A 49,951-nucleotide genomic window follows, 5' to 3' on the forward strand; every position below is an offset into this window, starting at 1 on the left:
CTCGCAGCTTTACGCCACGAACAAGGCCGTCACCCAGATCGCGGGCGACATCACCAACATCAACGGCACGCTCGCAGATGCCGTGCTGTACGACACGCCCGCGCATGACACCCTCACGCTCGGCGGCCCGGGCGCATCGTCGCCGGTCAAGCTCACCAACGTTGCTGAGGGCGCGCTCGAAAGCGCGAGCACCGACGCCGTCAACGGCTCGCAGCTTTACGCCACGAACAAGGCCGTCACCCAGATCGCGGGCGACATCACCAACATCAACGGCACGCTCGCAGATGCCGTGCTGTACGACACGCCCGCGCATGACACCCTCACGCTCGGCGGCGTGGGTGCGGCTTCGCCCGTCAAACTCACCAATCTGCAGGACGGCGACCTCAGCGCATCGAGCACGGACGCAGTCACCGGCGCGCAGTTATATGCGCTCGACAAGAAGGTCGTCGGTTCGTCGCTGCACTATTTCAGCGTGAACAGCGACAACCCCGACAACTTCGACAACGACGGCGCGACGGGCAGCCAAGCGATCGCGATCGGCCCGGGCGCGGCCGCGCCCGGGTATGTCAGCGTGGCAATCGGCGCGAACACGAACGCCGAGGAGTACGGCGTGGCGATCGGCTTGAACGCCGCGGCCAATGTCGGCGTGGCAATCGGCGCGAACGCGGCAGCCACCGAGTGGCACGACGTGGCAGTCGGCTTCGGCAGCCAGGCGACCGGCGGCTCGGCGGTCGCGGTGGGCGGCAACAGTCTCGCCTCGGCGTATCACGCCACGGCAGTCGGCCCGGGCGCGACCGCCACCGGGGTCAGCGCGGTCGCGCTGGGCGACAACGCGAGCGCGCCTGCCAACTTCAGCGTCGCGATCGGCCAGAACGCCGTCGCGGCCGACGTCCTGTCGATCGCACTGGGCACCAACGCGAAGACCGCTCCGGTCGTCGCCACCACGGAAGCCACGATCGGCGACAACGACTACACCTTCGCGGGCGTGGCGCCGGTCGGCACGCTCAGCATCGGCGACGTGGGCGCGGAGCGCACGATCTCCAACGTCGCGGCGGGCAGCCTCAGCGAGCATTCCACGGATGCGGTGAACGGCTCGCAGCTCTACGCCACGATCCAGGAGACCGGCGTCAATACGACGACGATCAACAACCTGACGTACAACATCACGCACGGCAAGGTCGGGCTGGTCCAACAGGACGATGCAACGAGCGACATCACCGTCGCGAAGGACACCGACGGCGCGAACGTTGACTTCACGGGCACGGCTGGTGCGCGTCAGCTCATGGGTCTCGCGAACGGCATTGCCGACAGCGCGGCCGTGAACGTGGCGCAAATGGCCTCGGCCGGCTTCCAGTTCGACACCACGGGCAAGGTCACCAATGCAGCCGTGACTTATGTGCCAGGTTCGATCGACGCCGGCAGCCCGCAAATCGTGTTGAACCCCGGTGTCGGCGACAGCGTGTATTTCGTCGACGGGGACCGCGATAAAGGCCACCTGCCGATCGGCACCCGCATTAGCAACCTGGCCGACGGCGTGCAAGACACGGACGCCGCTAACGTCGGGCAAGTCTACGACATCGTCGCCTCCCATATGCCTGGCGCCGGCGGCGGTCAACAGCTGTTCGCCGCTCGCCCCGGTTCGGACGTCAACGGCGGTTCCGGCGTCGACGCTTCGGGGCGCAACGAGTCTTATAAGAGCGCGGCGTACTACTCGCAGGTCGCGGGCTACGGCAACGACTCGGGCAACTCGGTGCCCACCGACGTCGCACGCGCCTTCGGCGCGGGCTCGATCGCCATCGGTTCGAGCGCCTACACGCCCGCGATGAACGCCGTGGCGCTCGGCGTGCAGGCCTACGCCAACGCGAAGGACGCCGTGGCGCTCGGCGCGGGCTCCGTGGCCAACCAGTCGAACACGGTCTCCGTGGGCAGCGACGGAACGGGCGTGTTCACCGCCTATGACGCCGACGGCAATGCCTACACCGCGCAAAGCCAGGCCAACACGCGCCGCATCGTCAACATGGCGGCGGGTCAGGCCGATAACGACGCCGTCAACGTCGGCCAGATGCGCAGCGTCGTGAGCGCGCTGGGCGGCGGCGCGTCGATCAATTCGGCGGGTGTGTTCGTCGCGCCGTCGTATTCGGTGGGCGGCACGGTCGTCAACACGGTCGGCGACGCCATCGCGAATCTCGACAGCCGCGTGACGCAAAACACGGCCGATCTCGCCGATGTCGTGGGCGGCGGAAACGCGATCCATGCGAGCGGCTCGTCGAACTCCGCGGTGCAGATGTCCGCAGTCAACCGCACCCTGCTCGCCGCGAGCGACACGAACGTTGCAGCGAGCGCTGCCACGGACACCGGCGCCGTGCATTACGACTCGGATGCGCACGACCAGATCACGCTGGCGAGCGCAACGGGCGGCAACGTGAAGCTCGGCGGTCTGGAAAACGCGGATCTGTCGTCGACGAGCCGCGACGCCGTAACCGGTCAGCAACTCTTCGCGACCAACCTGCAGGTCGACGCGCTGAACCAGGCCGTGCAGAACATCGCCACGACGGGTTCCACGGCGCTTTCGGTCAACAGCGCGAACGGTCCGGCGTCGGCGACGAACGCCCAGACCATCGCGCTCGGCGGCGGCGCGGCGGCGTCGGGCAATAACGCCACGGCGATCGGCGATTCGTCGGTGGCGTCGGGCGAGAGCACGGTTGCGCTCGGCCGCAACGCGTCGGCCACGGCGGCAAGCTCGGTCGCCATCGGCGCGAATTCGGTTGCGGACCGCGCAGGCGCGGTGTCGGTGGGCTCGGAAGGTTCGGAGCGGCAGATCACCAACGTCGCGGTGGGCACGTCGGGCACGGACGCGGTCAACCTCAACCAGATGAACAGCGCGCTCTCGCAGCAGTCGAACACGTTCAACCAGCAGGTGCAAAGCCTGCAGCGCTCGATCAACACGGTCGAGAAGAACGCGTATGCGGGCGTGGCAGCCGCCATGGCCATGCCTAACCTGACGCCTTCGGGTCCGGGCAAGACCGTGGTCGCTGCGGGCGGCGGCTACTACAAGGGCAGCAGCGCGGCAGCGGTCGCCGTCACGTATCGTTCGGCCAATATGCACTGGCTGGCGAACGTCGGCGTAGCGGTCACGAACAACGGCGACGCGGGCGCACGCGCCCAGGTCGGCTACGAGTTCTGATCGACCTGCGGTGGCGCGCTCGCGGCTTCGCGGGCGCGCCACCTCGCAGCAAACAAAAAAGCCACGAACGCGAGTTCGTGGCTTTTTGCATGGCGAAGCGACCACATACGACGAAAACACCGCGTCAGCGCCCCGCCGCCTCCATCGCTTCCTGCGTGAGCCACAGCGATTCCGGCAGATCCTGCTCGTTGAGATTGAGCCCGTCGCCGCCACGATCGACGACGATGAAATCGCTCACCTCACCCAGCGCGATCAGCGGATGATGCCAGACGCCCTTCGCGTAATTCACACCCTGCCAGCCGCTCGTGACGAACGCGCGAATCTTCGACACGTCGAGATCGCCGGCCGGCGCCACCACGACGAGATACGGCTTGTCGTTGAGCGGCACGAATGCCTGACTGCCAAGCGGATGGCGCTCGAGCATCTTCACTTCGAACGGCAGCACGCGCGCTTGTCCGCGAAACAGGTTGATCAGCGTGCGCCCGTTCTCGTCGGTGACATCGACTTTCGCGAGATCGTGATAGCGGATCGTCGTGCCCAGATTGATCGGAATCTGCTTCGCGCCTTCGAGCTCGATCACGTCGCCGAACGGCGCGAACGCCTCGCGCGTGAGCGGCTCGATGGTCAGCGTGGTACGGGTATCGCTCATGATGCGGCTCAGGCCAGCGTGCCCCACAGACGCACGCGCGACACGCCGCCGTCCGGGATGATGTTGAAGCGCACGTGCGTGACCGGGCCGAGCGCCGCGAGTTCGCTTTCGAAGTAGTGCTGGTTATCCATTTGCAGCTTCTGCTCGCCGAGCAGCACGGGCCAGAACATCGCCTGCGTCACGAGCGAGCTGTCCGTGCCGCCCACCACGCGCGCGGCCTGGAACGAGCAGCGATCCGGATAATTGCCCTTGAAGTGCGCCGTATCGACTTCGATCTTCTTGATGATGCCCGGCTGTGCGAGCGCGATGATCGCCCAGTCGTTGCCCGGTTCGCGGCGGCGGCGCGTTTCCCAGCCGTCGCCCATGTTCACGCCGCGGCCCGGCATCAGAATCGTCGAGGCGAGACCGAAATGCTGGTTGTTCGCGCCGACGAGATACGCGCCGTTTTCCATCGCGGCGAGGTCGAACAGTTCCGTGCGGCTCGCGCCCTGCCAGTCGAGTTGCGGCTGGCCGTAGACACGCAGACGCGCAATGCCGCCGTCCGGATAGATGTTCACGCGCAGGTGCGTGAACGGCTTGTCGCTGCCGACTTCCACGTAGTGATGGCTGTTGCCGTTCAGCGACATCGACGGCACGATTTCCGTCCATTGCGTCGAGCCGTTGGGCGCGCCGTCCGGCACATGCGCGGCTTCGACGGACGCCGCCGGCGGATAGTTGCCCGTGAAGTGGCTCGTGTCGAGATCGAGGCCTTTGATGACGCCCGGACGCGCGAGCTTCACGACGCACCAGTCGTAGCCCGTCGTGCGCTTGCGGCGCGTTTCCCAGCCGTCCATCCACTTGCCGTGATCGTCGTACTTGCCAGGGATGAAGACGGCCGGCTCCGGATTGAGCATGCGCTCCTTCGGCGCGAAGAAGTCGTCGCTCGCCTCGAGCGCCTGCGCGCCCAGACGCGGGTCCGCGAGATTCACGTAGCGGCGCGTGAAGTCAGGTGCGTTGGGGTCGAGAGTCGGGAGTGCCATCTTTGTCTTCCTTCGTATCTTTTCTGTGGTTCAAAAAGGCGCTGCGCTCCGCGTCGGCTGCCGGAGCGCATCGCCACGTCACGCGTCGATCAGCTCATCCAGCCTGAAGCGCGCAATGCGATAAATCTGGTCGAGGCTCGCGCGCATTTCGTCGGCGCGGCTGTTGTTCACGCGCGCCTCGAAGTTCGCGATGATGCCGTGACGGTCGTAGCCACGCACCGCGAGAATGAACGGAAAGCCGAACTTCTCGCGATACGCGCGATTGAGCGACTGCAGCTTGTCGAACTCTTCCTGCGTGCACTGGTTGAGGCCCGCGCCGCTCTGCTCGCGCGTCGATTCGGCGGTCAGTTCGCCACGCACCGCCGCCTTGCCCGCGAGTTCCGGGTGAGCGTTGATGAGCGCGAGCTGGCGCGTTTCGCCCGAGGTTTCGACGACGTTCGACATCGTCGTGTGCAGCGTGTCGATGCTCGCGTAGGGGCGCTGCTGCGCGGCCGCCTCGGCCACCCAGGGCGAATGCTCGAAGATGCCCGAGAGCGCCGCCACGAAGGCGTCGGTCGAGGCCTGATTCAGCTGGTCGAGGGTGTAGTGCATTGCCTTCATGCGGCGGCCCCGCGGTTCTCGTTCTGTTGCAGTTGATAGGGATGGTGCTCGCGCCAGTGGCGTGCGATATCCACGCGGCGCGTGACCCACACGCGCTCGTGCTTTTCGATGTGATCGAGAAAGCGCTGCAGCGCGCGGAAGCGCCCCGGACGTCCGAGCAGACGGCAGTGCATGCCGATCGACAACATCTTCGGCGCTTCGTCGCCTTCTTCGTAGAGCACGTCGAACGCATCGCGCAGATAGGTGAAGAAGTGATCCGCCGTGTTGAAGCCTTGCGGCGTGGCGAAGCGCATGTCGTTGGTGTCGAGCGTGTACGGCACGATCAGTTGCGGCGAGGTCTTGCCGCCTGTCATCGCCACGTCCATCCAGAACGGCAGGTCGTCGCCGTAATTGTCGGAGTCGTAGAGAAAGCCGCCGTATTCGGCGACCAGACGATGCGTGTTCGGACTGTCACGCCCCGTGTACCAGCCGAGCGGGCGCTGGCCCGTCACGCGCTCGATCGCCTGCATGCCGAGCTTCATGTGCTCGGCTTCGAGTTCCGGCGTCGCGTCCTGATAGTGAATCCAGCGATAACCGTGGCACGCGATCTCGTGACCCAGCTCGACGAATGCGCGCGCGACTTCAGGATGACGCTCGATCGCCATGCCCACGCCGAACACGGTCAGCGGCAGACCGCGCTTCTCGAACTCGCGCAGGATGCGCCACACGCCTGCGCGCGAGCCGTATTCGTAGATCGACTCCATGCTCATATGACGCGACGGATACGCGGCCGCGCCGACGATCTCGGAGAGAAACTGCTCGGACGCGGGATCGCCGTGCAGCACGCAGTTCTCGCCGCCCTCTTCGTAGTTGAGCACGAATTGCACCGCGACGCGCGCGCGCCCGGGCCAGTTGGCCTGCACCGGATGGCGGCCATAACCGATCAGATCGCGGGGATAGTGGGGATCGAGTGGCATGCTGGTCGAATCAATCGAATGGTGAGGATGAAACACACGCTGAAAACGGCTTCCGGGTCCGCGCGATACCGGTACCACCCGCCTGCAAGCCTTGCGCCACAAGGATTTGCGGGATTCGACGGCGATCTGCTTCACGGACCGGCCCAGTGTAGCGAAATCGTCAGGCCGCGCCCATACGCACGCTCAGATAGTGCGGGTCAAGCGAGGTGTATGAGCCGGGCGGGCCGCGCCCGGCTGGCACGCTCGCCGGACACGCGTTTACCCGTAGCGCAGCGGGCGCACCGGCGGCGGCGTGTCCGTCGCGCTCGCGGGGCTGGTCGGGCTGAAGCGGGCGAATTCGCCGTCGTAACGCTTGGCGAGCGGCCGCGCGAAGTCGCCGCGCTTGGCGGTCGTCAGGCGCAGCGCGACCAGCGCTTCGACCCACTTCACGGCCGCTGTCACGCCGTCGACGACGGGCACGCCCAGCGCGTCCTCCACCTGGGCGCACAGGCTCGTCATGCCCGCGCAGCCGAGCACGATCGCATCGCTGCCGTCTTCCTCGAGCGCGCGCCGGCATTCGTCGACGATCGCGCGGCGCGCCGCCGAGCCCGGCTCGTCGAGTTCGAGCACGGCCACGTCGATCGCGCGCACGTTGCGGCAGAACCGCGTCATGCCATAGCGCTCGGCCAGATGCCACGCCATCGCGCGGGTGCGCGAGAGCGTCGTCACCACCGAGAAGCCGGGCGCGAGCACGCTCGCCGCATGCATGGCCGCCTCCGCGATGCCCACCACCGGCCCGCGCGCCAGTTCGCGCGCGGCGTACAGACCGGGATCGCCGAAACAGGCGATCACGTAGCCGTCGTAGCCTTCGCGCTCGCCCGCCTCCACTTCCGCGAGCAGACCGGGCGTCGCGAGCGCCTCGTCGTAATAGCCCTCGATCGAGGGCGGTCCCATGGTCGGGCTCACGGCCACCACGTCGGTGCCCGGCGCGACGACGGTGCGCGCGCACTGCTCCATGGCGGCCGTCATGCGCTGCGTGGTGTTCGGATTGATGAGTTTGATACGCATGGCAGTTCCTTCGTCTCCTTCGTCTCTTGCGTCTTTCCCGCGCTCAGGCCTGCGCGCGGGCGCGTTCGCCCATCGTGAAGGCTCGATAGAACAGCGCGCCGAGCGCCGCGCCGATGAACCACGAGAAGTTCGCCGCATTGCCGAACGACGGCACCATCACGCAGAGCACCGCGATCACGGCAGCGGGCAGCAGCGCCGCGACCGCGCGCCAGTTCACGCCGTTGCTGTACCAGTACGCGCCCTTCGGCGACACCGAGTAAAGGTCGTCGACCGCGAGACGGCCGCGCTTCACGAGATAGAAGTCGACGATCAGGACACCATACAAAGGTCCGATGAACGCGCCGAGCACGTCGAGCGTGTAGTGAATCACGGCCGGATTGTTGAACAGATTCCACGGCGTGATGAAGATCGACGCGACCGCCGCGAGCATGCCGCCCGCACGCCAGCTGATGAGGCGCGGCGCGACGTTCGAGAAGTCGAACGCGGGCGACACGAAGTTCGCGACGATGTTGATGCCGATGGTCGCGATCGTGAACGTCAGCGCGCCCATGATCACGGCGGTCGGATGATCGATACGTCCCACCGTTTCGACCGGATCGGTAATCAGTTGTCCGAACACCGGCAGCGTCGCCGAAGTCGTGATCACCGTGACCAGCGAGAACGCGAGGAAGTTGACGGGCAAGCCCCAGAAGTTGCCGCGATGCACGCTGCGCAGCGACTTGCCATAGCGCGAGAAGTCGCCGAAATTGAGCATCGGCCCCGAGAAATACGACACCACCAGCGAGACCGCCGTGATCATCACCGGAATCACTTCGGCGCCGTGATACTTCACGCCGCCGAGATTCAGGCCGATGTTCTGCCAGCCCGCGCGATAAACCATGTAGCCCGCAAGCGCGAACATCACCACATAGACCGCCGGGCCCGCGAAGTCGATGAACTTCTTGATGGTGTCCATGCCGTTCCAGAACACGAACGCCTGCAGCACCCAGAGCGTCATGAAACCGGCCCAGCCGACCGTCGAAAGGCCGAACATGCCGTGCTTGTGCACGTCGGCATACGGCATCAGTTGCGGGAAGAATTTGAGCACGACGATCACGAGCGCGCTCGACGCGAGAAAGGTCTGGATGCCGTACCACGCCACCGCGATGAGGCCGCGAATCACGGCGGGAATATTCGCGCCGAGCACGCCGAACGTGCCGCGGCACGCGACCGGATACGGCACGCCGTGACGCTGGCTCGGACGCGCGATGAGATTGCAGAGCACGTTGACGATCGAGATACCGACGATCAGCGCGACCAGCACCTGCCAGCTCGTGAGACCGAGCGCGAACAGCGAGCCCGCGAACACGTAGCCGCCAACGCTGTGCACGTCGGACATCCAGAACGCGAAGATGTTGTACGCGCCCCAGGTCTGTTCCTTGAGCGGCGCGAGATCGTGGTTGTAGAGCCGCTCGCTGTAGCCGGCCGGGATCCTCAGATTGTCGGCGCCATCGCCGCTGTTACCGCTTTCGCCTGAATCGAAACCGGGCACTGCCGGACTGCCTGGGGATGCGCTGAACTGAGCCATGACCCGCTCCTTGGGATGGATACGCCGACGGAAAAAGACGCCTGAACGCCTCGACACGCGCGCCGCGCCGCACGATGCGGCCGCCGCGATGATTCCCTGCGAATGCACGGGCCTGGCGCCGCGTGCTGCGCACCGCGCCGGTCGCCGCTTGCGCGCGCCCTGATCGCCGTGCCCACCGTCATGCCGATACGCGTGCGGAGAACGCCTGGCGGCGTGCGCATCACGATCGTTTGAATCCCTTGGGTTGCTCTGTTTCGATCTTTTATGCGGCGGCGGTTGCGCGTTGCAACGCTCGCCGCCCTGCCCGATTGGGCGTCTGGTTCAACGTCCGGACGCCGCGGTCTCGCGCGTGCCGAACACATCCTGCAAATCGACCGATGCGCCCGCCGGCCGGTCGAGCATCTTCAGCTCGACGCCCTGCAGGTGCCGCACCATCAGCGCCGCCGCTTCCTGCGACTGGCCGCTTTCGAGCGCCGTCAAAATGGCCTCGTGATCGTCGTACGAACAAGGGCTGCGTCCCGGCGATTCGTAGAGCGCCGAAATCAGCGTCGAGCGCGCCACCAGTCCGTTCAGGCAGTCGCACAGCACCGTGTTGCCCGTGAGCGTCGCGAGCGCCGTATGGAACTCGCCCGAGAGGCGAATCCACGCCGGAAAGTCCCGGCTCTCGAACGCCTTGCGTTCGCGCCGGATCGTCTCGCCGATGCTCTTCAGCCGCCGGTTGCCGTGCTGCGCGCTGCAAATGCGCTCCACCACCGCGAGTTCGATGATGCGGCGCATCTCGAACACCTCGTGGACCTCCTGAAGCGACGGGCTGGCGACGAACGCGCCCCGGTTCGGTTCCAGATCGACGAGATGATCGGTGGCCAGCAGCGCCAGCGCCTGGCGGATCGGCCCGCGCTTCACGCCGAACACTTCGCACAACTGCGCTTCCGTGAGCTTCGCGCCAGGCGGCAGACGATGCTCGAGGATGGCGGCGCGGATACGCGCGGCGATTGCCTCGGGCTTCGTGCCGGTCGCGTCGGCTTCGGTGTCGGTTTCGGTGTTTCGCATGTCTGTCACCTTGATGTTGGGTATGCTAGTTTGGACATAAAGATTGTCAACAATTTTATCGGCCAACCTGGGGAAGATACCCACGTCGACGCAAATCACCCATGCATCGCAACGGTGAAAGCCGCGTCAATACGGGGCGAATCGCACATTCATGGTGATCCACTGCCCCACAATAGCCCAATTTTTTGTCAACAATTTAGCGTCGAGTCGGTTCCTTGGACATCGCTCTGGTGCGTTATTTATTGGCCGTTAGTTGCGAATATGACGTCAAAAAAAGCGCCCGAAGGCGCTTTGCAGTCACGTCGATCAGCCAAGATGCGGATACCCGCTCATCTGCAACTCAAAGCCATGCGCGTGGGCGCTCAACTGCGCCTGCGCGCCGAACGGCAGCGTGACCATATCGGCGATATGGCCGAACGGCAGGCCCGTGATCACCGGAATGCCCGCTATCGAGCGAATCTGTTCGACCGCTGCGTGCAGGTCGTAACCGTTGTCGTAGTCGAACGGCTTGCCGCCCGAGAAATCGCCGAGCACGAGCGCCTTCTGCCGCGCGAGGATGCCCGAAAGATGCAGCTGATACAGCATGCGTTCGATGCGGAACGGCTGCTCGTTCACATCCTCGACGAAGAGGATGCCGCCCTCCACCGGCGGCATATACGGCGTGCCGATCAGCGAGGTGAGCACGGCCAGATTGCCGCCCCAGAGCATGCCCGACACGTCGGCCTGCTGCGCCTGCGGCGCGTTCACCTTGAGCGTGTACTCGGGTTTCGTCAGCACGTCCCAGAAGTGGCGCATCGTGAAACCGCTGAGCGTTTCCGCGCCGAAGTCGCTGAGCAGCATCGGGCCGCCGAATGTCTTGATGCCCGCGCGCGCGAACAACGCCAGTTGGATCGCCGTGAAATCGCTATGGCCGACGAGCGCGATCGGCTGATCGGTCAGGCGTCGCTGCAGTCCTTCGTAGTCGAGTCCGTGCAGGACGCGCACCGCACCGTAGCCGCCGCGCACCGCCAGCGCGATGTCGGGCAACGCGCGCGCGGGATCCGCGAGACGGTTCAGTTCGGCGGCGCGCTGTCCGTCGGTGCCCGCGAAGCGCTGAAAGCGGCGCTCGGTGGCTTCGACGTTCTCGACGCGGTGACCTTCGGCGCGCAGACGCGCGATCCCGCGATGCACCGCCGCCGGATCATGCGGATAGCCCGACGGCGCGATCAGTTCGATGGTGCGATGCTTGATCATGTTCGAGGCGGTGGAGGCTCGCCGGACCGCGGCGAGCGGAGTCAGGACGGGTTGTCGTCGGGCTGCGTGCCAACGGCGTCGCCGCTGGCCTGCTCCGCCGCTGCGCGCCGCGCTTCGCGGCTGGCGCGACGGCGTTCGGCGAAGAACGCACGCAGCGCGTCGCCGCATTCCGTTTCGAGCACGCCGCCCATCACGCTCGTGTGGTGATTGAGCTGGTCGTTCGAAAAGGCGTCGACGACGCTGCCGCACGCACCCGTCTTCGGGTCGCGCGCGCCGTACACGACGCGCGAGATGCGGGCGTGCATGATGGCGCCCGCGCACATCAGACACGGTTCTAGGGTCACATAGAGTTCGCAGCCGGGCAAGCGGTAGTTACCCAGCGCGGCGCCGGCCGCGCGCAGCGCCGCCATTTCCGCGTGCGCCGACGGGTCGTGCGTACCAATCGGATGATTGAAACCCGTGGCGATCACCTCGTCGCCGCGCACCAGCACCGCGCCGACCGGCACTTCGCCGGCCGCGCGCGCTTCGTCGGCGGCGGCTTGCGCGAGGCGCATGAAATGGCGGTCGCGGTCGCTGACGGGATCGGGTTGAGGCGCGGCGCAGGGGGCAGCCGAATGATCGGCTGAAGGGGCAACTGAAGGAGCGACTGAAGGGTCGACAGCGGCAGCCGGTTCAGCGCTGACGCCCGGCTGCGCCGTCTCGTCGGGCGGCGTGGCGCCCGGAGCGACGCTCACGCGCTGCCCGCCGCGAAGCCGCCCTCGCCTGCCGCGCGTTCGGACAGGCGTTCGGCGATCCGGCGGCGATATTCGTGCGGCACGACCATCGGGCCGCCGCGCAGCGACTCCAGCGCCATGTCGAGCGCGAGCATGCGCGCGCGCAGGCGGCAGCGCGCGGCTTTGTTGTCGCCGACCTTGGCGAGTTCTTCCTGGAGATCGCGCAGCGCGCGCAGTTGTTCGACCGCGGGCGGCACGAAACCGGCGTTCTTCAGGATGCGGTTCGCGACCCGGACGTCATCGGGCACGAACGGGTCGTCGTCGAGTTCCTGGGGCGCGCGTGCGCCATCCAGATCGTCGAAGTCACCGCGCGCTGCTGCGGCGGCAATCCGTTGTTCGACGAGGGCATCAAGCAATTTCATCGGCAATCCACTACGTTGCGGCCCACGCATTCTATCAGGGTAAGACCTGGAAGACCGTCGGCGTCTGTCGTGTGACACGTCAAGCTCTTACAGGTTGACAGGCGCTCCGTTTGATGCGAGGCGCATCAAATCAGACAAATGCCGAAAAACCGGATACGTCTGATGCCGTCGGGCCGCAGACGGCGTTAGTGTGGCAGATCAGGGCGCAGGATCGACGCGTCCGCCGCTCAATTTTCTTCGGTGCGCACGCCATGACGAGAAACACGAGTTTTCATGACAATCCGGTTAGATTGCGCGCGGCGCTCGCGCGCAACGCGCGTCTGGTCGCAATCGGCCTGCTGATCGCCGCCAGCCTCAGCGGCTGCGGCGTGTTCTGCGGCGCGGCGGGCGGCAGCGGAGGCGGCGTCGCCGGCGGGTGCGGCACCGGCATGCGCTTCTAAAAAGCAAAGGCTCCGCTTTCACGGGGCCCTGCTTGTGTTCCGTCGATCGATTCGGCGCTTAGTCCTTCAGCACCTTGCCAACCGCATCGACCACGACGCTCACGTTCTTCTCATTGAGCCCGGCGACGCACATGCGGCCCGAACGCAGGATGTACACGCCGAACTCTTCCTTGAGCCGATCGACCTGCTCCGCGCTCAGCCCCGTGTACGTGAACATGCCGCGCTGCTTGACGTAGCGCTCCAGCGCCTCGCCGCTCACGTGCGCCTTGAGGCCATCGTGAATCTTCACGCGCATACGCGCGATGCGCTCGCACATGGCCGCCAGCTCGGTTTCCCACGATTGCTTGAGTGCCGGCGTCGAGAGCACGCGCGTGACGATCTTCGCGCCGTGCGTCGGCGGATTGCTGTAGTTCGAGCGCACCGCGCCGGTCAGTTGACCCAGCACGCGATCCGCAGCCGCAGCGTCTTCGCAGATCACATGCAGACCGCCGCAACGCTCGCCGTACAGCGAGAAGTTCTTCGAAAACGAGTTCGCGACCAGCGCCGGCACACCGCGGCGGCCGAGTTCGCGCACGGCGAACGCATCGGCGTCGAGACCCGCGCCGAAGCCCTGGTACGCCATATCGACGAACGGCAGCAGATCGCGCTTTTGCAGCACGTCGATCAGTTGCACCCACTGCGCGTCGTTCAGATCGACGCCGGTCGGGTTATGGCAGCACGCGTGCAGCAGCACCACGCTCTTCGCGGGCAGCGCGTCGATGGCCGAAAGCATCGCGTCGAACTTCAGGCCGCCCGTCGCCTCGTCGTAGTACGGGTACGTGTTCACTTCGAAGCCCGCGCGCTCGAAGATGAAGCGATGGTTTTCCCACGTCGGATCGCTCACCCACACCTGGCTCTGCGGGAAATAGCGCTTGATGAAATCGGCGCCGACCTTGAGCGCGCCCGAACCGCCGAGCGTCTGCACGGTCGCGATGCGAGCCGCCGCGCGCGACGGGCACTCGGCGCCGAACACGAGCGACTGCACGGCATCGCGATACTGCGCGAAACCGGCCATCGGCAGATAGGGCTTCGGACCCGGCTCGTTGAGAATCGCCGCTTCCGCTGCGTGGACGGCCTGCATCACGGGCAAGCGGCCGTCATCGTCGAAATAGATGCCAATGCTCAGATTGACCTTGTTCTGGCGCGGATCTTTCTGGAAGTTCTCGTTGAGCGAGAGAATCGGGTCGCCGGGATAGGCATCGATATGTTCGAACATGACGGTTGCTTGTTTCGTTGATGAGCAGGTTACGAAGTGGCCGGCGCAGCTTGTCGACTCGCTTATCGCGTCGGCACGCTGCCTTGCAGCGCGGGCGCCGCGCCACGACGCCAGAAACGATACGCGGCGGCGAGCACGGCCAGCCACACGGGAATCAGATACACGGAAATGCGCAGATCCGGAATCAAATACATTACAACGAGAATGCCCGCGAGGAACACCAGGCACACGTAATTCGTGAGCGGATAGCCGAGGCTCTTGAACGCCGTCGTCTCGCCCACACGCGCTTTTTCGCGGCGGAATTTCAGGTGGATCAGGCTGATCATCGCCCAGTTGATGATCAGCGCCGACACCACGAGACCCATCAGCAGTTCGAAAGCCTTGCCCGGCATGAAGTAGTTGATCAGCACGCAGGCCGCCGTCGCGACCGCGGTCACGGCGAGCGCCGCCAGCGGAATGCCGCGGTTGTTCACCTTGAGCAGCGCGCGCGGCGCGTTGCCCTGCAGCGCGAGACCGTAGAGCATGCGGCTGTTGCAGTACACGCCGCTGTTATAGACCGAGAGCGCCGCCGTCAGCACGACCACGTTGAGCACGTGCGCGACGAGATTGCTGTTCATCGCGTGGAAGATCAGCACGAAGGGGCTGCCGCCCGACACGACTTTTTCCCACGGATACAGCGAGAGCAGCACGCCGAGCGCGCCGACGTAGAAAATCAGGATGCGGTAGATGACCTGGTTGGTCGCGCGCGGGATGGTATGCGAGGGATCGTCCGCTTCGGCGGCGGTGATGCCGACCAGTTCGAGACCGCCGAACGAGAACATCACAACGGCCATCGACATCACGAGACCCGACACGCCGTGCGGGAAGAACCCACCGTGACGCCACAGATTCGACACGCCCGCCTCCGGCCCAGCCGAGCCCGAGAGCAGCAGCCAGCCGCCGAACGCGATCATGCCGACGATAGCCAGCACCTTGATGATCGCGAACCAGAATTCGAGCTCGCCGTACGACTTGACGCTCGCCAGATTGATGCCGTTGATGACGACGAAGAAGCCGAGCGCCGACACCCACGTCGGCAAAGTCGGCCACCAGTAATGCATGTAGATGCCGACCGCCGACAGCTCCGCCATGCTCACGAGCACGTAGAGCACCCAGTAATTCCAGCCGGAGAGAAAGCCTGCGAACGGGCCGAAGTATTTATCGGCGAAATAGCTGAACGAACCGGCGACGGGCTCGTCGACGACCATCTCGCCCAGTTGCCGCATGATGAAGAACGCGACGACGCCGGCAATCGCATAGCCGAGCAGCACCGAGGGACCGGCCGTCTGGATCGTCTGCGCGATGCCGAGGAACAGTCCTGTGCCGATTGCGCCGCCTAGCGCGATCAGTTGAATGTGACGGTTCTTGAGGCCGCGCTTGAGGTGGCCGTTCGCGTCCTGCTGACCGCGTGCGCCGCTTGTATCGTGGGAAACCATGTCTCTTCCTGTCTCTTCTTTATCGATGCGCCCGTGAGGTGTCCGGGTGGGCACGCTGCACGGCCGCGCGAAATAAAATTGCGCGCGCAACCTTCTGCGCTGGCGCGCTTACGAGACCGTCGGTCGCGTCCGACAAGCCCGTCAGGTGCGCCCAGTGTATAGGCGACGGGGAAAAATATGATTTCATCTGATACGCAGGCAAACCCTGATTGGTACAATTTCGTTTCGCATTGAACTTATCCCGAGCAAGAAAAGTGCAAAACATCGCCCTCGACCCCATCGATCTGCGGCTACTCGCCGCGCTTCAGCAGCACGGACGCGCCTCGAACCTCGAGCTGGCCGCCGCCGTGAAGCTCTCGCCGGCCCAGACGCTCAGACGCCATCGCCGACTCGAAGAGCTGGGCGTGATCAAGCGCTACGAGACGCGCCTCGACCCGCAAGCGCTTGGCTTTGGCGTGGTCGCGTTCATTCAGGTGACGATGGAGCGCGGGCACATGCGCGAGCTCATGAAGTTCAAGGAACTCGTCGCGCAGTTGCCGCAGGTGCAGGAGTGTTATTCCGTGACCGGCGATATCGACTACGTACTGAAAGTGGTGGCGCGCGATCTCAAGGCGCTGTCCGAATTCCTGCTAGACACGCTCATGCGCGCGCCTGGCGTGAGCAGCGTGCATTCGATTGTCTGCCTCGATGAACTCAAGGGTACGAGCGCGATGCCGTTGGAGGCGTGAGCGGAGCGTGAAGCCGGCTCGCTGGGGATAAGTCCCGTGCGGATACACAATTTTATCTCATTTGCATGCCGCAGATGAGGGAAGATTGCGTTTTGGCCCCTTGGGCAAGGGCAAAATCGAATAAGTACGAGGCAATCGGATTCTGTAGGAGATACGAATGCCGCCAACAAAAAACCCGCGCCGGATCGAGATCCGTGCGCGGGTTTTTTGTTGACGCCGACGCGCGAACGCGTCGGTTAGAACGGGATTATTCCCACTCGATCGTCGCAGGCGGCTTGCCCGAAATGTCGTACACGACACGGTTGATGCCGCGCACTTCATTGATGATGCGATTCGACACATGGCCGAGCAGCTCGTGCGGCAGATGCGCCCAATGCGCCGTCATGAAGTCGAGCGTCTGCACAGCGCGCAGCGCGACGACATATTCATACGTGCGGCCATCGCCCATCACACCCACGCTCTTCACCGGCAGGAACACCGCGAACGCCTGGCTCGTCAGCTCGTACCACGACTTGCCGGTTTCCTTGTCGATGGTGTTGCGCAGCGTCTCGATGAAGATCGCGTCCGCGCGACGCAGCAGGTCCGCGAAATCGCGCTTCACTTCGCCGAGAATCCGCACGCCCAGACCCGGGCCCGGGAACGGGTGGCGATACACCATGTCGTGCGGCAGGCCGAGCTTCACGCCCAGTTCGCGCACTTCGTCCTTGAACAGTTCGCGCAGCGGCTCGAGCAGCTTCAGGTTCAACGTTTCCGGCAAACCACCGACGTTGTGGTGGCTCTTGATCGTGTGCGCGCCCTTCTTGCCCTTGCCCGCCGACTCGATCACGTCCGGATAGATCGTGCCTTGCGCGAGCCACTTCGCGTCCGTCAGCTTGCCCGCTTCGGTCTGGAAGACTTCCACGAACTCCGCGCCGATGATCTTGCGCTTCGCTTCCGGATCGGTCACGCCCGCCAGCTTCGACATGAACGCCTGGCTCGCGTCGACGTGAATCACCTTTACGCCGAGGTTGTCCGCGAACATCGACATGACCTGTTCGGCTTCGTTCAGACGCAGGAGGCCGTGATCGACGAACACGCAGGTCAGCTGGTCGCCGATCGCGCGATGCAGCAGCGCCGCCGCCACCGACGAATCCACGCCGCCCGACAGACCGAGAATGACGTGCTCCTTGCCGACCTGCTTGCGGATCGCTTCGACGGCTTCGTCGATGTAGTGACCCATTTCCCAGTCGGCCTTCGCGTTACAGATGCCCAGCACGAAGCGCTCGAGCATCGCGCGGCCCTGCACCGTGTGCGTGACTTCCGGGTGCCATTGCAGACCGTAGAAGTGACGCGCCTCGTCGGCCATCGCCGCGATCGGGCACGATTCCGTCGACGCCATCAGCTGGAAGCCCGCCGGCATTTCGATGACCTTGTCGCCGTGGCTCATCCACACCTTGAGCATGCCGTGGCCTTCCGACGTGCGGAAGTCTTCGATCCCGTTCAGGAAGCTCGTGTGGTTGCGCGCGCGCACTTCGGCGTAACCGAATTCGCGCAGATGGCCGCCGTCGACCTTGCCGCCGAGCTGCTCGGCCATCGTCTGCATGCCGTAGCAGATGCCGAGCACGGGCACGCCCAGTTCGAACACGGCTTGCGGCGCGCGCGGCGTGTCGGTTTCGGTAACCGAATTCGGGCCGCCCGAGAGAATGATGCCCTTCGGCGCGAATTCGCGGATGAACGCGTCGTCGACGTCGTACGGATGGATTTCCGAGTAGACGTTGGCTTCGCGCACGCGGCGCGCGATCAGCTGGGTGACTTGCGAACCGAAGTCGAGGATCAGGATTTTGTCATGCATGGCAGCGGACGAGACCTCAAAAAGAACGGATACAGAAAGCCGCGCGCTGGCTGAGCATGGCGCGCGGCATGAATTTTTCGGACCGGGGCGCGGAACCTTGCCGCCGTGGAGCGGCGCGGTTCGGGCAGACTGTCGGGCGTACTACACGATACGCGACAAGGCGTACTGCACGGCGCACTACAAGGCGGACTGCGTCTGTCGAAACGGTGACCGGTTGCGCGGGCCTTAGCCACGCAGCGGCGGCCTCGGTGCGTCGGCGGCTTCGTCGCGCGCGGTGAGGCGCGCGTCCTCGGCTTCTGCCGATGCCGCGGCTTCGGCCACCGGATGCGGCGCCGTTGTCGATGCGGCAACGGGCGTAACGTGCGTGTCGGGCGCAAAGGGCGCAACCGGCTCGACCACCACCGGCTCGACTGCAGGCGCCGTCTTCTCGCGCACGAAAACCGGCTTCGCATAGACGACCGGCTCGTCGCGCCGGGCTTTCGCCGCCGCACGCGCTTCGCGTTCCTGCGCAGCGGCTTCGGAAGCCAGCACGCGATCGCGCTGTTTCACCGCGCCCGCGAGACGCGCACCGCCGAGTCCGACGATGATCAGCCAGACGCCGACCGCGCCCGCCACGAGTTGACCGAAGCCCGTGAGCCGCGGCTCGTGCAGACCGATCAGCCAGACCAGCATCAGCACGCCCGCGATCCAGTTGACGTGGCCCGCGGTACGCCCGACCGTGGCGGTCAGCGCACCGTCGATGGCCCCGCGCAGCGCAAGCCACGCGAAACCGACCAGCACCACTCCGAACGCCTGTCCGATGAGCGCCGGCTGCGCCTGCACGAGTTGCAACGCGTTGTAGAGCGAGGTCCACGGCGTGAGCAGAAACAGCACGCCGAAACCCAGCAACGTCAACGCATCGACAATCAGCACTATGCGCAGCAGCGGCTTCATCAGGGCTTAGTCCACGTGGTAGTTGGGCGCTTCCTTCGTGATCTGCACGTCATGCACGTGCGATTCGTTCAAGCCGGCGCCGGTGATCTGCACGAACTCCGCCTTCGTATGCAGTTCGTCGATCGTGCGGCAACCGCAGTAGCCCATCGAGGCGCGCACGCCGCCGATCATCTGGAACAGGATCGCGTTGATCGGGCCCTTGTAGGCCACACGGCCTTCGATGCCTTCCGGCACGAGCTTGTCGATGTTCGCCGAGTTGTCCTGGAAGTAGCGGTCCGCCGCGCCGTCCTTCATCGCGCCGACCGAACCCATGCCGCGGTACGACTTGTACTGGCGGCCCTGGAACAGGAACACGTCGCCCGGCGATTCTTCGGTGCCGGCGAACATGCTGCCCATCATCACGGCGTTCGCGCCGGCGGCCAGCGCCTTCGACACGTCGCCCGAGTAGCGCACGCCACCGTCGGCGATGCACGGCACGCCGGTGCCCTTGAGCGCTTCGGCGACGTTCGAGATGGCCGTGATCTGCGGCACGCCCACACCCGCGACGATACGCGTCGTGCAGATCGAACCCGGGCCGATACCGACCTTCACGCCGTCCGCGCCGTACTCGACGAGCGCACGTGCAGCGTCAGCCGTGGCGATGTTGCCGCCGATGACTTCGACGTGCGGGAAGTTCTGCTTGACCCAGCGAACGCGCTCGAGCACGCCCTTGCTGTGGCCGTGCGCCGTATCGACGACGATGACGTCGACGCCGGCCTGCACCAGCAGTTCGACGCGCTCTTCGTTGTCCGGGCCGACGCCGACTGCCGCGCCCGCGCGCAGCTTGCCGTGCTCGTCCTTGCAGGCGGCCGGGTGTTCGGTCTGCTTGGTGATGTCCTTCACGGTCATGAGGCCGCGCAGTTCGAACGCTTCGTTCACGACCAGCACGCGCTCGAGGCGGTGGCTGTGCATGAGCGACTTGGCTTCGGCCAGCGGCGTGCCTTCCTTGACGGTGACGAGGCGCTCGCGCGGCGTCATGATCGAACGCACGGGTTCGTCGAGACGGGTTTCGAAGCGCAGGTCGCGGTTCGTCACGATACCGACGAGTTGCGCGCCTTCCACGACCGGGAAGCCCGAGATGCCATGCTGCTGCGAGAGCGCGATGACGTCGGCGACCTTCATCTGCGGCGGCACGGTGATCGGATCGCGCACGACGCCCGACTCGAAACGCTTCACCTTCGCCACCTCGCGCGCCTGCTCGGCCGGCGTGAGGTTCTTGTGGACGATACCGACGCCGCCCTGTTGCGCCATGGCGATCGCCAGACGACCTTCCGTGACGGTATCCATGGCGGCCGACACGAGCGGAATGTTCAGGGAGATATTGCGGGTCAGCCGGGTTTTCAGGCTGGTGTCGCGCGGGAGAACGTCGGAGAAGGCGGGAACGAGGAGCACGTCATCGAACGTGAGTGCTTTCTGGATCAGACGCATGGCAAATCCTATAGGCGCAAAAGCAGATTATACGGGATACCGCCCTGGAAATCATCAGTGCCTACAGTAGCTTAGCGCTGAATTTGGGATTTCCGCGAAGTTTTGAAGGGCGCACGCACCGGGAATTCGACCCGAATTTCACTCCGACTCGATCGCGCCGCGGCCCGGTGCAGGATTGAACAAGACGCGCGCGCGCCGCCCCGCTATGCTGGCACCCATTCTGTGCGGCCATGCGGGCCGCCGGTGCGCGATCAGCGCGTTCAAGCAAAGCCGAAGCGGAGGCAAGTGAAATGCAGCGTGGTGTGTTGTACGGCGTGTTGGCCGGTGCGTTATGGGGAACCGTCTTTCTGGTGCCCCGGCAATTGCCGGAGTTTTCGCCGCTGCTGCTGAGCGCCGGGCGCTATGTCATGTACGGGCTCGTTTCGCTCGCGGCGCTCATGCCGATGCTGCGCCGCGTCTGGCCGCGCATCACGCGCGCGGACCTGATCGCGCTCGTCAAACTCGCGCTGATGGGCAACCTGCTCTATTACCTCTTTCTCGCCAGTGCGATCCATCTCGTGGGCATCGCACCCGCTTCGCTGATCGTTGGCGTGCTGCCGGTGACCGTCACCTATCTGGGCCGCGGCGACCACGGCGCCGTGCCGCTTTCCAAGCTCGTCTGGCCGCTCGCGATGATCGCGGCGGGCATCGTCTGCATCAACGTGGATGTGTTCACGGCCAATACGTCCGACCACGCGAGCGTGCTGACCAAGATCGCCGGGCTCGGCTGCGCGCTGGGCGCGCTGGTCTGCTGGACGTGGTTCGCGGTCGAAAACGCACGCTACCTGCAGCGCAACGACCACTTCGGCGGCAATGAGTGGTCGGTGCTCTGGGGCGTGGTGACGGGCGCGCTCGGCGCGCTGCTCTGGCTCGTAATTCTGGTCCTGCCGTCCGGCGCGGTGCAGGCAACCGTCGCCGACGGCCGCTGGACCACGTTCTGGCAACTCAATCTGGTGCTGGCGATCGGCGCGTCGTGGCTCGGCAACGGACTCTGGAACGCCGCCGCCAAGCGCCTGCCGCTCACGCTGTCCGGGCAGATGATCGTGTTCGAGACGCTGTTCGCGCTGCTCTACGGCTTCATCTACGACCACCGCCTGCCGCGCGGGCTCGAAATCGCGGCCATCGTCCTGCTGATGGCGGGCGTGAGCTGGTCGGTCCGCCAGCACGCGGGCGGCCCGGAAGACACCGCGCACGGCGACGGCATCGTGCCGGACGGCGATCTGCCGGGCCTCGGCGGCGATTCGGGTTCGCGCCCGCCCGGCAACGGCAGCGAGCGCCGCAGCACGACGGCTTGATTCCGCTTGATCCCGCTTGATCCCGCTTGATACCTTGTGGAGCGGGCGCGAAAACCGCGCGCCCAAAACACATTCGGCGCGGTCCATCGAGCGATGGCCGCGCCGAAATGCTGATCGATCAGACTAAAACGCCGAAGAAACCCCGAACCGGCTCAGCGCGAATCCTTGTTCTGCCACTTGCGCCCTTCGATCGAGCCTTCCTTGCGCGTCTTGTCGACGCGGCGCTGGCGCGCGAGCTTGGGATCGACCAGCAGCGGACGGTAGATTTCCACGCGATCGTGGTCGGCGAGCACCGTGTCGAGCGGCTTGAGCTTGCCGTAGACGCCCACCTTCAGTGTCGTCAGATCGATCTCGGGATGGCGCGCGAGCACGCCGCTCGCCTCGATCGCCTGCTGCACGGTGGCGCCCGGCGCCAGTTGCACGCCGATGAGCGTCTGCGCGTCGGGCAGCGCGTAGCACACGTCGATGGACAGTTTCGCGCTCATACCTTGTTCTTGCCGTAACGCTGGTCGGCACGCTTGACGAAAGAATCGACAAAGGTGTTCGCGATGTGATGGAACACCGGCCCGATGATCTTTTCGAGAATGATGTTCGAAAACTCGTAATGGAGCGCGAATTCGATCTTGCAGGCGTCGGCGCGCAGCGGCGTGAAGCGCCAGGCGCCCGTGAACTTCTTGAAAGGGCCGTCGGTGAACTCCATATCGATACGACCCGGGCGCGTCTGCGTGTTGCGCGTGGCGAAGTGCTGCTTGATGCCCTTGAAGTTGATGTCGATTTTCGCCTCCATACCGGTTTCGTCCTTGCGACGAACCTCGACGCCGCCGCACCACGGCAGGAAGTTGGGGTAGTCGTCGACGTCGGTGACGAGGTCGAACATCTGTTCCGCCGAATGGCGTATCAACACGGTTTTCTGGACATCCGCCATAAATTGCGCAATGCGAGGCAAGGGTGAAAGCGCGACGGGCTTTCGCTGGCCCGCTTTGCTAAAATCGTAATTTTACAAGAGTTGGGCCTTTTCCATTTTCCTATGAGCATCATCGACAACAGAAAAGCGTTCTTCGACTACTTCATCGAAGAGCGCTACGAGGCAGGACTCGTGCTCGAAGGATGGGAGGTCAAGGCTATGCGCGCCGGGCGGGCCCAGATCAAGGAAGGCTACGTCATCATCAAGGACGGCGAGCTTTACCTGATCGGCACGCACATCAGCCCGCTGCCGGAGGCCTCGACGCACATCAATCCCGATCCCACGCGCACGCGCAAGCTGCTGCTGCACCGCGACCAGATCGACAAGCTGATCGGGAAGATCGAGCAGCGCGGCTTCACGCTCGTGCCCCTGAATTTCCACTACAAGGGCGGGCGCGTGAAGTGCGAAATCGGCCTTGCAAAGGGCAAGAAGCAGCACGACAAGCGCGAAACCGAGAAGCAACGCGACTGGCAGCGCGAAAAGGCGCGCCTGATGCGCACGCCGACGTAATCGCGCGCTTCCCACGCGTCACGCGCGTCAGGATGCAAAAAGGGCGGCCTCGAGCCGCCCTTTTTTCGTCTGGAAACCGCGCGAAATCGGTCCCCAAATGTGCCGATTTGCCGCAGCCGGGCGGCCCGCTCAGGCGCCCTTCGCCGCGTCGCGGCTCAACTGCCCTTCCTTCATGCCCGTGCGGTTCACGATGGTCAGCGCCGACGCGATCATCGAACTCAGATCGCTCATGTTGCCCGGCACGATCAGCGTGTTGCCCTGCTTGGCCAGATTGCCGAACGCGGTCACATATTGCTCGGCCACCTTCAGGTTGACGGCGTCCATGCCGCCTTGCGCCTGGATCGAATTGCCGATCTTCTGGATCGCCTGCGCATTCGCCTCGGCCACGGCCAGAATCGCCGCCGCCTGCCCCTGCGCCTGGTTGATGGCCGCCTGCCGCTCACCTTCCGACTTCTGGATCGCCGCCTCGCGCGCGCCTGCCGCGAGGTTGATCTGCTCCTGCTTGCGCCCTTCCGACGCCGCGATCAACGCACGCTTCTCGCGTTCGGCGGTGATCTGCGCCTGCATCGCGTGGAGGATTTCCTTCGGCGGCGTGAGATCCTTGATCTCGTAGCGCAGCACCTTCACGCCCCAGTTCGACGCCGCCTCGTCGAGCGACGACACCACGCTGTGGTTGATGAAATCGCGCTCCTCGAACGTCTTGTCGAGTTCCAGCTTGCCGATCACCGAGCGCAGCGTGGTCTGCGAAAGCTGCGTGATCGCGAACACGAAATTGCTCGATCCATACGACGCCTTCATCGGATCGGTGACCTGAAAATACAGCACGCCGTCGACCTGAAGCTGGGTGTTGTCGCGCGTGATACAGATCTGGCTCGGCACGTCGAGCGGGATCTCCTTGAGCACGTGCTTGTACGCCACGCGGTCGATAAACGGCAGCACGATCGTGAGGCCCGGCGTGAGCGTCGCGTGATAGCGGCCCAGCCGCTCCAGCACCCACGCGTGCTGCTGCGGCACGATCTTGACCGTCTTCGACACCATCACGATGACGATCACGAGCAAAATCAATCCGACGATAGGCACTTGCATACACATTCCCCCTGAGCTTCGACTGGTTTGTTCCGATTGATCACGCGTGACGCGGCGCGCCCGCAGCGCGATGCGCGCCCACGATCAGACAGTTGCCGCGCACGGCCTGGATTTCATAGAGCGGCGCGTTATCGGGCTCGCCGGGCGCGAGCTCCACGTCCCATTCGGCGCCGCGATACATCGAGCGCGCGCGGCCTTCATGCCACGCGGCGACAGTCAGCGTCGAGCCGATATCGAGATTCACGCTGGGATCGGTCGAGGCATCGACCATGCGGCGGCGACGTCCAAAGCGCGAGCGGCGCAGCACGATCACCGCGATCAGCGCGACGAGCGCCGCGCACATGAGCTGCAGATCGAGCGGCGCGCCCAGCTCATACGCCGCCACGCCGGCGAGAAAGCCGAGCGCGATCATCAGCAGATAGAAGGTGCCGGTCATCAGCTCGGCCACGATCAGCACGCCCGCGCCGATCCACCAGAACACACCATGCGGACCCACTTCGACCTCCCAAAGCAAAACACCCCGGATAGACCGGGGTGTTATAGCACGAAGCTGACACTTTTTTCCGCAGCGTGCGAAAGTGAAGCGTAAGGCAATACGACCGCCTCAACCTTCGCACGTTGCGCGCCACGCGCGAGACGCATGTGGCGCGTTCAGCCTTACTTGCCTTGCGCCTTGGCCAGCGCCTGCCACGTCTCGACGACCGTGTCCGGGTTCAGCGAAATCGAAGCGATGCCTTCTTCAGCAAGCCACTCGGCGAAGTCCGGATGATCGGACGGGCCCTGACCGCAGATGCCGACGTACTTGTTCAGGCGGCGGCAGGTTTCGATCGCGCGCTTGAGCAGGAACTTGACGGCCGGATCGCGTTCGTCGAAGTCGGCGGCCAGCAGTTCCATGCCCGAGTCTCGGTCGAGACCGAGCGTAAGCTGCGTGAGGTCGTTCGAACCGATCGAGAAGCCGTCGAAGTACTGCAGGAACTCTTCGGCGAGAATCGCGTTCGTCGGCACTTCGCACATCATGATGAGGCGCAGGCCGTTCTCGCCGCGCTTCAGGCCGAACTTCGCGAGCAGGCCAACCACGCGCTCCGCCTGCTTCAGCGTACGCACGAACGGCACCATGATCTCGACGTTCGCGAGGCCCATTTCTTCACGCACGCGCTTGAGCGCCAGGCACTCCATTTCGAACGCCTGCGCGAAGTCGTCGGCGATGTAGCGCGACGCGCCGCGGAAACCCAGCATCGGGTTTTCTTCGTCCGGCTCGTAGCGCGAACCGCCGATCAGCTTCTTGTACTCGTTCGACTTGAAGTCGGACATACGCACGATGACGGGCTTCGGATAGAACGCCGCCGCGATCGTGGCGATGCCTTCCGTCAGCTTGTCGACGTAGAACGCGCGCGGCGACGCATGGCCGCGTGCCACGCTTTCCACGGCCTTCTTCAGGTCCGCGTCGACGTTCGGGTACTCGAGAATCGCCTTCGGGTGAACGCCGATGTTGTTGTTGATGATGAACTCGAGACGCGCGAGGCCGACACCTGCGTTCGGCAGTTGCGAGAAGTCGAACGCGAGTTGCGGGTTGCCGACGTTCATCATGATCTTGACCGGAATGGCCGGCAGCTCGCCACGCTGGACTTCGCTGACTTCCGTTTCCAGCAGACCGTCGTAAATGCGGCCTTCGTCGCCATCCGCGCACGACACCGTCACCAGCGCGCCGTCCTTGAGCAGGTCGGTTGCGTCGCCGCAACCCACGACTGCCGGCACGCCCAGCTCACGCGCGATGATCGCCGCGTGGCAGGTACGGCCGCCACGGTTCGTGACGATGGCCGCTGCGCGCTTCATCACCGGCTCCCAGTTCGGGTCGGTCATGTCGGCGACCAGCACGTCGCCCGGCTGCACGCGTTCCATTTCGGACGGATCGTGAATCACCTTCACGCGGCCCGCGCCGATCTTCTGACCGATTGCGCGGCCCGTTGCCAGCACCTGCGACTGACCCTTGAGCTTGAAGCGCTGCTCGGCCTTGCCGGCGGCCTGGCTCTTCACCGTCTCCGGACGTGCCTGGAGAATGAAGATCTTGCCGTCGAGACCGTCCTTGCCCCACTCGATGTCCATCGGACGCTGGTAGTGCTTCTCGATGATGACGGCGTACTTGGCCAGCTCGATCACGTCTTCGTCGGTGATCGAGAAACGGTTGCGCTGTTCGTGCGAGACGTCGACCGTCTTCACGCGGCCCGGCTCGCCCGGCTGCGTGAATTCCATCTTGATGAGCTTCGAGCCGATCGAGCGGCGAATGATCGGCGCCTTGCCTTGTGCGAGCGTGGTCTTGAAGACGTAGAACTCGTCCGGATTCACGGCGCCCTGCACCACGGTTTCACCGAGGCCGTAGCTCGACGTGATGAACACCGCTTCCTTGAAGCCCGATTCCGTGTCCAGCGTGAACATCACGCCTGCGGCGCCACGGTCCGAACGGACCATGCGCTGCACGCCCGCCGACAGTGCGACTTCGGCGTGGGTGAAGCCCTTGTGGACGCGATACGAGATGGCGCGGTCGTTGTAGAGCGACGCGAACACGTGCTTGAGGCGATCGAGCACGTCGTCGATGCCGACCACGTTCAGGTAGCTTTCCTGTTGACCGGCGAACGAAGCGTCGGGCAGGTCTTCCGCCGTTGCCGACGAGCGCACGGCGAACGAGAGTTCCGACGGCGAGCTCGCCTTCAGCGTTTCGAAGCCGGCGCGGATGTCCGCTTCCAGTTTCGGCTGCAGCGGCGCGTCGATGATCCATTGGCGGATTTCCTTACCCGCTTCGGCCAGCGCCTTGACGTCGTCGACGTCGAGCGTTTCCAGACGGGCGGCGATCCGCTCGGTCAGGTTGTTGTGCTTCAGGAAGTCGCGGAATGCGAGCGCGGTCGTCGCGAAACCCGTGGGTACGCGCACGCCAGCCTCAGCCAACTGGCTGATCATTTCGCCGAGCGAGGCGTTCTTGCCGCCCACGATCTCGACGTCGGTCATCCGCAACTGCTCGAAAGGCACTACATAAGCCTGATCCTTGGCAACGGTGTTAGTCATACAAGCCCCTAAGTGTGAAAAAAATTCACGATTGCGCAAGTGGGCTCGAACGCGGACCGCCCATTGGAAGCGGATTCGCGTCTTGCGCAACCTGTTGGAGAAGCAATCGCCCGTGGCGCGAAAGCTCACACACAGCGGAAGGAAAAGCAGGAAGATGCGCGCGATTGCAGGGAGTTATGCAAAATCGCTGCAAGTTGACGCCAGATTGAGCCACGATGGGCTGCCGTTTGGCGTGGTTGCACTGCAATTGCTTATCCAACAGGTTGCCGCTATTCTACCGTGCCGACTACAGAAAATGTGTCAGTCGGCGAGAATCGCGCCGCGGCCCCGCCCGCAGGCGCAGTCCGGGCGCCCAAGCCCGTCCTGTGAGCCGCACAGCAGTTCACGTACCCAGCCTCATCCGATGCCGCCAACCGTATTCATCGTCTCCGACGGTACCGGGATCACCGCCGAGACCTTCGCGCATTCGATCCTGTCGCAGTTCGACCAGAAATTCCGCCTCGTGCGCGTTCCGTTCATCGATTCGACGGAAAAAGCCTACTCGACCGCCGAAAAAATCAACGAAGCCGCCGTTCAGGAAGGCCGCCGCCCGATCGTCTTCACGACGCTCGTGGACAGCCATTCGAACGAGATCGTCAAACGCGCGAACGCGCTCGTGCTCGACATGTTCCAGACCTTCGTGGAACCGCTCGAACAGGAGCTGGAGCTCAAGTCGAGCCACGCGATGGGCCGCGGCCACCAGAACGCCGACACCGACGAATACAAGAACCGCATCGAGGCGATCAACTTCTCGCTCGCGCACGACGACGGCCAGTCCGACCGCAATCTCGCCGACGCCGACGTGATCCTCGTGGGCGTGTCGCGCAGCGGCAAGACGCCGACGAGCCTCTATCTGGCGATGCAATACGGCGTGAAGGCCGCAAACTATCCGCTGATCCCCGACGACTTCGAGCGCGGCAAGATGCCGAATTCGCTGTTGCCGCATCGCGGCAAGATCTTCGGCCTGTCGATCGATCCGCAGCGCCTCACGGAAATCCGCAACGAACGCCGTCCGGGCAGCAAGTACGCCGCGCTGGAAAATTGCCGCTACGAAGTGAACGAAGCCGAGGCGATGATGCGCCGCGAAGGCATCAAGTGGCTCTCCTCCACGCACAAGTCGATCGAGGAAATCGCCACCACGATCCTGCAGGAAATCCGCATCGACAAGCCCGCGTATTGAACGATCGAGCGCGGCCGATCGCTGAAACGGATCGCTGCAAACGCAAAAAGGCCCGCACGCAGCGGGCCTTTTTCAATTCGCGGCAACGAGCCGCAAGACTCAGCGCGCGCGGCGCTGCTGCCGGCATTGCTCGAACACGCACACGGCGGCGGCCGCCGCCACGTTGAGCGACTCCATGCCGCCCGGCTGCGGAATGGTCACGCGCAGCGCGGCCGCGTCGCGCCAGACCTGCGAGACGCCCGCGCCTTCGTTGCCGAACACCCAGGCGACCTGCCCCGTGAGATCGGCCTCGTCGATGGCCTGCGCGCCGTGCGAATCGGTGATCACGACGGGCACGCCAAGCAGATCGACGAGTGTCTCGGGCTCGACGTTCTCGAACACCTGCAGCAGAAAATGCGCGCCCATCGCCGAGCGCAGCACCTTCGACGACCACGCGTAGGCCGTTCCCGGCGTGCAGAACACCTTGTCGATACCCGCGGCCGCCGCGCTGCGCAGAATCGAGCCGACGTTGCCGGCATCCTGCAAACCGTCGAGCACGAGGCAAGTCGATTCGACGCGCTGCGGCAGCGTCGCTTCGGGCATATCGACGAGCAGCAGCATGCCCGCGCCGTGCACGACGTTCGAAAGCTGGCCGAACAGCGCGTCGGGCAGCGTGATGATGCGGCGCTCGTCCACGCGCGCGACGATGTCCTGCGCCTCCGCGTGCGCGAGCGCGCCTTCGGTCACGACGCAATATTCGGGCTGCGAGCCGCCGTCGAGCCAGGCGCTCGCCAGATGGAAGCCTTCGAGCAGCGCCTGATGCGCGCGGCGCTGCTGATGGGTCGAGCCGGCCAGCGCCTTGAGGCGCTTGTAGAGCGGGTTGTCGCGCGAGGTAATGGCTTTCACGGGCGGGCCTGACGATCAGTAATGCGGTGAATGAAAAGGAAAACGGCGCCGCACGAGGCGACGCCGATGGGGCTGCGCGGCGACACCGGTGCGTCTAGAGCGGCGCGAATGCGTCGCCGTCGGCTGCGGACGCCGCCGTAGCGACGCTTGCGGTCAACACCGCGCCGTGCAGCGCAAACGCTTCGCGCACCGGCGCAAACGAGCGGCGATGATGCTCGCACGGACCATGCTCGCGCAGTGCGGCCAGATGCTGCGCCGTGCCGTAGCCCGCGTGCGCATCGAAGCCGTAGAACGGGAAGGTTTCGTGCAGTTGCGTCAGCATGCGGTCACGCGTGACCTTGGCGATGATCGACGCCGCCGAAATCGCCGGCACCAGTGCATCGCCGCCGATCACCGCTTCGCTGCGCACCGGCAGCACCGGGCAGCGATTGCCGTCGATTTTCGCCAGCGTCGGCGTGACGCTCAGGCCTTCGACCGCGCGGCGCATGGCCAGCATCGTCGCGTGCAGGATGTTGAGCGTGTCGATTTCCTCGACGCTCGCTTCGGCCACGCACCAGGCCAGCGAGTGCTCGACGATCAGATCGTAGAGCGCGTCGCGCGCCTTGGCCGTGAGCACCTTCGAGTCGTCGAGTCCGGCAATCGGGCGCGCCGGATCGAGAATCACGGCAGCCGCGACCACGGGACCGGCGAGCGGGCCGCGCCCGGCTTCGTCGACGCCGCAAATCACGTCGTCGGGCGACTCGAACAGCAAGCCGGCCTGCTCCGCGAGTTGCATTCGCGCGGCGCGCTTTTGCGCCGCCTGCGACGGTGCCTTCGTCCGCGTCGCGCCGCTCGCCGCACCCTTCGGCGCAGCCTTGGCGCGGGTCGTGCTTCCGGTCATGCCTTGCTCCTGCGGCCTTCGGTGATGCGCGCGACCACTTCCGCCGCGCGCTCCGCGGTGTTCTGGCGCAGCGCGATGTGCATCTGCGTGAACACTTCGGTCAGGGTGCGCCGGTTCGCCTCGTCGTGCAACTGCGTGAGCGTGGCTTCAGCCAGCGCCTCGGGCGTGGCGAAATGCTGAAGAATCTCGGGCACGACAAAACGTCCCGCGAGAATGTTCGGCAGACCGACGTACGGCAGATAGCCCTGGCGGCGCATGATCTGCCCCGTGAGCCAGGGCACCTTGTACGAGATGACCATCGGCTTCTTGAGCAGCGCGGCCTCCAGCGTGACCGTGCCGCTCTTCACGAGGATCGCGTCGGCGGCTGTCATCGCGACTTGCGACTGACCGTCGATGATCGTGAGCGCGAGACCCTGATGCGAATTCGCGAGTTCCTGCAACTGCGCGTGGATCGCGGGCGTCGCCGCCGGCATCACGAAACGCAGACCCGGTTCGCGCTGCTGCATGATCTGCATCGCGTCGAAGAAGGTCGGGCCGATCAGGTTGATCTCGGAGCGACGGCTGCCCGGCAGCACGGCGATCACCGGACCGCTTTCGGGCAGACCGAGTGTGCGGCGCGCGCCCGGCACGTCCGGTTCGAGAGGAATCTCGTCGGCGAGCGGATGGCCCACGTAGGACGCGGCCACGCCGGCCTTTTCGAGAATCGCCGTTTCGAACGGGAACACGCAGAGCATGTGATCCACCGACTTCTGGATCTTCTTGATGCGCCCGCCCCGCCACGCCCAAATCGACGGACAGACGAAGTGAATCGTCGGAATGCCGGCGTCGCGCAGCGGGTGTTCGAGACCGAAGTTGAAATCCGGCGCGTCGACGCCGATAAAGGCGTCGGGCGGTTCCGCGAGCAGTTGATGCTTGAGCTCGTTGCGGATGCGCAGAATTTCGGGAATGTGCTTGAGCGCCTCGACGTAGCCACGCACGGTGAGCTTGTCCATCGGCCAGTGCGCGTCGAAACCGACGGCCTGCATGCGCGGGCCGCCGATTCCGTAGTACTGCGTGCTATCCGGCAGCTTGCTGACGAGCCCCTTGAGCAGCGACGACGCGAGCAGGTCGCCGGACGGTTCGCCGGCGACCATCGCAAGACGCAGCGGACGGTTTTGCAGCGCCATCGTTTAGCGGATGATGCCGCGCTGCGACAGCTCGACGAAATCGAGCAGCGCCTTCACGTGCGTGTCGCCGTCGCCGCCCGCCTGGGCGAGTTCGGCGAGTTGCACCTTCGCCTCTTCGAGCGACAGACCGTTCTTGTAGAGCGTGCGGTACGCCGAACGCAGCGCCGAAATCGCGTCGGGCGAGAAACCGCGGCGACGCAGACCTTCGACGTTGATGCCGTGCGGCACCGCCTTGTTACCGGCGGCGATCACGAACGGCGGCACGTCCTGCACGAGCGCCGAGGCGCCGCCGACCATCGAGTGCGCGCCGATGCGCACGAACTGGTGCACGCCGGTCATGCCGCCGACGATCGCGTGGTCATCGACGATCACGTGACCCGCGAGTTGCGCATTGCTCGACATGATGATGTTGTTGCCCAGACGGCAGTCGTGACCGACGTGCACGTAGGCCATGATCCAGCAGTCGTCGCCGATCGAGGTGATGCCGGTGTCCTGCACCGTCCCCGTATGCAGCGTCGTGAACTCGCGGATGGTGTTGCGGTTGCCGATCACGAGCTTCGTGGGTTCGCCCTTGTACTTCATGTCCTGCGGGCGGCCGCCGACCGACGCGTAATGGCCGATGCTGTTGTCTTCGCCGATCGTGGTGTGGCCTTCGATCACGCTGTGCGAGCCGATCTTGGTGCGCGCACCGATGGTGACGTTCGCGCCCACGATCGCATACGGGCCGATCTCGACCGTTTCATCGACCTGTGCGCCCGGCTCGACGATCGCAGTGGGATGGATCCTGCTCATTCGTCCTGGCTCTCCGAATTCTGTTAGCGTGCCCGCGCGCCACCCGGCGCGCGACGGCAATGCGCGGCGCGTCTTATTGCGCTGCGTCCATTTTCTTGACGGTACACATCAGTTCCGCTTCGCAGGCAACCGAGCCTTCGACTTCGGCGACTGCCTTGAACTTCCAGATGCCGCGCATGTAGCGCTCGAACGTCACGTTCAGGACGAGCTGGTCGCCCGGTTCCACCACGCGCTTGAAGCGCGCGCCGTCGATGCCGACGAAGTAATACAGCGTGTTCTCGAAGTCCTGCTCTTCTTCCGAGAACGTGAGCAGCGCGGCGGTCTGGGCCAGCGCTTCGAGAATCATCACGCCGGGCATGACCGGACGCTGCGGGAAATGGCCCGTGAAAAAGGGCTCGTTGATCGTCACATTCTTCAACGCCTTGATGCTCTTGTGCGGCTCGAGCTCGATGACCCGGTCCACCATCAGGAACGGATAGCGGTGCGGCAGCAGCGTGAGGATCTTGTGGATGTCGAAGTTGAGTTTTTCGATGTTCATGGTGTTTCTGCTCACGCAGGAATTGCGCGTGTGACTATCGGATGCGATGCCTGAAGTGCCTGACGTACCTCGACGGCCCGCGCTGAGGCGCAGTATGCGCCACGCACGGCGCTTCGTGCATGCGGATTGCCCCGGGGCCGATGGCCCGAGGCCCGGAACGCAAAGCGGCACGCAAAAAACGGCGCCCGCGCGTGGCGCCGGCTTTTGCGTGCCGGCCAGGCTGCGCTCTGCCAATTTCCGCCAACCCAGTGAGCGATTGACGAATGGCGGCGCGCGGCCCGGTGCCCCGAAATGCTTATGATTCTTGCCCGAGCCTGCTCAGGCGTCGCCTTGCGGCTTCTGGGCGGCTTCGAGCGCCCGGATGCGGTCGCGCAGCTTGTCGATGTTGCGAAGCAGCGCGGCGCTCTTGTTCCAGTCGGCGTGATCGACCGCCGGGAACGCGCTCGTGTAGATGCCGGCCTTGGGCAGCGACTTCGAGACGCCCGACTTCGCCGTGACGATCACGTAGTCGCCCAGCGTGACGTGCCCCGCGATGCCGACCGCGCCGCCGATCATGCAGTGCTTGCCGATGCTCGTGCTGCCGGCGATGCCCGCGCAGCCCGCGATCACGGTGTAAGCCCCGACGCGGCAGTTGTGACCGATCTGCACGAGGTTGTCGATCTTCACGCACTCTTCGATGATCGTGTCGGCCATGGCCCCACGGTCGATCGTCGTGTTCGCGCCGATTTCGACGTCAGGGCCGATCGTGACGCCGCCAACTTGCGGAATCTTGACCCAGCTACCCGTGCGCGCCTCGCCCTCGCCCGTGAAATCGGGCGCGAAGCCGAAGCCGTCCGAGCCGATCACGGCGCCCGCATGCACGATCGCGCGCGCACCGAACTTGCAGCCGTGATAGACCGTGACGCCCGGATAGAAGTGCGAGCCCTCGCCCACCTGCGTGCCGCGGCCGATGAACACATTCGCGTCCAGGCGCACGTTCTCGCCGATCACGGCGCCCGCTTCCACCGTGACGTTCGGGCCGATCACCGCGCTCGCGGCAACCTTGGCCGACGCGTCGACGTGCGCGCTCGGGTGCACGCCCGGCTGCGCTTTCGGCGTAGCGAGGTCGATGAACGCCTGCGCGACACGCGCGAAATAAGCATACGGATTGGGTGTGACGATGAAGTTGCGGCCCTCGCGCGAAGCGAGCTTTTCCAGATCGTTCGGGCTGATCAGGACCGCGCCGGCGCGGGTGGCGTCCACCTGCGACAGATACTTCGGATTGGCAAGGAACGCCAGCTGCTGCGGACCGGCCTGGTCGAGCGGCGCGAGCGAACCGACGCGTTGCGCCGGATCCCCGACCACTTCGCCGCCGAACCGCCCGGCGATTTCCTCAAGCGTAAATGCCATACGCGTGCTGCTCCTGCCTTAGTTGCTGTTGCTGCCGGTGCTGTTGGCTGCGAGCGCCTTCAGCACCTGGTCGGTGATGTCGATGCGCGGGCTGACGTACACCGCTTCCTGCACGATCAGGTCGTAATGCTGCTGTTCGGCGATCTGCTTGATGACCTTGTTCGCGCGGTCGAGCACCGCGGCGAGTTCTTCGTTGCGACGCTGGTTCAGGTCTTCGCGGAACTCGCGCTGCTTGCGCTGGAAGTCGCTGTCGAGCTGCGACAGATCGCGCTGCTTCTGCGCGCGGTCGGTCGCGGACATCGACGGACCGTTCTTGTCGATCGAGTCCGACATGGTCTTCAGACGCTGCGCCATGTCCTGCAGGTCCTTGTCGCGCTTCGCGAACTCGGCTTCGAGCTTGGTCTGCGCGGCCTTCGCGGGGGCGGATTCGCGCAGGATGCGGTCGGAGTTGACCGCCGCGATCTTCGCTTCCTGCGCATGGGCCGCGCCCGTGCCGAGAGCGAGCATCGCCAGCGACAGCGTCATGGCCCCGATCGTCCGTCTGGAAAACAATCCCGTTAGCAAAGTTATCCTCTCGTTTCTGAAATTGCCTGTGGCGCGCGTCGTCAGAATGCCGTCCCGATCTGGAACTGGAACTTCTGATACTGGTCGCCTTCGTGTTTCGTGAGCGGGAAGCCCAGGCTCAGCTTGAGCGGCCCGATCGGCGAGATCCACGCGAGACCCACACCGTAGGCGTAGCGCAGACCGTTCGAACCGATGCTCGAACCCTCGTCGCCCCAGACGTTACCACCATCGACGAAGGTGAAGACGCGCAGCGTACGGTCGTAACCCGTGCCCGGCAGCGGGAACGTGAGTTCGATGTTGCCGACCACCATCTTCGAACCGCCGATCGGATCGTTCGTGGTCTTGTCGCGCGGACCGAGCGAGCTCGGTTCATAGCCACGCACCGAACCGATACCGCCGGCGTAGTAGTTCTTGAAGATCGGGTACGGCTTGCCGCCGAGACCGTTACCGTAGCCGGCCTGGAAGTTCATGCCCAGCACGAAGCCGCGCGCGAACGAGTAATAGTACTGCGCCTGCACGTCGGCCTTGTAGTACTGCGTGGCGCCCGCGGGCGTGCCGTATTCGGCGTTCGCCTGCGTGAAGTAACCGCGGCTCGGCACGAGCGCGCTGTCACGCGCGTCGCGCGACCAGCCGATCGTGAGCGGCACGTTGTTCGACACGCGGCCGAACTGGTTCACGTAGTCGATGTAGCTCTGCGGCGTGTACGAGTCGACGTCGAGGCGGTCCTGCTCGAAGCCCACGCCGAAGAAGACCGTGTCGACTTCCGAGAACGGAATGCCGAACTTCAGGTCGCCGCCGGCCGTGATGATGCGGAAGCTCGAATCGGTCGAGTAGTACAGCGGCTGATACGTACGGTAGTAGACGTCCGTAATGCGCTTGATGCCGTCGACCGTGAAGTACGGATCGACCTGCGTGACCGCGAGCGTACGGTACGTCTTCGCCGTGTTCACGTTCACCGACAGCGAGGTGCCCGAACCGAACACGTTGTCCTGCGACACGCCCGCCGAGAGCACCACCTTGTCCGTGGACGAGAAGCCCGCGCCCAGCGTGATCGCGCCGGTCGGCTTTTCGGCCACCTTGACGTCGACGTCCACCTGGTCGGCCGTGCCTTCCACCGGCACCGTCGTCACGTCGACGTCGGTGAAGTAGCCCAGACGGTTGATACGGTCCTTCGACAGCGCGAGGCGGCTCGAATCGAACCACGAGCTTTCGAGCTGGCGCATTTCGCGGCGCACGACTTCGTCGCGCGTGCGGGTGTTGCCCACCACGTTGATGCGGCGCACGTAGACGCGGCGGCTCGGGTCGACCTGCAGCGTGAGTTCGACCGTGTGATGCGCCTGGTCGATCTGCGGCAGCGCGTTGACGGTCGCGAACGCGTAACCGTATTCGCCGAGCTTGTCGACGATCGCCTTGGTCGTCGCCTGCAGCTTTTCAGCCGAGAACGTATCGCCCGGTTTGATCTTGATCAGCTTGCTGAGCTCGGTTTCGCGGTTCAGCAGATTGCCCGCGAGATGAATGCCCGAAATCTTGTACGGCTCGCCCTCATGCAGCCCGATCGTGAGGTACATGTCCTTCTTGTCGGGCGAGATCGACACCTGGGTCGAGTCGATGTTGAACTCGAGGTAACCGTGGTTCAGGTAGTACGAGCGCACGTTCTCGAGGTCGCCCGTGAGCTTTTCCTTCGAGTACAGGTCGTTCTTCGTGTACCACGAGAACCAGTTCGGCGTGGACAGCTGCATTTCGCTCAGGAGCGTGCCGCTGCTGTATGCCTTGTTGCCGATAAAGTTGATCTGGCGGATCTTCGCGCTCGGACCTTCGACCACGGAGAACAGCAGACCGACGCGGTTGCGGTCGATCGGCGTGACGGTGGTGGTCACTTCGGCGGCGTAGAAGCCGCGCGTGAGGTACTGGCGCTTGAGCTCCTGCTCCGCCTTGTCGACGAGCGCCTTGTCGTAGTAGCGGCCTTGCGAGAGGCCGACTGCGCGCAGCGCCTTCGTGAGGTTGTCCTTGTCGAATTCCTTGATGCCGGCGAAGTCGATCGTGCCGATCGCGGGACGCTCCTGCACCTGGACGACCACGACGCCGCCTTCGGCTGCGATGCGCACGTCGTTGAAAAAGCCCGTCGCATACAATGCGCGGATGGCTTCGGAAGCCTTGTCGTCGTTGAAGGTATCGCCCTGCTTGATGGGCAGGTACGCGAACACCGTGCCCGGCTCGACGCGTTGCAGTCCTTCGATGCGGATGTCCTGTACCACGAAAGGCGTCGTCGCTGCGTGGACAACGAGACCATGTGCGGCGATCGCCGCAGCCGCAACCGTTTTTGGAACCAAGCGATGAGGTCTAAACAACGTGCTTCCCCAGTATGTATAGCTGCATCAGGTCAGGCGGCCCGCCCTAGGACGCCGCCAGACACCTTTAGAAATGGATTAACCGAGCCAGATCGTTGAACAACGCGATCGCCGACAGCGCGACGATGCAGGCAAGTCCCGCTCGCTGCAGTACGAGCTGCCAGCGGTCCGAGACGGCTTTGCCCGTTACGGCTTCAACCGCATAATATAACAGATGCCCCCCGTCCAAAACGGGAATTGGGAGCAGGTTGAGTACGCCCAGGCTAATACTGACAAGGGCGAGGAACGACAGGAACGCCGAAGGACCGAGCCGCGCGCTCTTCCCGGCATAGTCAGCAATCGTCACCGGCCCCGAAAGATTCTTCAGCGAAGCCTCGCCCGTGAGCATGCGGCCGAACATCCGCAGCGAGTAAAACGCGATATCCCACGTGCGATAAGCGCCCAGCCGCGCGCTCTCGATCGGGCCGTAGCGCACCTCGACCGACGGCGCCTGCGCCGAGAGCGCCGCACCGATGCGACCGACCTCGCTGCCCGTTTCCTCATCGCGCTGCGCGGCCGGCGTCACGCTCAGCGTGAGCGCTTGCGGCTTCGACGGCGTGGCGTTCGACGGATTGCTGCGGGTGGCGCCGGCGTTGTCGTCCGAGTTATTGTCCGCGTCGCTATCCGCGGCCTCGGCCGGCACGGCGCCGCCGCGCTCGATCGACAACTGCACGGGCTTGCCCGCATGCGCCTTCACATACGCGATGAAGCTGCTTGCGCTATCAACGGGACGGCCGTCGATCGCGCGCAGACGATCGCCCTTTTCCAGACCCGCCTGCTGCGCCGCGCTGCCCGGCTCGATGCCCGCGATGCGCAGCGTGCCGCCGCCCGGTTCGAGACCGAGCTTCGACATGAAGTCGTCGTCGAGATCCTGGCTCGTGAGACGCGAGAGATCCAGCGGGAAATCGTAGGTACCGGCGCCGTCGCGCGCGGCAAGCACCACGCGGCCGTGCTCGAATGCCGTCGACATGAGCTTCCAGCGCAGATCCGCCCACGAACGCACGGGTTCGGTGTGGCTGCCGCTGGCGTTGCTCACGGAGAGAATGGTTTCGCCGCCCTGGAAACCGGCCTGCGCCGCGGCCGACTGCGCAGGCGGCATCGCCACGATCGCCGCGGGCTCGGTCACGCCGCTCGCGTAGACCGCGCCGAACAGCACGATGGCAAGAATGAAGTTCGCGACCGGACCGGCCGCCACGATGGCGATACGCTTGCTGACCGGCTGACGGTTGAACGCGTGCGGCAGATCGGCCGCATCGATCGTGTCGGGCGACTCGCGCTCGTCGAGCATCTTCACGTAGCCGCCGAGCGGCAACGCCGAGATCGTCCACTCGGTGCCGGTCTTTTTGCTGACCCATTGCAGCAGCGGACGGCCGAAGCCGATCGAGAATCGCAGAACCTTGACGCCGCACAAGCGCGCGACGCTGTAGTGACCATACTCGTGTACGACGACGAGCACGCCGATCGCAACGACAAACGCCACCAGTTCGGTGAGCAGATTCATAGCGCCTCCTCTGCTGGAAGCAGCACGCTGGTGCTGGAGCGGCGCGCCGGGGATCGCCCGGCCTCGCCGCTGGGCCCGCTGCCGGACCTTACGCCGGCACCGGCAGGCTGTCGATGATGGTGTGTGCCGCGCGGCGCGCGGCGGCGTCGGCTTCGAGCACGACTTCGAGGCTCGTGGCGGGACGATTCTGCAGTGCGTTGAGCACGGCGTCGACCGTCTGCGCGATGGCCATGAAGCCGATGCGGCGGTTGAGGAAGGCCTCGACCGCGATTTCGTTGGCCGCATTGAGCGTGGCGCTCGCCACGCCGCCTTCGTTCAGCGCCTTCATGGCGAGCGCGAGGCACGGGAAACGCGTGTAGTCGGGATGCTCGAAGTTGAGCGTCGCGACCTGCACGAGATCGAGTTGCGCGACGCCCGAATCCACGCGATCCGGATACGCCAGCGCGTGCGCGATCGGCGTGCGCATGTCGGGGTTGCCCAGTTGCGCGAGCACCGAACCGTCCGCGTACGAGACCATCGAGTGAATCACGCTCTGCGGATGGATCAGCACGTCGATGCGATCGCCCGGCAGATCGAACAGGTAATGCGCCTCGATCACCTCGAGACCCTTGTTCATCATCGTGGCCGAGTCGACCGAAATCTTGCGGCCCATCGACCAGTTCGGGTGCTTGCAGGCCTGCTCCGGCGTGACGTCGACGAGCGTCGACGGTTCGCGCGTGCGGAACGGGCCGCCCGAGGCGGTCAGAATGATCCTGGTCACGCCGCCGTGCATCGCCGCTTCGCGCGGCAGGCACTGGAACACGGCGTTGTGCTCGCTGTCGACGGGCAGCAGCACCGCGCCGTTGTCGCGCACCGCGTTCATGAAGATGTCGCCCGACATCACGAGCGCTTCCTTGTTCGCGAGCAGGATGCGCTTGCCGGTTTGCGCCGCCGCGAGCGTGGGCTCGAGGCCTGCCGCGCCCACGATGGCCGCGACCACCGTGTCGCAGCCGTCGCTTTTCGCGACATCGATGAGTGCCTGCGGACCGTGCGTCACGACGGTCTTCGAACCGGCCGCGCGCAGCTTGCGCTCGACGTCCTGAGCCGTCGCGGCGTCGCCGACCACGGCCACTTCAGGCGCGAAACGCAGACATTGTTCGACGAGCTTGTCGCCGTTGCGGTGCGCCGTGAGCGCATAAACCGTGAAGCGGTCCGGATGACGCGCGACGACGTCGAGCGTGCTGTCTCCGATCGAGCCCGTAGAACCGAGCAAGGTGAGTCGTTTTTGCATTTCCATTTCTCTAGCCGAACGCCTTTAGCCAAGCAGCAGCATGGCAAGCGGCAGCACCGGCAACAGCGCATCGATGCGGTCGAGGACTCCGCCGTGACCCGGCAGGAGGCCGCTCGAATCCTTCACGCCGGCCTGGCGCTTGAGCATCGATTCGAACAGATCGCCGACCACGCTGAACGCGACCAGCACGGTAAGCACGAAGAACGCGCGGCCCAGACCAAGCTGGCCGGCCAGCGCCGAATAAAGCGTGGGTTCGAACGCGTGCAGCGCGAGCGCGGCAGCGGCGACGATCATCACGGCCGCCCAGCCGCCGACGGCCCCTTCCCAGGTCTTGCCGGGGCTGATGGCGGGCGCGAGCTTATGCTTGCCGAATGCCTTACCGGCAAAGTATGCGCCGATATCGGCCAGCCAGACCACCAGCAGCAGCGACAGCACGAAGGCCACGCCCGAGGTGCGCGCGAGTACCAGCGCGTGCCAGCAGGCGCAGAAGATCACGAGCCCGGCGGCCAGCAGGAAGGCGCGCCAGGCGCCCGCGGCGAGCACCGGCTTGCGCACCAGCACATACGGCCCGGCGACGATCCAGAAGATACCGGCCGCCTGAAACAGCGGACGCGGCGTGGCGAGACGCTCGCTCGCCAGCACGGCAAGCGCGGCGATCAGCGCATAGACGATCGAACCGACCTTCCCCGCCTTGAGCAGGCGCGCCCATTCCCACGCGGCGAACGCCACCACGACATGGATCAGCACGCCAAAGGCGGCCACCGGCGCGAACAGCGTGACCGGCAGCAGCACGGCCAGCAGGACGATCGCCGTGATGACACGGGTCTTTAGCATGAAAGGGAGTCGGCGTTCTGGGACTGGGTTTCGAGCTGCGCGCTGGTACGGCCAAAGCGGCGCTCACGTTCGGTGTAGGACGCGATCGCGCGATTGAGCGCGTCGCGATCGAAATCGGGCCAGAACGTATCGGTGAAATAGAATTCTGCGTAAGCCAGTTGCCAGAGCAGGAAATTGCTCACGCGCTGCTCGCCGCCCGTCCGGATAAACAGGTCGGGCTCGGGCGCGTAGTTCATGGCGAGATACTGGCCAAGCGTGTCTTCGGTGACCGGCACCGGCTCGCCCGCCGCCACGGCGGCTTCGACCAGCTTGCGCGTGGCCTGAAGGATGTCCCAGCGGCCACCGTAATTCGCGGCGATGGTCAGCGTCAGACGCGTGTTGCGCGCCGTCTTGGTTTCGGCGCGGCGGATCAGATCCTGGATACGCTCGTTGAACATCGACAGGTCGCCGACCACGCGCAGGCGAATGCCGTTCGCGTGCAGGCGCCCTACCTCGCGTTCCAGCGCCGAGATGAACAGGCGCATGAGAAACGAGACTTCGTCGGTCGGGCGCCGCCAGTTCTCGGAACTGAAGGCGAACAGCGTCAGGTACTCGACGCCGCGCTCGACGCAACCCTCGACGACCGCACGCACGGCGTCCACGCCACGCGTGTGGCCCGCGACGCGCGGCAAGCGGCGTTGCGTCGCCCAACGGCCATTGCCGTCCATGATGATCGCGATGTGGCGCGGCACGGCCGCCACTTCGGGCACGCGAACGGTTGAGCTGGTATAGGTCATGGCCGTCGGACTATAACTGCGATAAGGAAAGAGAAACCCTGGCGGGATGAGAGCCTGGCGGCCTCAAACCGTCATGATCTCGGCTTCCTTGGTCTGGACGAGCTTGTCGATTTCCGTGACGAAGCGGTCCGTCAGCTTCTGGACGTCGTCGCCGCCACGGCGCTCGTCGTCTTCCGAGATTTCCTTGTCCTTCACGAGCTTCTTCAGTTGCTCGTTGGCGTCGCGACGCAGGTTACGCACGGCAACCTTGGCCGTTTCGCCTTCGTTCTTGACGACCTTCGTGAGCTCCCTGCGGCGCTCTTCGGTCAGCGCGGGCATCGGCACGCGGATCAGATCGCCGTGCGTGGCCGGGTTCAGACCCAGATCCGACTCGCGGATGGCCTTTTCGATGACCTGAACCATCTTCTTTTCCCACGCCTGCACGCCGATCGTACGAGCGTCGACGAGCGTGAGGTTGGCCACTTGCGAGATGGGCACGGGCGAACCGTAGTAGTCGACCTGGATGTGATCGAGCAGGCCCGTGTGGGCGCGGCCCGTGCGGATCTTCGCGAGATCGCTCTTGAATGCGTCGATCGAGCGTTGCATTTTCTGCTCGACGCCCTTCTTGATGTCAGCCACAGCCATTTTGATACCTCCGAACCTTTGTTACGGTGTGGGCCCGCCAGCGCGCATGGAGGGCGGCGCGGCCCAGAATCGATCTCGTGTGAAACGAGAGTTTACACGTGGACGAGCGTGCCTTCGTCTTCGCCTTGAATGATGCGCTTGAGCGCACCCGGCTTGACGATCGAAAAAACGCGGATGGGCAGCTTCTGGTCGCGGCACAGCGCGAAGGCCGTGGCGTCCATCACCTGCAGATTGCGGCCGATTGCCTCGTCGAAGCTGATCGTCGAGTAACGCGTGGCCGTCGGGTCCTTCTTGGGGTCGGCCGAGTAGACGCCGTCGACCTTGGTGGCCTTGAGCACGACTTCCGCGCCCACTTCGGCGCCACGCAGGGCGGCGGCCGTGTCGGTCGTGAAGAACGGGTTGCCGGTGCCGGCCGCGAAGATCACGACCTTGCCTTCCTCGAGCTGACGGATCGCGCGGGGGCGGATGTACGGCTCGACCACCTGGTCCATGCGCAGCGCGGACTGCACGCGCGCTTCGATGCCGGCGTGACGCATGGCGTCCTGCAGGGCGAGCGCGTTCATCATGGTCGCGAGCATGCCCATGTAGTCGGCGGTCGCGCGGTCCATACCGGCTGCGCCGCCCGCGACGCCGCGGAAAATATTGCCACCGCCGATCACGACTGCGAGCTGGGTGCCGAGCCGCACCACCTCGGCCACGTCTGCCACCATTCGTTCGATCGTGGCGCGGTTGATGCCGAAGGCATCATCGCCCATGAGGGCTTCGCCGGAAAGTTTGAGCAGGACGCGTTTATAGGCGGGTGTGGGCATGGAGGTATCCAGGATCGCGCGCAAAGGGCAATAACTTGAAACTGTAGGGGTGAAATACGACTTGGGGCAAGCGCCACCAGAAATAGCGAGGATTGGCGCCACGGGGCACAGCGGGAGACCGCTGCGCCCGGCAAGTTCGCCGGGCGTCGCTACATCGAGCGTCGCTACGCTGCCCCACCGCGGCGGAAATGCGCCGCCGCGGCGTACTACGGGACTGCGATGAGACTTTTACTACGGGTACGACTCGATACGGCTAAAGGCTGCGCGGCCCTTATTGCTGCTTTGCAGCAGCGACTTGCGCGGCCACTTCAGCAGCGAAGTCGTCCTGGCGCTTCTCGATGCCTTCGCCAACGACGAACAGCGAGAACTTCTGCACCGACGTGTTAGCCGCCTTGAGCATCTGTTCGATCGTCTGCTTGTCGTTCTTCACGAACGGCTGGTTCAGCAGCGAGACTTCCTTCAGGTACTTCTGCACCGAGCCGTCGACCATCTTGGCGACGATTTCAGCCGGCTTGCCCGATTCGGCAGCCTTCTGTTCGGCGATGCTACGCTCCTTGGCGATCAGGTCGGCCGGCACTTCGTCCGACGACAGCGAGACCGGCTTCATCGCGGCGATATGCATTGCCACGTCCTTGCCGACCTGCTCTTCCGCGCCCGTGTACTCGACCAGCACGCCGATACGCGTGCCGTGCAGGTACGAAGCCAGCTGGTTGGCGGTTTCGAAGCGCGCGAAACGGCGGATCGAAACGTTTTCGCCGATCTTGCCGACCAGTGCGAGGCGCACTGCGTCGACCGTCGAGCCTTCCAGCGGCAGAGCCGACAAGGCAGCGACGTCAGCCGGGTTTTGCGTGGCGACCAGTTCGGCCACCGTGTTCGCGAAGGCGAGGAAGTCGTCGTTCTTGGCGACGAAGTCGGTTTCGCAGTTCAGTTCGACGACTGCGCCAGCGTTGCCGCCGATGAACGAAGCGATCACGCCTTCAGCCGTGACACGCGATGCTGCCTTGCTTGCCTTGTTGCCGAGCTTCACGCGCAGCAGTTCTTCGGCACGCGCCAGATCGCCGTCGGCTTCCGTCAGCGCCTTCTTGCATTCCATCATCGGCGCGTCGGTCTTTGCGCGCAGTTCTGCCACCATGCTTGCGGTAATTGCCGCCATCATTCGCTCCTTGAGTCTGTCTGGTACACGCCGCGCCGCATGCTTCGATGCGGCCGGCTGGAATTCGTTTCCGCTCGAGTCTGTTCTGAAACGCTTTTTTACAGCTGCTTCTACAGGACTACGGTGCCGCTGTGATGACGCGGCGACGAAAGTCGCGGCTTAAAAAAAAGGGGCCTATGGAAAGCCCCCTTTTCTTGCCGGACACGGGGGCAGCTTACGCCTCCGAGTTGACCTCGACGAACTCGTCGTCGCCGTCGTTGCCGCGCGCTGCTGCGACGACTTCGTTGACCGAGCTCGCACGGCCTTCGAGGATCGCGTCAGCCACGCCTTCGGTGTAGAGCGCGACTGCCTTGCTGGCGTCGTCGTTACCCGGGATGACGTAGTCGATGCCTTCCGGCGAGTGGTTCGTGTCGACCACGGCGATGACGGGGATGCCCAGCTTGTTGGCTTCCGTCACGGCAATCTTGTGGTAGCCGACGTCGACCACGAAGATCGCGTCCGGAATGCCGCCCATGTCCTTCACGCCGCCGATCGACTTTTGCAGCTTGGCGATTTCGCGTTCGAACAGGAGCGCTTCCTTCTTGCTCATCTTTTCGAGTTCGCCTGCCTCAACAGCCGCTTCCATGTCCTTCAGGCGCTTGATCGAAACCTTCAGCGTCTTGAAGTTGGTCAGCATACCGCCGAGCCAGCGTGCGTTCACGAACGGCATGCCAGCGCGCTGCGCTTCCTGGGCGATCGTGTCACGCGATTGACGCTTCGTGCCGACGAACAGGATCGTGCCACGGTTCGATGCCAGCTGACGCACATACTTCAGTGCGTCGTTGTACATCGGCAGCGTCTTTTCGAGGTTGATGATGTGAATCTTGTTGCGATGACCGAAGATGAAGGGGGCCATCTTCGGGTTCCAGAAGCGCGTTTGGTGACCGAAGTGGACACCTGCTTCCAGCATTTGGCGCATGGTAACTGCCATGAGAATTTCTCCGCTAGGGTTTGGGTCTTAAGCCGGCTGCCGTATCGTGACGCCCTCCGCTTTTTGCGGATGAACGCTCGACACCCTGGGTGCGCCGGCTCGCGATTTAAAAAATGCCGCCTATTACTACGGTTACGACTGATTAACTGTGCCCGCGACGACAACGGACTCAGCCAGCGCCCCGCCACACCTTCCACCCATGCCAGTCACGGATTGAAAGAATACGGGGAGCGACTTAGCCGAAGATTATAGCACGCAAAATCGGCTCCACTCAAGCCAGCTATTACCCTCGAAACGCGGGCGGCAGGCGGATGACAAGCGCCTCGCCGTTGCCGCCCGTACCCGCCCAGATACGGCGCATCTATTAGCAATAGGCCAGCGACCGCCGGGATAAGGTGCGATAATTCGATATTCGACTGCATTTTCGGGCGCACACCATGGCCATTTCGATCAAGAACGAACACGACATCGCGCAAATGCGCGTCGCCTGCCGCCTGGCAAGCGAGGTGCTCGACTACATTACGCCGTTCGTCGTCGCGGGCGTGACGACCGGCGAGCTCGACCGCCTTTGTCACGAATACATGACCAATGTGCAGGGCACCGTGCCCGCGCCGCTGAACTATCAGCCGCCCGGCTACCCGCCCTACCCGAAGGCGATCTGCACCTCGGTCAACGACGTGATCTGTCACGGTATTCCGGGCGACAAGGCGCTGAAGAACGGCGACACGCTCAATATCGACATCACCGTCATCAAGGAAGGCTATTACGGCGACACGAGCCGCATGTTTATCGTGGGCGAAGGCTCGATTCTCGCGAAGCGGCTCGTGCAGACCACGTATGAATGCATGTGGCTCGGCATCGATCAGGTGCGTCCGGGCGGCCATCTGGGCGACATCGGCCATGCCATCCAGCGTTACGCCGAGTCGCAAGGCTACAGCGTGGTGCGCGAATACTGCGGCCACGGCATCGGCACGGTATTCCACGACGAGCCGCAAGTGCTCCACTACGGCCGCGCCGGCACGGGCGTCGAACTGCTGCCGGGCATGATCTTCACGATCGAGCCGATGATCAACGCCGGGCGCCGCGACATCCGCACCATGCCGGACCAGTGGACCGTCAAGACGAAGGACCGCAGCCTGTCGGCGCAATGGGAGCACACTGTGCTCGTGACCGAAACCGGCTACGAAGTGCTGACGGTGTCGGCGGGCACGCCCGCCAAGCCGGCCATCGTCGCGCAGATGGCGGGCAGCCCGGCCTGATCGTGCCGGCATCGCGGCGGCGCCTTGCGTGGGTTGGCCGCCGCGCCGCTTGCGGCCACGTTTGATCGACGATCCCCGTGGCACGGAGCGCGCAACGCAGCGACTGACAGTCGATCATGAGCAGCCCGCCGGAAAGCGCGCCGTCGCGCATCCGGCCCCGTAATTCAGCAGCAGCAAGGCGAGCACGCATCCAGCGCCCCGCTCGCGGCAGTTCAGGCAAGACATGCAGTGAAGGCGCCTGAGTGCGCCAGCGGCTCCCCGGCCCCGGTGGCCCGCCCCCGACCCATCGACCGCGCCCCGTGCGCCAACCATCGTCCAGTTCCAGTTCATGAGCGTTCTCGCCGCCGCACCCGATACGTCGTCGCTGAGGTCCGATTACAAGGCCGCCAAGGCCCAGTTGCTCGAACGGTTCAAGTCCGCCTCGAACGTCGACACGCTGATGCACGCCCTCGCCCGCACCACCGACGACACGCTGCGCAGCGCGTGGAGTCTGTGCGAGCTGCCGGCTTCGCTCGCGCTCGTCGCCGTTGGCGGCTACGGTCGCGGCGAACTTGCCCCGTTTTCCGACGTCGACATTCTGGTGCTGCTCCCCGACGACGAAGCGCTCGCCCCGCTCGAAGCGCGCATCGAGCGCTTCATCGGTCTGGCGTGGGATCTCGGGCTGGAAATCGGCAGCAGCGTGCGCAGCGTCTCGCAGTGTCTGGAGGAAGCGGCCAACGACGTGACCGTGCGCACCTCGCTGCTCGAAGCGCGCCGCCTGACCGGCAGCACGACGCTGTTCGGCGACTTCGCCCAGCGTTATCGCGACGCCATGGACCCGCGCGCGTTCTTCCAGGCGAAAGTGCTCGAAATGCGCCAGCGCCACGCGCGCTTCCAGGACACGCCCTACGCGCTCGAACCGAACGTCAAGGAAAGCCCCGGCGGTCTGCGCGATCTGCAACTGATTCTCTGGATGACCGAAGCCGCGGCATTCGGCAGCAGCTGGAAGGAACTCGACCAGCGCGGCCTGATCACCGGCCGCGAAGCGCGCGAACTGCGCCGCAACGAGACCTTCCTGAAGACGCTGCGCGCGCGTCTGCACGTCATCACGGGGCGTCGCCAGGACATTCTCGTGTTCGATCTGCAAACCGCCGTCGCCGAAAGTTTCGGCTTCAAGGCCAGCAGCTCGCGGCGCGCAAGCGAACAGCTCATGCGCCGTTATTACTGGGCGGCCAAGGCGGTCACGCAGCTCTCGAGCATCCTGATCCAGAACATCGAAGCCCAGCTGTTCCCGAGCACGAGCGGCATCACGCGCACGCTCTCGGACCATTTCGTCGAGAAGCAAGGCATGCTCGAAATCGTCGCCGACGACGTATTCGAGCGCGATCCGCACGCGATCCTCGAAGCCTTCCTGCTCTACGAACAGGTGCCGGGCGTCAAGGGCCTGTCGGCGCGCACGATGCGCGCGCTGTACAACGCGCGCGACACGATGGATCAGCACTGGCGCCGCGACCCCGAAAACCGCCGCCTGTTCATGGAGATCCTGCGCCAGCCCGCCGGCATCACGCACGCGATGCGGCTGATGAACCAGACGAGCGTGCTCGGTCGCTATCTGCTCAATTTCCGCCGCATCGTCGGGCAGATGCAGCATGACCTCTATCACGTCTACACGGTCGATCAGCACATTCTGATGGTGCTGCGCAACATCCGCCGCTTCGCCGTGGCCGAGCACGCGCACGAATATCCGTTCTGCAGCCAGCTGATCGCCAACTTCGAGCGCCCGTGGGTGCTGTACGTGGCAGCGCTGTTCCACGACATCGCCAAGGGTCGCGGCGGCGATCACTCGCAGCTCGGCATGGCCGACGCGCGCCGCTTCTGCCGCGAACACGACATCGAACGCGAGGACGCCGAGCTGATCGTCTGGCTCGTCGAGCAGCATCTGACGATGAGCCAGGTCGCGCAAAAGCAGGACACAAGCGATCCCGAAGTGGTCAAGCGTTTCGCCGATCTGGTGGGCACGGAGCGCCGGCTTTCGGCGCTCTATCTGCTGACGGTCGCCGATATTCGCGGCACCAGCCCGAAGGTCTGGAACAACTGGAAGGGCAAGCTGCTCGAAGACCTTTACCGCGCGACGCTCGCGGTGCTCGGCGGCGCCAAGCCCGACGCGCATTCCGAGCTGAAGACGCGCCAGGAGCTGGCGCTCGCTCTGCTGCGTCTGGAGACCGTGCCGGAAAACGCGCATCGCGCGCTCTGGGACAAACTCGACGTGGGCTACTTCCTGCGTCACGACGCCGCCGACATCGCCTGGCAGACGCGCGTGCTGTACCGCCACGTGGAGACGCCGTCGCCCGTCGTGCGCGCGCGCCCGTCGCCGGTCGGCGAAGCGCTGCAGGTGCTGGTCTACGCCAAGGATCGCCCGGATCTGTTCGCGACGATGTGCGCGTACTTCGACCGCAGCGGCCTGTCGGTGCTGGACGCGCGCGTGAGCACGACGCGCCACGGCTACGCGCTGGACAACTTCATCGTCGCGAATACCGAGGACGAAGTGCATTACCGCGATATCGCGAACCTCGTCGAGCAGGAACTCGCCGAGCGGCTGACGGCCGAAAGCCATGTGCTGCCGGAGCCGTCCAAGGGCCGCCTCTCGCGCCTGTCGCGCACCTTCCCGGTGACGCCGCGCGTCGACCTGCGGGCCGACGAGCGCGGCCAGTACTACATCCTGTCCGTGTCGGCGAACGACCGGCCGGGCCTTCTCTATTCGATCGCGCGCGTGCTGGCCGAGCACCGGATTGGCGTCCAGGCGGCGCGAATCAATACGCTCGGCGAGCGCGTCGAGGACGTTTTCCTGCTGGACGGGTCGGGACTTTCCGACAACCGTTTGCAGATCCGCGTCGAAACTGAATTGCTGCGCGCGATCGCAGTCTGAATGCAACACCGAGCAACATCGAAATACCTGGAATCATGCGAGCCAAACTGACAGCCAAGCATCCGCGCCCGACTACCCCGGAACGCGCCCCCGTCCGCCGCGGCGCTACGACCGCGCGCAAACCGGTGCGTCCGGCCGAGGCGAAGCCTTTCGCCCAGTCGACGGGGCCGAAAGGCGCGTCGTCGAAACCGCGCGCGCCGCGCGAGGGCGATGCGCGTCCCCCGCGACGCGCCGATGGCGATCAACGCGGCGAGCGCGGATTTTCGCGCGGCCGTGGCGAGGGGGATGAGCGTCGGTCGTTCCAGCGCCGGGATGAAGGTGGTGAGCGTCGCCCGTTCCGTCCGCGTGAGGATGGTGGTGAGCGTCGTTCGTTCCAGCGTCGGGATGAAGGCGGTGAACGTCGCCCGTTCCAGCGTCGGGATGAAGGTGGTGAACGTCGCGAATTCCGTCCGCGTGAGGAAGGTGGTGAGCGCCGGTCGTTCCAGCGGCGAGATGAAGGTGGTGAGCGTC

General features: G+C 64.8%; 45 protein-coding genes. 9 read left to right on the plus strand and 36 right to left on the minus strand.

The features are described from left to right. Positions 1–3,184 (plus strand): YadA-like family protein (locus tag G3N97_RS08945; RefSeq protein ID WP_205992896.1); only part of this gene is annotated, 3,184 nt, incomplete at its 5' end. A gap of 124 nt (positions 3,185–3,308) precedes the next feature. On the opposite strand, the gene G3N97_RS08950 is transcribed toward G3N97_RS08945, so the two are convergent. The 10 genes from G3N97_RS08950 to G3N97_RS08995 all read right to left on the minus strand — a co-directional run bounded on the left by G3N97_RS08950 (position 3,309) and on the right by G3N97_RS08995 (position 12,440). Beyond that, entirely contained in the window at positions 3,309–3,833 is a 525-nt protein-coding gene (locus tag G3N97_RS08950; protein WP_205992897.1) for an ureidoglycolate lyase, read from the minus strand. An 8-nt stretch (positions 3,834–3,841) separates the two neighbouring features. Continuing rightward, a complete protein-coding gene (gene alc, locus G3N97_RS08955; protein WP_124262037.1) occupies positions 3,842–4,852 on the minus strand; it encodes an allantoicase in 1,011 nt (336 codons plus the stop codon). A 78-nt stretch (positions 4,853–4,930) separates the two neighbouring features. Continuing rightward, positions 4,931–5,452, minus strand: a complete 522-nt coding sequence (gene uraD / locus G3N97_RS08960) for a 2-oxo-4-hydroxy-4-carboxy-5-ureidoimidazoline decarboxylase (RefSeq protein WP_205992898.1) — start codon at positions 5,450–5,452, stop codon at positions 4,931–4,933. Then, positions 5,449–6,408, minus strand: coding sequence for an allantoinase PuuE (gene puuE, locus G3N97_RS08965; protein WP_205992899.1), 960 nt, complete (start codon positions 6,406–6,408; stop codon positions 5,449–5,451). Before puuE ends, uraD begins: the two co-directional genes overlap by 4 nt. A gap of 258 nt (positions 6,409–6,666) precedes the next feature. Further along, complete coding sequence (locus G3N97_RS08970) at positions 6,667–7,455, minus strand: aspartate/glutamate racemase family protein (protein ID WP_205992900.1); 789 nt, start codon at positions 7,453–7,455, stop codon at positions 6,667–6,669. A 43-nt stretch (positions 7,456–7,498) separates the two neighbouring features. After that, positions 7,499–9,022: an NCS1 family nucleobase:cation symporter-1 gene (locus tag G3N97_RS08975; RefSeq protein ID WP_205992901.1), complete on the minus strand. Its 1,524-nt coding sequence runs from the start codon at positions 9,020–9,022 to the stop codon at positions 7,499–7,501. A gap of 321 nt (positions 9,023–9,343) precedes the next feature. Next, positions 9,344–10,072, minus strand: coding sequence for a GntR family transcriptional regulator (locus tag G3N97_RS08980; RefSeq protein WP_205992902.1), 729 nt, complete (start codon positions 10,070–10,072; stop codon positions 9,344–9,346). 306 nt (positions 10,073–10,378) lie between these two features. Beyond that, entirely contained in the window at positions 10,379–11,305 is a 927-nt protein-coding gene (ldcA, locus tag G3N97_RS08985) for a muramoyltetrapeptide carboxypeptidase (RefSeq protein ID WP_205992903.1), read from the minus strand. 41 nt (positions 11,306–11,346) lie between these two features. Beyond that, positions 11,347–12,039, minus strand: a complete 693-nt coding sequence (gene tadA, locus G3N97_RS08990) for a tRNA adenosine(34) deaminase TadA (RefSeq protein WP_205992904.1) — start codon at positions 12,037–12,039, stop codon at positions 11,347–11,349. Next, complete coding sequence (locus tag G3N97_RS08995; RefSeq protein WP_065060145.1) at positions 12,036–12,440, minus strand: DUF1992 domain-containing protein; 405 nt, start codon at positions 12,438–12,440, stop codon at positions 12,036–12,038. The genes tadA and G3N97_RS08995 overlap by 4 nt, the downstream gene beginning before the upstream one ends. 110 nt (positions 12,441–12,550) lie before the next feature. Between G3N97_RS08995 and G3N97_RS09000 the strand changes: the two genes are divergently transcribed. After that, positions 12,551–12,880, plus strand: coding sequence for a hypothetical protein (locus G3N97_RS09000; RefSeq protein WP_205992927.1), 330 nt, complete (start codon positions 12,551–12,553; stop codon positions 12,878–12,880). 58 nt (positions 12,881–12,938) lie between these two features. Here the strand turns inward: G3N97_RS09000 and G3N97_RS09005 are convergent, their stop codons facing one another. Together G3N97_RS09005 and G3N97_RS09010 are read right to left on the minus strand one after the other, a co-directional pair. Continuing rightward, a complete protein-coding gene (locus tag G3N97_RS09005; protein ID WP_205992905.1) occupies positions 12,939–14,135 on the minus strand; it encodes an amino acid aminotransferase in 1,197 nt (398 codons plus the stop codon). Between the two features lie 62 nt (positions 14,136–14,197). Further along, complete coding sequence (locus tag G3N97_RS09010) at positions 14,198–15,610, minus strand: amino acid permease (RefSeq protein ID WP_205992906.1); 1,413 nt, start codon at positions 15,608–15,610, stop codon at positions 14,198–14,200. A gap of 254 nt (positions 15,611–15,864) precedes the next feature. Here G3N97_RS09010 and G3N97_RS09015 point away from each other — a divergent pair, with 254 nt between their 5' ends. Beyond that, positions 15,865–16,338 (plus strand): Lrp/AsnC family transcriptional regulator, encoded by a 474-nt coding sequence (locus G3N97_RS09015; RefSeq protein WP_065060148.1) that lies wholly within the window; start codon positions 15,865–15,867, stop codon positions 16,336–16,338. Between the two features lie 247 nt (positions 16,339–16,585). On the opposite strand, the gene guaA is transcribed toward G3N97_RS09015, so the two are convergent. The 3 genes from guaA to guaB all read right to left on the minus strand — a co-directional run bounded on the left by guaA (position 16,586) and on the right by guaB (position 20,569). Next, positions 16,586–18,169 carry a glutamine-hydrolyzing GMP synthase gene (guaA, locus tag G3N97_RS09020; RefSeq protein WP_074984522.1) on the minus strand — a complete coding sequence of 528 codons (1,584 nt, stop codon included), beginning with the start codon at positions 18,167–18,169 and terminating at the stop codon, positions 16,586–16,588. Positions 18,170–18,394: 225 nt separating this feature from the next. Next, positions 18,395–19,102, minus strand: coding sequence for a hypothetical protein (locus tag G3N97_RS09025; protein ID WP_205992907.1), 708 nt, complete (start codon positions 19,100–19,102; stop codon positions 18,395–18,397). A 6-nt stretch (positions 19,103–19,108) separates the two neighbouring features. Then, positions 19,109–20,569: an IMP dehydrogenase gene (gene guaB / locus G3N97_RS09030; protein WP_205992908.1), complete on the minus strand. Its 1,461-nt coding sequence runs from the start codon at positions 20,567–20,569 to the stop codon at positions 19,109–19,111. A 290-nt stretch (positions 20,570–20,859) separates the two neighbouring features. Between guaB and G3N97_RS09035 the strand changes: the two genes are divergently transcribed. Next, complete coding sequence (locus G3N97_RS09035; protein ID WP_205992909.1) at positions 20,860–21,903, plus strand: DMT family transporter; 1,044 nt, start codon at positions 20,860–20,862, stop codon at positions 21,901–21,903. Between the two features lie 152 nt (positions 21,904–22,055). Here G3N97_RS09035 and G3N97_RS09040 read toward each other — a convergent pair whose 3' ends face one another. Both G3N97_RS09040 and G3N97_RS09045 read right to left on the minus strand, forming a co-directional pair. Beyond that, positions 22,056–22,388 (minus strand): RnfH family protein, encoded by a 333-nt coding sequence (locus G3N97_RS09040; protein ID WP_205992910.1) that lies wholly within the window; start codon positions 22,386–22,388, stop codon positions 22,056–22,058. Next, positions 22,385–22,828: a type II toxin-antitoxin system RatA family toxin gene (locus G3N97_RS09045; RefSeq protein ID WP_205992911.1), complete on the minus strand. Its 444-nt coding sequence runs from the start codon at positions 22,826–22,828 to the stop codon at positions 22,385–22,387. Before G3N97_RS09045 ends, G3N97_RS09040 begins: the two co-directional genes overlap by 4 nt. Positions 22,829–22,930: 102 nt before the next feature. Here G3N97_RS09045 and smpB point away from each other — a divergent pair, with 102 nt between their 5' ends. Beyond that, a complete protein-coding gene (smpB, locus tag G3N97_RS09050) occupies positions 22,931–23,377 on the plus strand; it encodes an SsrA-binding protein SmpB (RefSeq protein WP_065060154.1) in 447 nt (148 codons plus the stop codon). 129 nt (positions 23,378–23,506) lie between these two features. On the opposite strand, the gene G3N97_RS09055 is transcribed toward smpB, so the two are convergent. The 3 genes from G3N97_RS09055 to ppsA all read right to left on the minus strand — a co-directional run bounded on the left by G3N97_RS09055 (position 23,507) and on the right by ppsA (position 27,520). Then, the gene (locus G3N97_RS09055; protein WP_065060155.1) at positions 23,507–24,463 is read right to left on the minus strand and encodes an SPFH domain-containing protein; all 957 of its coding nucleotides are present in this window, start codon (positions 24,461–24,463) and stop codon (positions 23,507–23,509) included. Positions 24,464–24,503: 40 nt separating this feature from the next. Further along, complete coding sequence (locus tag G3N97_RS09060; protein WP_205992912.1) at positions 24,504–24,959, minus strand: NfeD family protein; 456 nt, start codon at positions 24,957–24,959, stop codon at positions 24,504–24,506. Between the two features lie 161 nt (positions 24,960–25,120). Continuing rightward, positions 25,121–27,520 (minus strand): phosphoenolpyruvate synthase, encoded by a 2,400-nt coding sequence (gene ppsA / locus G3N97_RS09065; RefSeq protein ID WP_205992913.1) that lies wholly within the window; start codon positions 27,518–27,520, stop codon positions 25,121–25,123. Between the two features lie 403 nt (positions 27,521–27,923). On the opposite strand from ppsA, the gene G3N97_RS09070 reads away from it, so the two are divergent. After that, on the plus strand, positions 27,924–28,739 hold the full coding sequence (locus G3N97_RS09070; RefSeq protein WP_205992914.1) for a pyruvate, water dikinase regulatory protein: 816 nt from the start codon (positions 27,924–27,926) through the stop codon (positions 28,737–28,739). Between the two features lie 99 nt (positions 28,740–28,838). On the opposite strand, the gene G3N97_RS09075 is transcribed toward G3N97_RS09070, so the two are convergent. From G3N97_RS09075 to rpsB, 16 genes are all read right to left on the minus strand, one after another. Next, the gene (locus G3N97_RS09075; protein ID WP_205992915.1) at positions 28,839–29,624 is read right to left on the minus strand and encodes an RNA methyltransferase; all 786 of its coding nucleotides are present in this window, start codon (positions 29,622–29,624) and stop codon (positions 28,839–28,841) included. A 94-nt stretch (positions 29,625–29,718) separates the two neighbouring features. After that, on the minus strand, positions 29,719–30,399 hold the full coding sequence (rnhB, locus tag G3N97_RS09080; protein WP_205992926.1) for a ribonuclease HII: 681 nt from the start codon (positions 30,397–30,399) through the stop codon (positions 29,719–29,721). 101 nt (positions 30,400–30,500) lie between these two features. Further along, positions 30,501–31,670 carry a lipid-A-disaccharide synthase gene (gene lpxB / locus G3N97_RS09085; protein WP_183713978.1) on the minus strand — a complete coding sequence of 390 codons (1,170 nt, stop codon included), beginning with the start codon at positions 31,668–31,670 and terminating at the stop codon, positions 30,501–30,503. Positions 31,671–31,673: 3 nt separating this feature from the next. Further along, positions 31,674–32,462, minus strand: coding sequence for an acyl-ACP--UDP-N-acetylglucosamine O-acyltransferase (lpxA, locus tag G3N97_RS09090; RefSeq protein ID WP_065060160.1), 789 nt, complete (start codon positions 32,460–32,462; stop codon positions 31,674–31,676). A 73-nt stretch (positions 32,463–32,535) separates the two neighbouring features. Continuing rightward, positions 32,536–33,000: a 3-hydroxyacyl-ACP dehydratase FabZ gene (gene fabZ / locus G3N97_RS09095; RefSeq protein ID WP_065060161.1), complete on the minus strand. Its 465-nt coding sequence runs from the start codon at positions 32,998–33,000 to the stop codon at positions 32,536–32,538. A gap of 318 nt (positions 33,001–33,318) precedes the next feature. After that, positions 33,319–34,389, minus strand: coding sequence for a UDP-3-O-(3-hydroxymyristoyl)glucosamine N-acyltransferase (gene lpxD / locus G3N97_RS09100; RefSeq protein ID WP_205992916.1), 1,071 nt, complete (start codon positions 34,387–34,389; stop codon positions 33,319–33,321). A gap of 18 nt (positions 34,390–34,407) precedes the next feature. Continuing rightward, positions 34,408–34,914, minus strand: a complete 507-nt coding sequence (locus G3N97_RS09105) for an OmpH family outer membrane protein (protein ID WP_065060163.1) — start codon at positions 34,912–34,914, stop codon at positions 34,408–34,410. 80 nt (positions 34,915–34,994) lie between these two features. After that, positions 34,995–37,301, minus strand: a complete 2,307-nt coding sequence (bamA, locus tag G3N97_RS09110) for an outer membrane protein assembly factor BamA (protein ID WP_205992917.1) — start codon at positions 37,299–37,301, stop codon at positions 34,995–34,997. A 67-nt stretch (positions 37,302–37,368) separates the two neighbouring features. Then, positions 37,369–38,841, minus strand: coding sequence for an RIP metalloprotease RseP (gene rseP / locus G3N97_RS09115; protein ID WP_205992918.1), 1,473 nt, complete (start codon positions 38,839–38,841; stop codon positions 37,369–37,371). A gap of 88 nt (positions 38,842–38,929) precedes the next feature. Continuing rightward, a complete protein-coding gene (locus G3N97_RS09120) occupies positions 38,930–40,111 on the minus strand; it encodes a 1-deoxy-D-xylulose-5-phosphate reductoisomerase (protein WP_205992919.1) in 1,182 nt (393 codons plus the stop codon). Positions 40,112–40,135: 24 nt separating this feature from the next. Next, positions 40,136–40,945: a phosphatidate cytidylyltransferase gene (locus G3N97_RS09125; protein WP_205992920.1), complete on the minus strand. Its 810-nt coding sequence runs from the start codon at positions 40,943–40,945 to the stop codon at positions 40,136–40,138. Then, a complete protein-coding gene (gene uppS, locus G3N97_RS09130) occupies positions 40,939–41,721 on the minus strand; it encodes a polyprenyl diphosphate synthase (RefSeq protein ID WP_074984510.1) in 783 nt (260 codons plus the stop codon). The genes G3N97_RS09125 and uppS overlap by 7 nt, the downstream gene beginning before the upstream one ends. Before the next feature lie 63 nt (positions 41,722–41,784). Beyond that, on the minus strand, positions 41,785–42,345 hold the full coding sequence (gene frr, locus G3N97_RS09135; RefSeq protein ID WP_205992921.1) for a ribosome recycling factor: 561 nt from the start codon (positions 42,343–42,345) through the stop codon (positions 41,785–41,787). Between the two features lie 92 nt (positions 42,346–42,437). After that, the gene (pyrH, locus tag G3N97_RS09140) at positions 42,438–43,154 is read right to left on the minus strand and encodes a UMP kinase (protein WP_027814826.1); all 717 of its coding nucleotides are present in this window, start codon (positions 43,152–43,154) and stop codon (positions 42,438–42,440) included. 271 nt (positions 43,155–43,425) lie between these two features. Continuing rightward, on the minus strand, positions 43,426–44,307 hold the full coding sequence (gene tsf, locus G3N97_RS09145; RefSeq protein ID WP_065060168.1) for a translation elongation factor Ts: 882 nt from the start codon (positions 44,305–44,307) through the stop codon (positions 43,426–43,428). Positions 44,308–44,521: 214 nt separating this feature from the next. Beyond that, positions 44,522–45,277 (minus strand): 30S ribosomal protein S2, encoded by a 756-nt coding sequence (gene rpsB / locus G3N97_RS09150; protein WP_205992922.1) that lies wholly within the window; start codon positions 45,275–45,277, stop codon positions 44,522–44,524. A gap of 437 nt (positions 45,278–45,714) precedes the next feature. On the opposite strand from rpsB, the gene map reads away from it, so the two are divergent. The 3 genes from map to G3N97_RS09165 all read left to right on the plus strand — a co-directional run. Continuing rightward, on the plus strand, positions 45,715–46,536 hold the full coding sequence (gene map / locus G3N97_RS09155; RefSeq protein ID WP_205992923.1) for a type I methionyl aminopeptidase: 822 nt from the start codon (positions 45,715–45,717) through the stop codon (positions 46,534–46,536). Between the two features lie 328 nt (positions 46,537–46,864). Then, on the plus strand, positions 46,865–49,441 hold the full coding sequence (locus G3N97_RS09160) for a [protein-PII] uridylyltransferase (protein ID WP_205992924.1): 2,577 nt from the start codon (positions 46,865–46,867) through the stop codon (positions 49,439–49,441). 234 nt (positions 49,442–49,675) lie between these two features. Then, the coding region (locus G3N97_RS09165) for a hypothetical protein (RefSeq protein WP_205992925.1) at positions 49,676–49,951 on the plus strand (276 nt) is incomplete at its 3' end.

This window comes from Paraburkholderia sp. Ac-20347, assembly GCF_017104805.1.
Taxonomy (GTDB): Bacteria; Pseudomonadota; Gammaproteobacteria; order Burkholderiales; family Burkholderiaceae; genus Paraburkholderia; species Paraburkholderia tropica.

Excerpts from the sequence above, each read along its gene's own strand:
- G3N97_RS08950 (WP_205992897.1), bottom strand. The coding sequence starts at position 3,833 with ATGAGCGATACCCGTACCACGCTGACCATCGAGCCGCTCACGCGCGAG.
- alc (WP_124262037.1), bottom strand. The coding sequence starts at position 4,852 with ATGGCACTCCCGACTCTCGACCCCAACGCACCTGACTTCACGCGCCGC.
- uraD (WP_205992898.1), bottom strand. The coding sequence starts at position 5,452 with ATGAAGGCAATGCACTACACCCTCGACCAGCTGAATCAGGCCTCGACC.
- puuE (WP_205992899.1), bottom strand. The coding sequence starts at position 6,408 with ATGCCACTCGATCCCCACTATCCCCGCGATCTGATCGGTTATGGCCGC.
- G3N97_RS08970 (WP_205992900.1), bottom strand. The coding sequence starts at position 7,455 with ATGCGTATCAAACTCATCAATCCGAACACCACGCAGCGCATGACGGCC.
- G3N97_RS08975 (WP_205992901.1), bottom strand. The coding sequence starts at position 9,022 with ATGGCTCAGTTCAGCGCATCCCCAGGCAGTCCGGCAGTGCCCGGTTTC.
- G3N97_RS08980 (WP_205992902.1), bottom strand. The coding sequence starts at position 10,072 with ATGCGAAACACCGAAACCGACACCGAAGCCGACGCGACCGGCACGAAG.
- ldcA (WP_205992903.1), bottom strand. The coding sequence starts at position 11,305 with ATGATCAAGCATCGCACCATCGAACTGATCGCGCCGTCGGGCTATCCG.
- G3N97_RS08995 (WP_065060145.1), bottom strand. The coding sequence starts at position 12,440 with ATGAAATTGCTTGATGCCCTCGTCGAACAACGGATTGCCGCCGCAGCA.
- G3N97_RS09005 (WP_205992905.1), bottom strand. The coding sequence starts at position 14,135 with ATGTTCGAACATATCGATGCCTATCCCGGCGACCCGATTCTCTCGCTC.
- G3N97_RS09010 (WP_205992906.1), bottom strand. The coding sequence starts at position 15,610 with ATGGTTTCCCACGATACAAGCGGCGCACGCGGTCAGCAGGACGCGAAC.
- guaA (WP_074984522.1), bottom strand. The coding sequence starts at position 18,169 with ATGCATGACAAAATCCTGATCCTCGACTTCGGTTCGCAAGTCACCCAG.
- G3N97_RS09025 (WP_205992907.1), bottom strand. The coding sequence starts at position 19,102 with ATGAAGCCGCTGCTGCGCATAGTGCTGATTGTCGATGCGTTGACGTTG.
- guaB (WP_205992908.1), bottom strand. The coding sequence starts at position 20,569 with ATGCGTCTGATCCAGAAAGCACTCACGTTCGATGACGTGCTCCTCGTT.
- G3N97_RS09035 (WP_205992909.1), top strand. The coding sequence starts at position 20,860 with ATGCAGCGTGGTGTGTTGTACGGCGTGTTGGCCGGTGCGTTATGGGGA.
- G3N97_RS09040 (WP_205992910.1), bottom strand. The coding sequence starts at position 22,388 with ATGAGCGCGAAACTGTCCATCGACGTGTGCTACGCGCTGCCCGACGCG.
- G3N97_RS09045 (WP_205992911.1), bottom strand. The coding sequence starts at position 22,828 with ATGGCGGATGTCCAGAAAACCGTGTTGATACGCCATTCGGCGGAACAG.
- smpB (WP_065060154.1), top strand. The coding sequence starts at position 22,931 with ATGAGCATCATCGACAACAGAAAAGCGTTCTTCGACTACTTCATCGAA.
- G3N97_RS09055 (WP_065060155.1), bottom strand. The coding sequence starts at position 24,463 with ATGCAAGTGCCTATCGTCGGATTGATTTTGCTCGTGATCGTCATCGTG.
- ppsA (WP_205992913.1), bottom strand. The coding sequence starts at position 27,520 with ATGACTAACACCGTTGCCAAGGATCAGGCTTATGTAGTGCCTTTCGAG.
- G3N97_RS09070 (WP_205992914.1), top strand. The coding sequence starts at position 27,924 with ATGCCGCCAACCGTATTCATCGTCTCCGACGGTACCGGGATCACCGCC.
- rnhB (WP_205992926.1), bottom strand. The coding sequence starts at position 30,399 with ATGCAACTCGCGGAGCAGGCCGGCTTGCTGTTCGAGTCGCCCGACGAC.
- lpxB (WP_183713978.1), bottom strand. The coding sequence starts at position 31,670 with ATGGCGCTGCAAAACCGTCCGCTGCGTCTTGCGATGGTCGCCGGCGAA.
- lpxA (WP_065060160.1), bottom strand. The coding sequence starts at position 32,462 with ATGAGCAGGATCCATCCCACTGCGATCGTCGAGCCGGGCGCACAGGTC.
- fabZ (WP_065060161.1), bottom strand. The coding sequence starts at position 33,000 with ATGAACATCGAAAAACTCAACTTCGACATCCACAAGATCCTCACGCTG.
- lpxD (WP_205992916.1), bottom strand. The coding sequence starts at position 34,389 with ATGGCATTTACGCTTGAGGAAATCGCCGGGCGGTTCGGCGGCGAAGTG.
- G3N97_RS09105 (WP_065060163.1), bottom strand. The coding sequence starts at position 34,914 with ATGACGCTGTCGCTGGCGATGCTCGCTCTCGGCACGGGCGCGGCCCAT.
- rseP (WP_205992918.1), bottom strand. The coding sequence starts at position 38,841 with ATGAATCTGCTCACCGAACTGGTGGCGTTTGTCGTTGCGATCGGCGTG.
- G3N97_RS09120 (WP_205992919.1), bottom strand. The coding sequence starts at position 40,111 with ATGCAAAAACGACTCACCTTGCTCGGTTCTACGGGCTCGATCGGAGAC.
- G3N97_RS09125 (WP_205992920.1), bottom strand. The coding sequence starts at position 40,945 with ATGCTAAAGACCCGTGTCATCACGGCGATCGTCCTGCTGGCCGTGCTG.
- uppS (WP_074984510.1), bottom strand. The coding sequence starts at position 41,721 with ATGACCTATACCAGCTCAACCGTTCGCGTGCCCGAAGTGGCGGCCGTG.
- frr (WP_205992921.1), bottom strand. The coding sequence starts at position 42,345 with ATGGCTGTGGCTGACATCAAGAAGGGCGTCGAGCAGAAAATGCAACGC.
- pyrH (WP_027814826.1), bottom strand. The coding sequence starts at position 43,154 with ATGCCCACACCCGCCTATAAACGCGTCCTGCTCAAACTTTCCGGCGAA.
- tsf (WP_065060168.1), bottom strand. The coding sequence starts at position 44,307 with ATGGCGGCAATTACCGCAAGCATGGTGGCAGAACTGCGCGCAAAGACC.
- rpsB (WP_205992922.1), bottom strand. The coding sequence starts at position 45,277 with ATGGCAGTTACCATGCGCCAAATGCTGGAAGCAGGTGTCCACTTCGGT.
- map (WP_205992923.1), top strand. The coding sequence starts at position 45,715 with ATGGCCATTTCGATCAAGAACGAACACGACATCGCGCAAATGCGCGTC.
- G3N97_RS09160 (WP_205992924.1), top strand. The coding sequence starts at position 46,865 with ATGAGCGTTCTCGCCGCCGCACCCGATACGTCGTCGCTGAGGTCCGAT.